Source organism: Exiguobacterium sp. UBA3968 (assembly GCF_002385115.1).
Taxonomy (GTDB): domain Bacteria; phylum Bacillota; class Bacilli; order Exiguobacteriales; family Exiguobacteriaceae; genus Exiguobacterium_A.
This window is the reverse complement of record NZ_DGCW01000005.1, coordinates 727,282-783,641: the sequence shown is the minus strand read 5'-3', so window position 1 is coordinate 783,641 and position 56,360 is coordinate 727,282. Positions and strand designations below refer to the sequence as shown.

At 45.3% G+C, this 56,360-nt stretch carries 64 protein-coding genes and 1 other annotated feature (1 of these 65 running past the window's edge); of the genes, 36 read left to right on the top strand and 28 right to left on the bottom strand.

The features are described 5' to 3' along the window. Positions 1-552: the 5' portion of a GntR family transcriptional regulator gene (locus B3S86_RS05750; protein ID WP_290750193.1), read on the bottom strand. It extends 114 nt beyond the left edge of the window; only the first 552 of its 666 coding nucleotides appear in the window; it begins with the start codon at positions 550-552; the stop codon falls past the left edge of the window. Between the two features lie 141 nt (positions 553-693). Here B3S86_RS05750 and B3S86_RS05745 point away from each other — a divergent pair, with 141 nt between their 5' ends. From B3S86_RS05745 to B3S86_RS05720, 6 genes are all read left to right on the top strand, one after another. Then, the gene (locus B3S86_RS05745; RefSeq protein ID WP_056061231.1) at positions 694-1,017 is read left to right on the top strand and encodes a PadR family transcriptional regulator; all 324 of its coding nucleotides are present in this window, start codon (positions 694-696) and stop codon (positions 1,015-1,017) included. A gap of 1 nt (position 1,018) precedes the next feature. After that, on the top strand, positions 1,019-1,777 hold the full coding sequence (locus tag B3S86_RS05740) for a hypothetical protein (protein ID WP_290750188.1): 759 nt from the start codon (positions 1,019-1,021) through the stop codon (positions 1,775-1,777). Between the two features lie 123 nt (positions 1,778-1,900). Next, a complete protein-coding gene (locus tag B3S86_RS05735; protein ID WP_308101496.1) occupies positions 1,901-2,317 on the top strand; it encodes an SRPBCC domain-containing protein in 417 nt (138 codons plus the stop codon). Positions 2,318-2,511: 194 nt separating this feature from the next. Next, the gene (locus B3S86_RS15370; protein ID WP_308102102.1) at positions 2,512-2,646 is read left to right on the top strand and encodes a DUF2164 family protein; all 135 of its coding nucleotides are present in this window, start codon (positions 2,512-2,514) and stop codon (positions 2,644-2,646) included. A 712-nt stretch (positions 2,647-3,358) separates the two neighbouring features. Further along, positions 3,359-4,264, top strand: a complete 906-nt coding sequence (locus B3S86_RS05725) for a helix-turn-helix transcriptional regulator (RefSeq protein ID WP_035408125.1) — start codon at positions 3,359-3,361, stop codon at positions 4,262-4,264. 76 nt (positions 4,265-4,340) lie between these two features. Then, on the top strand, positions 4,341-4,856 hold the full coding sequence (locus B3S86_RS05720; RefSeq protein ID WP_035408126.1) for a DinB family protein: 516 nt from the start codon (positions 4,341-4,343) through the stop codon (positions 4,854-4,856). Positions 4,857-4,948: 92 nt separating this feature from the next. On the opposite strand, the gene B3S86_RS05715 is transcribed toward B3S86_RS05720, so the two are convergent. Together B3S86_RS05715 and B3S86_RS05710 are read right to left on the bottom strand one after the other, a co-directional pair. Then, positions 4,949-5,512 carry a GNAT family N-acetyltransferase gene (locus B3S86_RS05715; RefSeq protein WP_290750181.1) on the bottom strand — a complete coding sequence of 188 codons (564 nt, stop codon included), beginning with the start codon at positions 5,510-5,512 and terminating at the stop codon, positions 4,949-4,951. 15 nt (positions 5,513-5,527) lie between these two features. Next, positions 5,528-6,763 (bottom strand): MDR family MFS transporter, encoded by a 1,236-nt coding sequence (locus B3S86_RS05710; protein WP_290750178.1) that lies wholly within the window; start codon positions 6,761-6,763, stop codon positions 5,528-5,530. A gap of 99 nt (positions 6,764-6,862) precedes the next feature. On the opposite strand from B3S86_RS05710, the gene B3S86_RS05705 reads away from it, so the two are divergent. Together B3S86_RS05705 and B3S86_RS05700 are read left to right on the top strand one after the other, a co-directional pair. Beyond that, positions 6,863-8,497: an ABC transporter substrate-binding protein gene (locus tag B3S86_RS05705; RefSeq protein WP_290750175.1), complete on the top strand. Its 1,635-nt coding sequence runs from the start codon at positions 6,863-6,865 to the stop codon at positions 8,495-8,497. A 139-nt stretch (positions 8,498-8,636) separates the two neighbouring features. Further along, entirely contained in the window at positions 8,637-9,776 is a 1,140-nt protein-coding gene (locus B3S86_RS05700) for a globin domain-containing protein (RefSeq protein WP_290750172.1), read from the top strand. A gap of 49 nt (positions 9,777-9,825) precedes the next feature. Here the strand turns inward: B3S86_RS05700 and B3S86_RS05695 are convergent, their stop codons facing one another. The 3 genes from B3S86_RS05695 to B3S86_RS05685 form a co-directional block, all read right to left on the bottom strand. After that, positions 9,826-10,566 carry a sugar nucleotide-binding protein gene (locus B3S86_RS05695; protein WP_290750169.1) on the bottom strand — a complete coding sequence of 247 codons (741 nt, stop codon included), beginning with the start codon at positions 10,564-10,566 and terminating at the stop codon, positions 9,826-9,828. Between the two features lie 179 nt (positions 10,567-10,745). Continuing rightward, positions 10,746-10,997, bottom strand: a complete 252-nt coding sequence (locus B3S86_RS05690; protein WP_290750166.1) for a hypothetical protein — start codon at positions 10,995-10,997, stop codon at positions 10,746-10,748. Between the two features lie 285 nt (positions 10,998-11,282). Further along, positions 11,283-12,482 (bottom strand): MFS transporter, encoded by a 1,200-nt coding sequence (locus B3S86_RS05685; RefSeq protein ID WP_290750163.1) that lies wholly within the window; start codon positions 12,480-12,482, stop codon positions 11,283-11,285. Between the two features lie 175 nt (positions 12,483-12,657). On the opposite strand from B3S86_RS05685, the gene B3S86_RS05680 reads away from it, so the two are divergent. Next, on the top strand, positions 12,658-12,975 hold the full coding sequence (locus B3S86_RS05680; RefSeq protein WP_023468204.1) for a hypothetical protein: 318 nt from the start codon (positions 12,658-12,660) through the stop codon (positions 12,973-12,975). A gap of 47 nt (positions 12,976-13,022) precedes the next feature. On the opposite strand, the gene B3S86_RS05675 is transcribed toward B3S86_RS05680, so the two are convergent. The 5 genes from B3S86_RS05675 to B3S86_RS05655 form a co-directional block, all read right to left on the bottom strand. Next, positions 13,023-13,958, bottom strand: a complete 936-nt coding sequence (locus B3S86_RS05675; RefSeq protein WP_290750160.1) for a cation diffusion facilitator family transporter — start codon at positions 13,956-13,958, stop codon at positions 13,023-13,025. Between the two features lie 75 nt (positions 13,959-14,033). Further along, positions 14,034-14,654 (bottom strand): class I SAM-dependent methyltransferase, encoded by a 621-nt coding sequence (locus tag B3S86_RS05670; RefSeq protein WP_290750157.1) that lies wholly within the window; start codon positions 14,652-14,654, stop codon positions 14,034-14,036. Positions 14,655-14,790: 136 nt separating this feature from the next. Next, positions 14,791-15,705, bottom strand: a complete 915-nt coding sequence (locus B3S86_RS05665; RefSeq protein ID WP_290750154.1) for a hypothetical protein — start codon at positions 15,703-15,705, stop codon at positions 14,791-14,793. Positions 15,706-15,723: 18 nt separating this feature from the next. Further along, entirely contained in the window at positions 15,724-16,986 is a 1,263-nt protein-coding gene (locus B3S86_RS05660) for an FRG domain-containing protein (RefSeq protein ID WP_290750151.1), read from the bottom strand. Positions 16,987-17,150: 164 nt separating this feature from the next. Beyond that, positions 17,151-17,900: an SDR family NAD(P)-dependent oxidoreductase gene (locus B3S86_RS05655; protein WP_290750148.1), complete on the bottom strand. Its 750-nt coding sequence runs from the start codon at positions 17,898-17,900 to the stop codon at positions 17,151-17,153. 82 nt (positions 17,901-17,982) lie between these two features. Here B3S86_RS05655 and B3S86_RS05650 point away from each other — a divergent pair, with 82 nt between their 5' ends. Beyond that, positions 17,983-18,390, top strand: coding sequence for a MerR family transcriptional regulator (locus tag B3S86_RS05650; protein WP_290750145.1), 408 nt, complete (start codon positions 17,983-17,985; stop codon positions 18,388-18,390). Here the strand turns inward: B3S86_RS05650 and B3S86_RS05645 are convergent. Beyond that, entirely contained in the window at positions 18,360-19,433 is a 1,074-nt protein-coding gene (locus tag B3S86_RS05645) for a threonine aldolase family protein (protein WP_290750142.1), read from the bottom strand. The two genes, B3S86_RS05650 and B3S86_RS05645, sit on opposite strands and share 31 nt — an antisense overlap. Positions 19,434-19,557: 124 nt before the next feature. Here B3S86_RS05645 and B3S86_RS05640 point away from each other — a divergent pair, with 124 nt between their 5' ends. Beyond that, a complete protein-coding gene (locus B3S86_RS05640; RefSeq protein ID WP_290750139.1) occupies positions 19,558-20,241 on the top strand; it encodes a hypothetical protein in 684 nt (227 codons plus the stop codon). A 203-nt stretch (positions 20,242-20,444) separates the two neighbouring features. After that, positions 20,445-20,738: a hypothetical protein gene (locus B3S86_RS05635; protein WP_290750137.1), complete on the top strand. Its 294-nt coding sequence runs from the start codon at positions 20,445-20,447 to the stop codon at positions 20,736-20,738. A 50-nt stretch (positions 20,739-20,788) separates the two neighbouring features. Here the strand turns inward: B3S86_RS05635 and B3S86_RS05630 are convergent, their stop codons facing one another. From B3S86_RS05630 to B3S86_RS05615, 4 genes are all read right to left on the bottom strand, one after another. Continuing rightward, complete coding sequence (locus B3S86_RS05630) at positions 20,789-21,925, bottom strand: diguanylate cyclase (protein ID WP_290750134.1); 1,137 nt, start codon at positions 21,923-21,925, stop codon at positions 20,789-20,791. A 134-nt stretch (positions 21,926-22,059) separates the two neighbouring features. After that, the gene (locus tag B3S86_RS05625; RefSeq protein ID WP_290750129.1) at positions 22,060-22,305 is read right to left on the bottom strand and encodes a phage holin; all 246 of its coding nucleotides are present in this window, start codon (positions 22,303-22,305) and stop codon (positions 22,060-22,062) included. Beyond that, a complete protein-coding gene (locus B3S86_RS05620) occupies positions 22,302-22,937 on the bottom strand; it encodes a M15 family metallopeptidase (RefSeq protein ID WP_290750126.1) in 636 nt (211 codons plus the stop codon). Before B3S86_RS05620 ends, B3S86_RS05625 begins: the two co-directional genes overlap by 4 nt. Further along, entirely contained in the window at positions 22,937-23,692 is a 756-nt protein-coding gene (locus B3S86_RS05615; RefSeq protein ID WP_290750123.1) for a helix-turn-helix domain-containing protein, read from the bottom strand. Before B3S86_RS05615 ends, B3S86_RS05620 begins: the two co-directional genes overlap by 1 nt. Positions 23,693-23,782: 90 nt before the next feature. Here B3S86_RS05615 and B3S86_RS05610 point away from each other — a divergent pair, with 90 nt between their 5' ends. After that, positions 23,783-24,262, top strand: coding sequence for a DinB family protein (locus B3S86_RS05610; protein ID WP_290750120.1), 480 nt, complete (start codon positions 23,783-23,785; stop codon positions 24,260-24,262). Between the two features lie 40 nt (positions 24,263-24,302). Here B3S86_RS05610 and B3S86_RS05605 read toward each other — a convergent pair whose 3' ends face one another. Further along, positions 24,303-24,788, bottom strand: a complete 486-nt coding sequence (locus B3S86_RS05605) for an NUDIX hydrolase (protein WP_290750117.1) — start codon at positions 24,786-24,788, stop codon at positions 24,303-24,305. A 213-nt stretch (positions 24,789-25,001) separates the two neighbouring features. Here B3S86_RS05605 and B3S86_RS05600 point away from each other — a divergent pair, with 213 nt between their 5' ends. Continuing rightward, entirely contained in the window at positions 25,002-25,466 is a 465-nt protein-coding gene (locus B3S86_RS05600) for a DUF2975 domain-containing protein (protein ID WP_290750114.1), read from the top strand. A gap of 317 nt (positions 25,467-25,783) precedes the next feature. Here B3S86_RS05600 and B3S86_RS05595 read toward each other — a convergent pair whose 3' ends face one another. After that, positions 25,784-26,317, bottom strand: a complete 534-nt coding sequence (locus B3S86_RS05595; RefSeq protein ID WP_056061160.1) for a DUF402 domain-containing protein — start codon at positions 26,315-26,317, stop codon at positions 25,784-25,786. Between the two features lie 154 nt (positions 26,318-26,471). On the opposite strand from B3S86_RS05595, the gene B3S86_RS05590 reads away from it, so the two are divergent. The 3 genes from B3S86_RS05590 to B3S86_RS05580 are packed head-to-tail and all read left to right on the top strand — an operon-like array spanning position 26,472 to position 28,252. Continuing rightward, entirely contained in the window at positions 26,472-27,581 is a 1,110-nt protein-coding gene (locus tag B3S86_RS05590) for a GGDEF domain-containing protein (protein ID WP_290750111.1), read from the top strand. A 17-nt stretch (positions 27,582-27,598) separates the two neighbouring features. Next, positions 27,599-27,973, top strand: a complete 375-nt coding sequence (locus B3S86_RS05585; protein ID WP_414651167.1) for a YkvA family protein — start codon at positions 27,599-27,601, stop codon at positions 27,971-27,973. A 33-nt stretch (positions 27,974-28,006) separates the two neighbouring features. After that, entirely contained in the window at positions 28,007-28,252 is a 246-nt protein-coding gene (locus B3S86_RS05580) for a hypothetical protein (RefSeq protein WP_035408177.1), read from the top strand. Positions 28,253-28,298: 46 nt separating this feature from the next. On the opposite strand, the gene B3S86_RS05575 is transcribed toward B3S86_RS05580, so the two are convergent. Genes B3S86_RS05575 through B3S86_RS05565 form a run of 3 tightly spaced genes read right to left on the bottom strand, consistent with a single transcriptional unit; the run spans position 28,299 to position 30,813 of the window. Continuing rightward, entirely contained in the window at positions 28,299-28,985 is a 687-nt protein-coding gene (locus tag B3S86_RS05575) for a polysaccharide deacetylase family protein (RefSeq protein ID WP_290750106.1), read from the bottom strand. Between the two features lie 16 nt (positions 28,986-29,001). Further along, complete coding sequence (locus B3S86_RS05570) at positions 29,002-30,129, bottom strand: MGDG synthase family glycosyltransferase (RefSeq protein WP_290750102.1); 1,128 nt, start codon at positions 30,127-30,129, stop codon at positions 29,002-29,004. 54 nt (positions 30,130-30,183) lie between these two features. Further along, a complete protein-coding gene (locus B3S86_RS05565; protein ID WP_035408181.1) occupies positions 30,184-30,813 on the bottom strand; it encodes a DedA family protein in 630 nt (209 codons plus the stop codon). Between the two features lie 214 nt (positions 30,814-31,027). Between B3S86_RS05565 and B3S86_RS05560 the strand changes: the two genes are divergently transcribed. The 4 genes from B3S86_RS05560 to B3S86_RS05545 all read left to right on the top strand — a co-directional run bounded on the left by B3S86_RS05560 (position 31,028) and on the right by B3S86_RS05545 (position 33,133). After that, positions 31,028-31,570: a GNAT family N-acetyltransferase gene (locus B3S86_RS05560; RefSeq protein WP_290750098.1), complete on the top strand. Its 543-nt coding sequence runs from the start codon at positions 31,028-31,030 to the stop codon at positions 31,568-31,570. Between the two features lie 25 nt (positions 31,571-31,595). After that, on the top strand, positions 31,596-32,399 hold the full coding sequence (locus B3S86_RS05555) for a hypothetical protein (protein ID WP_290750095.1): 804 nt from the start codon (positions 31,596-31,598) through the stop codon (positions 32,397-32,399). Further along, positions 32,365-32,760, top strand: a complete 396-nt coding sequence (locus tag B3S86_RS05550; protein ID WP_056061137.1) for a hypothetical protein — start codon at positions 32,365-32,367, stop codon at positions 32,758-32,760. The genes B3S86_RS05555 and B3S86_RS05550 overlap by 35 nt, the downstream gene beginning before the upstream one ends. Before the next feature lie 91 nt (positions 32,761-32,851). Then, positions 32,852-33,133, top strand: a complete 282-nt coding sequence (locus B3S86_RS05545) for a hypothetical protein (RefSeq protein WP_290750090.1) — start codon at positions 32,852-32,854, stop codon at positions 33,131-33,133. A 57-nt stretch (positions 33,134-33,190) separates the two neighbouring features. Here the strand turns inward: B3S86_RS05545 and B3S86_RS05540 are convergent, their stop codons facing one another. Further along, on the bottom strand, positions 33,191-33,373 hold the full coding sequence (locus B3S86_RS05540; RefSeq protein WP_290750087.1) for a hypothetical protein: 183 nt from the start codon (positions 33,371-33,373) through the stop codon (positions 33,191-33,193). Between the two features lie 128 nt (positions 33,374-33,501). Then, a complete protein-coding gene (locus tag B3S86_RS05535) occupies positions 33,502-34,137 on the bottom strand; it encodes an NAD(P)-dependent oxidoreductase (protein ID WP_290750083.1) in 636 nt (211 codons plus the stop codon). Positions 34,138-34,301: 164 nt separating this feature from the next. On the opposite strand from B3S86_RS05535, the gene B3S86_RS05530 reads away from it, so the two are divergent. After that, positions 34,302-34,739 (top strand): Rrf2 family transcriptional regulator, encoded by a 438-nt coding sequence (locus B3S86_RS05530; RefSeq protein ID WP_290750079.1) that lies wholly within the window; start codon positions 34,302-34,304, stop codon positions 34,737-34,739. Positions 34,740-34,750: 11 nt separating this feature from the next. On the opposite strand, the gene B3S86_RS05525 is transcribed toward B3S86_RS05530, so the two are convergent. After that, entirely contained in the window at positions 34,751-34,927 is a 177-nt protein-coding gene (locus B3S86_RS05525) for a hypothetical protein (protein WP_155960154.1), read from the bottom strand. A 142-nt stretch (positions 34,928-35,069) separates the two neighbouring features. Continuing rightward, the gene (arr, locus tag B3S86_RS05520) at positions 35,070-35,471 is read right to left on the bottom strand and encodes an NAD(+)--rifampin ADP-ribosyltransferase (RefSeq protein ID WP_290750074.1); all 402 of its coding nucleotides are present in this window, start codon (positions 35,469-35,471) and stop codon (positions 35,070-35,072) included. Positions 35,472-35,664: 193 nt separating this feature from the next. Between arr and B3S86_RS05515 the strand changes: the two genes are divergently transcribed. From B3S86_RS05515 to B3S86_RS05505, 3 genes are all read left to right on the top strand, one after another. Further along, on the top strand, positions 35,665-36,204 hold the full coding sequence (locus B3S86_RS05515; RefSeq protein ID WP_052019028.1) for a hypothetical protein: 540 nt from the start codon (positions 35,665-35,667) through the stop codon (positions 36,202-36,204). A gap of 141 nt (positions 36,205-36,345) precedes the next feature. Then, a complete protein-coding gene (locus B3S86_RS05510) occupies positions 36,346-36,765 on the top strand; it encodes a MarR family winged helix-turn-helix transcriptional regulator (protein ID WP_052019029.1) in 420 nt (139 codons plus the stop codon). Positions 36,766-36,784: 19 nt separating this feature from the next. Further along, complete coding sequence (locus B3S86_RS05505) at positions 36,785-37,207, top strand: MarR family winged helix-turn-helix transcriptional regulator (RefSeq protein ID WP_035408199.1); 423 nt, start codon at positions 36,785-36,787, stop codon at positions 37,205-37,207. Positions 37,208-37,314: 107 nt separating this feature from the next. Here B3S86_RS05505 and B3S86_RS05500 read toward each other — a convergent pair whose 3' ends face one another. Next, positions 37,315-37,818 (bottom strand): hypothetical protein, encoded by a 504-nt coding sequence (locus B3S86_RS05500; protein ID WP_290750066.1) that lies wholly within the window; start codon positions 37,816-37,818, stop codon positions 37,315-37,317. 348 nt (positions 37,819-38,166) lie between these two features. Between B3S86_RS05500 and B3S86_RS05495 the strand changes: the two genes are divergently transcribed. From B3S86_RS05495 to B3S86_RS05485, 3 genes are all read left to right on the top strand, one after another. Further along, positions 38,167-38,550, top strand: a complete 384-nt coding sequence (locus tag B3S86_RS05495; RefSeq protein WP_290750063.1) for a hypothetical protein — start codon at positions 38,167-38,169, stop codon at positions 38,548-38,550. Positions 38,551-38,705: 155 nt separating this feature from the next. After that, the gene (locus B3S86_RS05490; RefSeq protein WP_290750060.1) at positions 38,706-39,791 is read left to right on the top strand and encodes a GGDEF domain-containing protein; all 1,086 of its coding nucleotides are present in this window, start codon (positions 38,706-38,708) and stop codon (positions 39,789-39,791) included. 62 nt (positions 39,792-39,853) lie between these two features. Beyond that, complete coding sequence (locus B3S86_RS05485; RefSeq protein ID WP_290750057.1) at positions 39,854-40,465, top strand: YdeI/OmpD-associated family protein; 612 nt, start codon at positions 39,854-39,856, stop codon at positions 40,463-40,465. Here B3S86_RS05485 and B3S86_RS05480 read toward each other — a convergent pair. Further along, positions 40,454-40,594, bottom strand: a complete 141-nt coding sequence (locus B3S86_RS05480) for a hypothetical protein (protein ID WP_290750055.1) — start codon at positions 40,592-40,594, stop codon at positions 40,454-40,456. The two genes, B3S86_RS05485 and B3S86_RS05480, sit on opposite strands and share 12 nt — an antisense overlap. 38 nt (positions 40,595-40,632) lie before the next feature. Here B3S86_RS05480 and B3S86_RS05475 point away from each other — a divergent pair, with 38 nt between their 5' ends. The 3 genes from B3S86_RS05475 to B3S86_RS05465 all read left to right on the top strand — a co-directional run bounded on the left by B3S86_RS05475 (position 40,633) and on the right by B3S86_RS05465 (position 42,230). Next, positions 40,633-40,992 (top strand): hypothetical protein, encoded by a 360-nt coding sequence (locus B3S86_RS05475; RefSeq protein WP_290750053.1) that lies wholly within the window; start codon positions 40,633-40,635, stop codon positions 40,990-40,992. A gap of 59 nt (positions 40,993-41,051) precedes the next feature. Then, positions 41,052-41,546, top strand: coding sequence for a hypothetical protein (locus B3S86_RS05470; RefSeq protein WP_290750051.1), 495 nt, complete (start codon positions 41,052-41,054; stop codon positions 41,544-41,546). 246 nt (positions 41,547-41,792) lie between these two features. After that, a complete protein-coding gene (locus tag B3S86_RS05465) occupies positions 41,793-42,230 on the top strand; it encodes a hypothetical protein (protein ID WP_056061106.1) in 438 nt (145 codons plus the stop codon). A gap of 44 nt (positions 42,231-42,274) precedes the next feature. Here B3S86_RS05465 and B3S86_RS05460 read toward each other — a convergent pair whose 3' ends face one another. Continuing rightward, on the bottom strand, positions 42,275-42,754 hold the full coding sequence (locus B3S86_RS05460; protein WP_156358980.1) for a hypothetical protein: 480 nt from the start codon (positions 42,752-42,754) through the stop codon (positions 42,275-42,277). 202 nt (positions 42,755-42,956) lie between these two features. Continuing rightward, positions 42,957-43,213: a binding site (T-box leader), on the top strand. A gap of 65 nt (positions 43,214-43,278) precedes the next feature. Here B3S86_RS05460 and B3S86_RS05455 point away from each other — a divergent pair. The 5 genes from B3S86_RS05455 (at position 43,279) to B3S86_RS05435 (ending at position 56,285) form a co-directional block, all read left to right on the top strand. Next, positions 43,279-44,505: an MFS transporter gene (locus B3S86_RS05455; RefSeq protein WP_290750041.1), complete on the top strand. Its 1,227-nt coding sequence runs from the start codon at positions 43,279-43,281 to the stop codon at positions 44,503-44,505. A 19-nt stretch (positions 44,506-44,524) separates the two neighbouring features. Then, positions 44,525-45,046: a GNAT family N-acetyltransferase gene (locus B3S86_RS05450; protein WP_290750038.1), complete on the top strand. Its 522-nt coding sequence runs from the start codon at positions 44,525-44,527 to the stop codon at positions 45,044-45,046. A gap of 207 nt (positions 45,047-45,253) precedes the next feature. Next, positions 45,254-48,970 carry an ABC transporter permease gene (locus tag B3S86_RS05445; protein WP_290750035.1) on the top strand — a complete coding sequence of 1,239 codons (3,717 nt, stop codon included), beginning with the start codon at positions 45,254-45,256 and terminating at the stop codon, positions 48,968-48,970. A gap of 52 nt (positions 48,971-49,022) precedes the next feature. After that, entirely contained in the window at positions 49,023-52,751 is a 3,729-nt protein-coding gene (locus B3S86_RS05440) for an ABC transporter permease (RefSeq protein ID WP_290750032.1), read from the top strand. 297 nt (positions 52,752-53,048) lie between these two features. Next, positions 53,049-56,285 (top strand): ABC transporter permease, encoded by a 3,237-nt coding sequence (locus B3S86_RS05435; RefSeq protein WP_290750029.1) that lies wholly within the window; start codon positions 53,049-53,051, stop codon positions 56,283-56,285. The last annotated feature ends 75 nt before the right edge of the window (positions 56,286-56,360 follow it).

Sequence of the window (56,360 nt, the reverse complement as noted above, 5' to 3'; positions counted from 1 at the left end):
TGCATGATCGGCAATCGACTGGCGTCCGAGACGATCAAACTGAGCATATTCGAGCCGGCGGATCAACGGGGTCAACCGACGGATTGTCTCTCGTAGTTGATCGTTTTGACTGCGCTGCACGAAGACATCGTGAAAGGCATCGTCAAGTGCTAGTGCCGCCTCTGTATCCTGCTGATCAATTGCCGTCGTGAATTGTTGATGAATCGACTTTAGACTCGTTAGATCGTCATCCGTCAGCATTGGTCCTGCTAAACGCGCCGCTAACCCATGCAGTGTCGCAATGATTGGATAAGTTTGCTGTGCCTGTTCGGCATCGAGTTCCGTCACGATCGTCCGTGAACCCCGTTTTGCTAAAATCAATCCCTCCTCTTCGAGTCGTTTCAAGGCTTCGCGGACCGGTGTCCGACTGACACCGAACGCTTCCGCGAGTGCTTGATCGTTCACCTTTTCTCCTGGGGCAAGACGTAAGGTGATGATGTGGTGTTGCAAGCGTCGATACACTTCCTCACTTAAAGGAAGTCGTGCAATGGCAAAATCATTTGTAGGTTTCATACAAGTAATATATTACATATCAATTCATCGCGAAAGCACCATCCTAAAATTCATTGGATTTATTTTACTCACTACCTTGCAATACAAAGTAGCATAACGTATCATTACCTTGTAATACCAAGTAGCGAAAGGAAGATGCGGATGTCATCGACGCAAATGTTAAAAGGAATTCTCGACGGTTGCTTACTCGCACTGATTGCGGAAGAAGAGATTTATGGCTATGAACTGGCGACGAAACTGAAAGCGTACGGTTTCGCTGACATCAGTGAGGGAACGATATATCCTCTATTGATTCGGATGCAAAAACTGGACTGGATCGAAGCAACCTCTCGCGTCTCCCCGTCCGGTCCAAAACGAAAGTATTATTCGATCACGACGAGCGGTGTTGAAGAACTCGCCGCTTTCAAACAAAGATGGCATCACCTTTCAACGAGTGTCGAAAGCATTTTAAAGGAGGACGAATGAGATGACCCTATCGACGGAATCAACACGATTTTTGGAAGACTTAAAGGTATACCTACTTGCTTCGGGTAAAAATGAATTGGCGACGAACGAGATTGTCAAAGAACTCGAAGATCACCTGATCGAAGCGGAAGCGGACGGAAAATCCGTTCGCGCGATCACGGGTGATAGTCCCGCCGATTACATCCAATCGATTTCTAAAGAGATGTCATTTGATCCAAAAGAAGCGCTTTGGATCGTCTTGCAAGTTTTTCTCGGCGCATCCAGTTTTCTCTATCTTCAAAACCTCTTGAATGGTACAACGACGTTCAGTATCTTGCTCGTTGGCGGTTTCCTGTTGATTAGTGCCGTTTACCTGACCACCTTGGCGTTTCTCTTCCGTCAAGATGCTTTACGTGATGGCGCGCGCCCTCGTATCATGCGTTACGGCATTCATGGTAGTATTCATTTTCTGTTAATCATCGGACTATTGATCGTCAACGGACTTGTTGATTCACCAAAGATCACGTTATTCCCAAGCGTCGGCTGGATGATTGGTGCCCTATTGATTATCTGGATTCTTGTCACGGCATGGAAGACGAAGACATGGATTTTGCCGATTGCATTGCTCGTCTATTTTGTTCCCCAAATCATTCTCCGTTCTGTATTTGATTGGTCGGAATTGACCTCTGGACTTGTCGGATATGCTGTTGCTGCCATTACAATGACAGTCGCTTTTATTCGTGAATCTAAACAAGATCAGTCAAACGTCTCAAAGCACTGAAGCAACGATTTGGTTCTGATACTTAAAATGACCTCAGCGCTAAGATCATTTTTGTATATCATTGAGAAAAAATTGAGGATAGAATTAGAATAAAATATATTAAAAAAGAATAGGTGGTTGTAAATGATGCATCAATCTGTGAAAGATATTCAACATTCCATTAAGATCAACAAGCCCATTGAACAGGTATGGGAGAACATCTCGACGGCTCGCTCTTTATCTAAATGGTTTATGCCAAACGACCTTGTCGCACAAACAGGATGTGTGTTTCATATTCAATCTCCTTTTGGTCCATCTCCTTGCACGGTATTAAACGTACAACCAGAAAGAGAATTATCGTTTAGTTGGGATGAAGATGGATGGATCGTGACCTTCTCCCTAACTCCATTGAACGACCTTACCCTTTTCACTGTGACACACAGCGGATGGAAAAACGCTGATGACCTTGTGCCGAAAGCAAATCAGCCACAAGGTCGTGTCCGTAACTTTATGGACCAAGGTTGGGATGGGATGCTTCAGAAATTAAAAGCAACATTTTAAAGGAAGGCATGTACATTTTTTTACGACAAAATATAGACTGTGATTTTAAAATACATTCTCTTGTAGTTTTTTTAGATCATTCAGAGATCAACAAAAATAAAGGGAGTGTCGTTATGTTCAATCGATTTAGTAAAGAACAATAACAAATTATCCAGTCTATTTAAGATTTTTTCTTAGAAGAGCGCAACGAAGAGCTGTCTGAGTTCGCCGCAGAACGTGTTTTTGATTTCATCAAAGAGTCAGTTGCTATTCACTTTTATAATATTGGAATTCAAGACGCTCATGCGGCTGTGTTAAGTCATTCGCGTCACTCGACGATGAATTGTTAACGCTCAAGCATCCCGTATCTCCATAATATATTTTTAGCAGAGATCTTTTGTCATCCTCTACAAAAAAGTATGCGCCGGCGCATACTTTTTTGCTCTTTAGCGTTCACTTTCAACTATGTTTCATTAAAATGTATCTCATTATTTTTTTATCGAACCATCCATTGTTCATTTTATAGGATGACGGATCATTTCAGTCGAATGTATTGAATCATTTTGTAAATAAAGTATAAAACGACTATAAAAATAAAGACGTTTCCTAGCATACTTATGGCTGCAACCTGATTCATTTTTTCCCACTCTCCTTCTTATTTAGATAAGGACTTTATTTGAATTGAACCGAATTTTAACATACTTCCTTTTCCATACGTAACCCTTGATTTTACATTTTTATGATTCATAAGTAATTTTCATTTTTTTGGTGTTAGCTTCCCGACTTCAAAGTGGTAGCTGTCTTATCGCCGAATAAATTCTTAAAGAAATAGGTCAAAATTACATATTGAATTAGATTTACAATCCAAACATATCTAATAAGATAAGGAAAACCACAAAAAGTATGCGCGATGCATACTTTTTTCTTTGGATTTTGATTCAATTCATTACGAAGTACTTTTTAATCTCTCCATAGAACGAATAAATCAATTATACTAAACGTAATTATTTGTATGGAATGACGGTTCACACTATAGTCGTGCTTAATACAAAGGAGAATTTTTTGAAACTCGAACGATTATTGACTATCATATTTAAGTTGCTGCATCGCTCTACGATCTCGGCCGCTCAATTAGCTAGTGAATTAAATGTCTCTCAGAGAACGATTTATCGAGATATCGAAACCATTAGTGCAGCTGGAATTCCCGTTACTTCTTATCATGGAACTAATGGAGGTTTCGGTATTATTGAGAATTATAAATGGGATAAGACCTTTTTAAATGCGTCTTCTATGGTCGATGTTTTATCTTTAATGAAAAGTTTATCAGCGCAATTACATGATCAAGATTTAAAAAATACGCTAGAACGGCTATCGATTCTTACGACAGAAGAACAAAATAACCATTTACACATTGATTTAGCTGATCAATCCATTGAGCCCACTTTCTTAATTGATCTTCAAAAGAGTATCAAAGAATCAAAAAGAGTTCTGTTTCAATACATCAGTGCTCAAAAGGAACAGACCATTCGAGAAGTAGATCCTATTTTTCTACGATATAAATTTCGTACATGGTACCTTTATGCTTATTGTTATTTAAGAAATGATTACCGCGAATTCAAAGTGTCACATATGCTCAACCTTCAAAGACTTTCAACATCTATTCAGGATAACCATCCCATTCCTGGAGACAGAGCTGTCGTGAAACCCGCACGGGAAAGTATCACGTTAAGAGTTCATCCTGAATCCATTCATGTAGTCTTAAACCATTTTCAGCATCAATCGATGGTTTTTGAAGAAGATGGTAGTGTTACGATGACTTTATTGTTACCTTCACCTTTACATGCGGAATGGTTAATCAACATTTTATTAAGCTTCAGATCAGGTGTAGTTGTTATTCATCCCTTGTACTTACAAGACATATTAAGAAATGAAGCCAAAAAAATAGTTAATCTATATGAGGATATATGACACTCAGATGTCATATATCCTTTTTTATAATGAACGTAGTTAGACAGTTCTTACTACAATTAAAGGAGCGATTTGGATGAATGCCGGAAAAACGATGTATGAATATCACAACTGGGCGATGCAGTTGATGTTAGATCATATGGATGCATTACCTGAAAATCTATTAAATAAAGAGGTGAAAAGCTCTTATCCGACAATCGCTAAAACACTTAGTCATATTCTTGCAGTTGATACTATGTGGATTCATGTTTTAGAAAAAGTAGAATTTCAACAAGCGCTACAAGATGCGATGAGTCAATTACCATTAACTGATGCATATACAATTGAAGAATTCAAAACAGCATTCAAAAATATAGCATCAAAGTATCAACTATTTATAAATCAGAACTCAAATCTTACTATGACGATACATGTGGATAATCCTTGGTCTGGTCCACGGGAAACGACTTTTGAAGAAATTCTTTTACATGTAGCCAATCACGGTACGTATCACCTGGGGAACATTACTACCATGTTAAGGCAGCAAAATGAATCCTCATTGATGATGGATTATTCTCTTTTTTGGTATGAAGATATGAAAGTTAAGCCATAACAGAATGTATTCGTTTTTAATGTCTATTTAGACATCACTAGATAAAATAAAAAGGCGTGCACCGGTGCACGCCTTTTTATTTTATCTATTTATCAATTCCCTTGTATTGCTTCATACCGCTCACGCGTCCAGTTATAGACATGACTCGTTACGGTCCGTCCGTCGATTCGCTCTAATACGAATGGTCGGTCAAGAACAGGTGTAAAACCGAGTTTCTCAACGACACGGCGTGACTGGTCATTAAAATCAAAGTGACCACACCAAACGACATCGATCGGCAGTTCCCGGAAGATGAAATCAAGTATTGCTTCAACGATTTCCGGCATCCGCCCTTCTCCCCAGTAGTTAGGCGCGAGGACATAGCCGATCTCGACTTGACGGTCATGGGTGATTGAATCGTCCGGCCGACGATTAAAGTGAAATCCGAAGCTCCCGATGACTGCCCCCGTCTCCTTATCTGTCACGGCATATTCACCAGGTGACGCTTGGAAAATGCCAATCACTTCCTGGCTTTCGTCAAGTGACGCGTGCGGCGCCCAGCCTGCTTTTGGTCCAACATTTGGATCCTTCGCGTAAGCATACAATGCGGCTGCATCGTTTTCTTGCCAACGGCGTAACAGGTGCCGTGGTGTTTCGATAGTATCTGGTAAGTTCATCTGTATTCCCCCTTATTAAGATACGTTTCGCTCTCGTTCGACCGATTCCTTCACGAACAGACTCGTATAGACTAATCCAAATCCCGTCAAGAGGATCAATCCGAGGTATACACTCATCATCGACGGGATCAAGAATGTCCCGAATAGAATCGTCGACCGAGAGAGTAAGTCTGCTCCAGCAAACGACGTTCCGGCGAACGCTGAGTACGCTCCGCGTTGATCCGCCGGCATCATGTTCGCTTTTTGTGTGTTTAAGACCGGAGAGTAGAGCAACTCGCCAATCGTTGCGATGAAGATGAAGACCATCAGTGCCGTCATACTGTTGGCACTCGTCACGACGACGTAACCGATCGTGTACAGCATCAGACCTGCAGCGAGCGTCCGGCGCGGAGACAGACGCTTCGCAAGCCGCTGGACGATAAACGTCAACGTGACGACGAGCAACGTATTTTCGATGTTGATGATACTCATCATCCGAACCCCGTTGATCGACCACCCGGTAAACGATAGTGGTTCAAACGAATCAGCGAGGCGGACAGCGACGTAACTCCCCATCGAAAACTCAGCCGCTAAGATACACATCGAACCAAAGACGACCTTGACGAACGGACGGTCCTGCCAAGCGAGTTGATAGCTTGTAAAGATATCCGTGATGACACCACGTAGTTTCTGACGTTGCCACGTCCGTGGTGTGTCGTCGAGAAACAGGTAGTACGCAATCGGTAAAACGGACGACGTAAAGCTCAAGATCCAAAACAACAGCAATTGATTGCTGACGTAGAGCCAACCTCCGAGCGCCGTTCCGATGGCGATTGAGAGATTGATCAACCAGTAGTCGAGCGCGTAGACCGCTTGGCGGTTCTCCTTCGTCGTCGCATCGATGATAATCGCTCCCATTGCCGGACGACCAAGATTACTCGTCACCGAGAAGACGGCGTAAATGACCATGAACAGCAGCATCCAGTCGAGCGTCAACGAGATCGCCATCGTGATGAACGTCAACGCCGTGAGCGCAGATGTCGTGACGAGTAGGCGTTTACGAGAGAAGCGGTCGGCGAGATATCCGCCGAGTAGATTGGTGATGAAGCTGACGAAGACCATCGCGATCAAAAACGCACCGGCGATGACTTCGTTGAATGCCTTGACGAACAAGAGAGCCATGAACGGCATGATCGAAAACGAGACAGCGCGGTTGAAAAACGATGTGATGAGACGTACTTTAATTGGTTTCGGTATTTCTTTCCATTTCATATTGTCACCTTCCATTCTCTACCTGTATCATAAACAAGACAATACATAAGAAAAATGGACGTCATATAAAAAAGATGTCCCCTTTTAAGGAGGATGAACATGATGGATGCTTATCTTTTTATGTTATGGAAGACTTGCCGAAATGGACATTATCCGATCACGACACTCGCGGAAGCGATCCATTTAAGTCCTAAACAAACAAAACGATATCTCAATAAATGGCAGGAAGAAGGCTGGATGAATTACACGAGTGGTCGCGGACGGGGCAACTTAAGTGAACTCGTCTGGTTACGCCACGTCGAACGGGAGTATGCGAAACGGATGCTCGAGCGGATCGACCGTGATTCGATCGAATCAGTGACGGAAGAACTGTCGTGGGACTGGTCACCGGCACAAGCAGGACGCTTCATGCGCCAACTCGAGCGAAAGTTTGGCTATACGCAAACGACATCGGACGCCTTGCTGATTCCTCGGAAACGCAACTTCTTGACGACACACCCGTTAGAAGCAGCTGACATTCATAGTGCTCACCTCGTCCAAAACGTCTTCAACCGTTTGTTTACGATTGACGTCGACGGCAACATCCAAGGCGAACTGGCACATCACTATGCCTGGAATGGTCCGATGCTCAGTCTCTTCTTACGTAAGGACGTCCGCTTTCATGATGGTTCCCTCCTGACGAGTAAGGAAGTGACGAAGAGTCTCCGTGCTCTGATCAACTATCCGGCTTATGCCTCTTCATATCGGCACGTCAAACAGATCGTCTCAAACGGTCCGTACCGGGTCGATCTCACACTCGATCAGCGCAGAAGTTCGATTTTACCGCAGCTCGCTTCGATTCATACGAGCATCATCAAAGATGGCATTGGAACGGGACCATTTCAACTCACGCAACATGACGATAAGAAAACCGTTCTGACGGCATTTCCGAATTACTTTGGCATCCGCGCCCTGCTCGACCGAATTGAGTTCATCCAGATGCCGGAGCAATATGACCCGGTCTACCGGACATCAGCATCTGACTCCAGTCCGATTGATACGATTGCGACGCAGTCCGGATTTGGTATCGTCTTTCTCCATCCACGCGCCGGTGGTCCGTTTGAATCAAAAGCAGCGCGACATTATATCCATCGGCTCATCAAGGAAGTCCGTGATGGCATTCATGACTTCCATGAACGGACACAACCGAACGACTCTGGTTTTCTTGAGTCCTATAGTCCATCGTATACCGTCCCGGACGGTCCTGCTGTTTTGTTCACGCAACCAATTCGGATCAAGTTGACTGATTTTACGGACAAAGTAACACGTTGGCTCTGTCAGCGATTTGATCAGGACGGGATTCCGTATGAGTTCGTCGAAGTCGGATTCGAAGAGAGTATTACGGATTTTCATGTCTACGATACGATCGATCTCGCCATTCATGCCGAAGTGTTCGAGCGGAATGTCCAGTACGCCTTCTATCAGTTCATGACGAATACTTTTTCACCACCGATCCGGCTATTTCAGCAGATTCCCGAGATGCTGACATGGATTGAACAATACGATGCAACACCGTTCGAAGACTGGCTTCCGATTCATCAAGCAATCGAACGCTACTTGATTAACGAATCGTATTTCATCCCGTTCTATCACGATACACGACTAATTCCGTATCCGATCGAGCTGCAAAATATCACGATCGACTCATTCGGTTATTTTGATTTCTCAAAGCTCTGGATATCCAATCAATCGTGACGAATCCTTGTCGATATTTTGACTTGCTTGTGACAAAACGCACGAAGTTCTTTAATCTAGTATTTTAAATGTTGTATTAATGACGAGGCTACGAAATACTAAGACTGTATTCATTACTTAGTGAAAAGGAAGTGGTCTTATGTTATCAACCTCTACCATTCAAATTGTTCAATCAACCGTCCCGGTCCTTGCATCGCATGGCGCCGCAATTACGAAAGTCTTTTATCAACGTTTATTTCAAGCTCATCCAGAACTCAAACATGTCTTCAATCAATCGAATCAACGGAGTGACCGACAATCGCAAGCACTCGCTACAGCCGTTTATGCCGCTGCTGCTCACATCGATCGACTCGAGACGTTAAAACCAGTCTTATTACCAGTGCTGCATAAACACCGGAGTCTACAAATCAAGCCGGAGATGTATCCACTTGTCGGTCAAGAATTACTCGGAGCGATGCAAGACGTCTTAGGGGAAGCCGCAACGCCTGCAATCCTGCAAGCGTGGGGTGAAGCATACGGGGAGATTGCCGATTTGTTCATCACACTCGAAGCCGAACTATACACGCAGGACGAACAGGCGAAAGACTTTTCCGGTTATCAGTCCGTCAAGATTTCGGATATCCAGGAACAAGCAGACGGCATCCGCTCGCTGACTTTCAAAACGGACAATCCGCTCCCTGATTATCGAGCAGGGCAATACATCACGGTACGGATTCAAGATCAAGATGGCTTATGGCACAATCGTCAGTACAGTCTGACGACGGCATCAAACACGACGACTTATACGATTGGTGTCAAACGAGAAGGCATCGTCTCGAACTACTTACATGCAGCTCGAATCGGTGACACGGTGTTAATCAGTGCGCCAGCAGGTGCCTTCACGCTTGATGCATCAGGTGAACCCGTCGTGTTGATTGCTGGTGGAATCGGCATCACACCGATGCTTGCAATGGCAGACGAAGCGTTAGCTGCTGGACGAGACGTGACGTTACATCACGCCGTCCAAGATGAACGCAATCGTCCGTTTAACGAACAACTCGCCCTGCTTGAGCAGCGTGGCGCTCGCGTCATTCGTTACGCAGAGCACCAGGCGACGGATCAAGCGGGACGTCTACCGAAAGACGTAATCGCAAGCATCACGGATCCGACATACGTCTGTGGTCCGGAAGCAATGATTCAATACGTCATTAAACACTTCACGGCGTCTTCGGACAAACTACATTACGAAATCTTTGGACCGGCACTCGCTTTTGCAACGGAAACGCCAGTCACGCAGTAAAAAACATCCCGCTCTCTTTGATACACGTCAAGGAGAGCGGGATGTTTGATTAGAGTGGCAATCGTTCTGACAACGGACGGACCAAAACGACATCTGTCGCCATCCGGTTATCTCGGCGCGGTTCATCGACTGGTTCAATCGTCCAGTTTTTCGCGTGGAGTGTATTTAAGGAGTGCGCTAAATCGTACATCGAATAACGATCGTTTCCGTTCAACTGATAGAGCCCCGCTTCGCGTTCAAGTAAAATCGTAACGAGCGCTTCTGCTGTATCTTCAAGCAACGAACTCGACGGATACCAGTTTCGACTTGCTTGAATGACACCGTGTTGCTTCATCTCGTTCGTAAAGAAGTCGACCATGTTGTTCGAACCTGCCTCCGTCCCGATCTGCCAGCCGATTCGGACGATTTTTGCTTGAGGATCAATTGCTTGAATCGCTTGCTCGCAAGCAATCTTATAGGCACCATACTCATCGGTCGCATCCGGTACAGCGTCCTTTTCAATCGGTGCTGGTACGTCGTTCGAAAAAACAGATACTGTACTCGTGAAAAAGAACGGAATCTGATATTCCTGGCACAAACGGACGAGCGCTTCCGTCCAACTGACGGACCCCATCCCAATATGTAGGAAATAATCCGGTCGTTCCGTTTCTAAAAACGTCCGCATCTGAGACTCGTCAGTCGTTGAGACTTTCGTCCGATCCCACGCGACTGTCTCGATGTCGTGCTTTGCTAAGACGTCCGCAACGACAGGCGCTACCGTACCATTCATGCCTGTAATAATCGCTTTCATGATGATCCATCCTCTCTTGTCATCTACTCATTTTGATTGATGTCTAAACTTTGAATCGCTCGACCTATCGCTGGTAACGAATAAGCGAGATCGATCCGTGTATTCAGTACCTCTTCATAGTATAATCCATCGTTTCGCATGACTTCCTCAGTGTTATGACGATCCTCCTCAAAATTGTCTCAGCATGAAAAAATACTCATGGTTTGTATCTCAGTGACTCCAGGCAAAATCAAACGAACAAACATGGTTTTGTCAGCCGTTCGGGCACGAAATACTACCTTATCCGGTAAACGCTCTTTCAGTAATTCGTGTTCTAAAAAGTTTTCGTTGCTACGTATGTAAAATTGCTCGATTGTTTCTCTTCTTTGTTCGACGATCCAATAAAAGAAGATATCCAATTGATCGATTTGTAGCGGACTCATTTTCTTCATGTTATCCATTCCCCATAATCAAGACATCATACTCACTTCACTAAAAAAAGAACCTGAACAAGGTGTTCAAGTTCTTGTTACTTTCATCCTATTTTACTTCGAAACGCCTTCCGTTGCCATTCGGCGCCACAGTACATTCAAGAAGACCGTCATCCCACTGATCGGAATCAAAAACAATAATGCCGTGATCCATAAACTCTCCATCGACTCCACTCCTCATCGTTCATTTCTATCTCTAGTGTACATAAGCGCGAAACCGCTTACCTCCACCTCAAGGCGGATATTTCATCCGACCTTGTCCTGTCGTGCCTCGGTAAAGGAAACGTTACGATGAATGAGTAACCAGATAGCTGTCAACACGAGACCACTTAAGGAAAACAGTAGGAAAACAAACGAGATGCTAAAGAGCGACGTCAAGTACGATGATAATCCGTAACAGAGTGCAGAACACGCCGTTGATGTTGCGACCATCGCCGTTCGAACCCGTCCGAGCAAGTGCGCAGGCGTCGAGCGTTGTAACAATGTCGCAAACGGAATCCCGAACAATGTCAGCGCCATGCCGAGTAAAACGAATCCGCCAATCGCAAGGGGCACGGACGACATATAAGCAACGATTGCAATCGCGAGTCCTTGCAGTACGACTGCGATCCGAAACAGCTTATCCTGTCTGATCGAGACGACCCACTTGCTGTAAAGGAGCGACATCGTGATCCCCCCGATCACCGTCGCTAGCTCAAGTGCGGAAAAGGTTTGGGCATTCCCCGATAAGACGTTCTTGGCATATGGTGCAAGTAAGGTATTCATCGGTGTGATCATCCAGTTCGCAAGGATCGCACAACCAAGGATCCATTTTAAGCGACCGTCACGCGCGACGTAATGAATCCCTTCGAGTAACGCTTCGCGGTACGATCCGACACGCGCTCCTTCTGCAACTTGCCCTGTCATATGTCGAACGAGTAACCAGGCGGTGAGATGCAGTCCCAGATCGAGCCACAAGATACTCGCAATCGAGAAGTGGGCAATCATCATCCCACCGAGTAAAAATCCGCTCAACGTCCCGATCCGTTCGATCGTTGCAAGATAGGCATTCGCTTGCGGCAATTGGTCATCTTCGACTAAATCAACGACCCATGTGAAGACGGCATTGCCGCCAATGATTTGCAGAATCGTCTGAACGACGAGTAAGCCGAGTAACCACGGTAAGACGACGTCTGTCAGACCGATTCCCGCTAACGTAATACCAAGCGCTAGCAAGCGAATGAGTAAGGACGTTTGATACAACGATGCGCTGACGAAACGGTCAATCCACGGTCCAACGAACGTTGAGACGAGAAAACGAATCAAAAACACACCTGTTGCAAGCAAGGCGACACCTGAAGCACTAATCTGTTCCGCGCTCAACCAGTAAATCGCAATATAAACAAAACTCGTTCCGACAGTCGATAACAAATCGGAGACATACATAAAACGAAACGCACGTGACATGATGCTTTATTCCTTCCCTAAAACGACTTCTTGTTCATCTTACAATTTTTCTCAATTGCTGCCCATTCTTTTTTCGTCATCACATCGTCATCGTCTGTTAAGGCATTCTTACCCATCTGTAACAGAGCCGACATGTTCATTCGCTATACTAAAACGCATAGGGAGGTGAAGATCCATGAAAACGCAAACGCGTTATGACTATGAAACCGAACAGGAACAGGTCGACGTCCCGTCTGAGGCACGTCTAGGTTACTACTTTCTTTTGATTGTCCTGCCGCTTGGTCTCGCGCATCTTGTCCAGTCGCTTGCTCCTTCGCCGGATCAACACCACTCGTCCGTATTGACGGGTTTGACGTTCTTATCCATCGTCTTTTTCATGTACTTAGGTAACCGAGCTGCTGGAAATGCCAAAACGACCTTTTTCGGATACTCGATGTTCTTGAGTATCAGTCTGTTCGCGACGCTGTTTCTACCAACGGTGCCGATCATTTGAGCATAAGCAAACGAGCACATGTCCGACTTTGGACGTGTGCTCGTTTTTTAATGCGTATGCGATTCGTGTTTGCCGTCACAATACAACGTATTGCCATGTGCATGTTGATCCGTCTCGACCTGGATGGTCGCGTGGTTAATCCCGACATGTTTTAAGTCGTGATCAATCTGTTCGCGAATCGACTCCGACTCTCGGACGGTCATGTCCTCCTTGACGACGACGTGACACGATAACGCGTTATACCCACTCGTGATCGACCAGATGTGTAGATCGTGTAGTCCAAGAACGGCTTCGTTCGTCTGAATCGTCGAAACGACCTCATCAATGTCGACATCACTCGGCGTTCCTTCCATCAAGACGTGAACGGACGCCTTCGTCACGTAATAACCGCTCCGTAAGACGAGAATCGCTACGATGATACTCGCAAGTGGATCCGCCCATCCCCAACCGAAGAACAGGATCAGCAAGGCGGCTACAATCGCACCGACCGATCCGAGCATGTCGCTTAAGACGTGCAGATACGCACCGCGCATGTTGAGGTTATGTTCGTGCCCACCGCCGCGTGTCATGATCCAGGCAACTAAAATGTTGACGAGCAACCCGAGGACACTAATGATCAGCATCCCCGTCGTTGCGACAGCGGGTGGATCAATGAAGCGTTGAATGGCTTCAATGAAAATATAGAGAGCGATGACAATCAGCGTCACGCCATTTAGGATTGCGGCTAAGATTTCAAAGCGTTTTGAACCGAACGTCTTGTTCGCATCCGGTGCTTGACTCGAGAATTGGAAGGCTAACAGGGCAATCGCAAGTGAAATCGAATCACTTAACATGTGCCCGGCGTCTGATAACAATGCCAAACTGTTCGTCCAAATCCCGCCGATGACCTCGACGATCATGAACACAGTAATGATCAGGAACGACAGGCCGAGTACCTTTTTATTGTCCGTATGATGATGGTGGTGATGATGATCATGTGCCATGACATTGCCTCCTTTTACCTTTCATTCAAACGTCTATTTGAATTATAACGTGCCACTGTTCTTTGGTCAACGGGCTCATCCTTTATATCTCACAAGCGCTACCGTATGAAACGAACAAATGACTGGTCCACGTTTCAAAATGACTGATTCGAATCCCATTTTGTTTGCAAGCGGGATGAATTCCCGTTCGATCCGCTCATGTAGTTCTTCCCCCTCTTCCCCTGCTTTTCCATCACAGTATGTTAAAACGAATCGTCCGCCTGGTCGTAAGGCTCGATACATTTCTTGAAGCGTTCGATCGACGGATTCCCAAAAATAGATCGTACGAATACTATAAATACCTTCGACCGTCTCATGCACTAACTTCAAGTGAATCAGATTGGCTCGCTGAATCGTCGCTCGGTTTGTTTGAATGGCTTGTCGATTACGAAGCGTCGCAGAACGAACCATTGTCTTTGACAGATCGAGACCTGTAACGTGCTTCGTATCTGTTTGCGAAAGCAAATAGGCAATGCCATGTCCCGCACCTGTACCGAGTTCTAGAAAAGTTTCTCCTGCCTGAACGTTAAGTATGTCGATCGTCCATTTCATTTCTTCATGATGTTGCCGGACCATGATCTCACCAATTGACGCTCCAATGATTCCCCGTGGTTTCGCATAATGTTGATCGATGAATCTATTCCAAAATTGCTTCATTTTTATCGTCCTGATTATCTACTCTCATGACTCCATTATCATTTCCTAGATAATTCAACACTATCAAAAAAGCAATGTGATTCCCTCACATTGCTGAAATATCGCATGTAATTGTATTGAATGAACGAGCGTTAGTTTAATAATAGCCTACCCAAGAAGGCTGCTCGTCCTTTACAGCTCTTTCAATTTTTCCAATCCAATCTGAAATATCATTTAATTTCATTTGTAATTCCTTTGTACTCATTTCAGTTTCATCTGCAGTTTTCCATAGTTCTTCAAAAGCGTATTTCACACCATCTATTTCCACCTCAATAGAGTCTTGACGGAAAATCCCAAAAAGGCCAGATCCTTTTTCGTCTTCTTTATCTCCAACTCCAGTTGCGTTAGGTGAACACTTTATTGATTGATAAGATAAATGAGAAAATTCCCACCCTGACGGAATCCTCTTAACTTTATAGACGTCATCATGTCCCCATCTACTACTATAAACACGAAAATCTAAATTAAAATTTAAATTTAAATCTCCTTGAGTACTTTTCCATTTCCGACTACTTTTTATCCATCTATTTAAGTCTTCAATTGAATGAAAATGATTATAAAAATCAGTTAGATTTTCCTCAGGAATTAAATCTCTATTAATAATGAATTGTTCTTCAAAAATAGGTAAAAAATACCAATGTAATTCTTCAACTAAACCTAACACAATATCAAAATTAGCAAAATATTCATCTTTTGAAATACGTTTTGGGTATGAGTAGTAACCTTTAATAAACAAATATGTTTCGTTAAACACTTTAACTTTATCATCTAATTCATCGATACTTTTATGTTTTTCAATATAATCCTGTAATTCACTTTGGATGCTTTCTTTTATAAAACCATCTTCAATTAGTTCAGTTTTAAAATTTATTATGTCACTTGCTTTAAAGTAGAAAATTCTTTTCAAATCTTCATCGGTTAATTTATTAGATAAATCAAAACCATCTTCAATGTGAGATTTTATCATTTTCATTTTTAAATTTCTTACTCTGGCTTGTTGGTATGTAATCATATTTTTACCTCCATATTTTTATGTATATTTTTCGTTTAAATACTTGATCATTCCATCTAAGTCAGGGTAAACAGTGCTACTATTAATACCTAAATTCTCCAATTCTATAATAAAATTTTTTTTATAAATAGAGGGTATAATTAATTTCAAATGATTCTCAATCTGAGTAATCTGATTCATATCTTGAGCAAATTCATTTATAACTTGAAGAGTATACAATTGTCTTTCAAGTTCCTCATATTTATATGGAGTTATATCATCAGAACTAGATGTGGCAATAATAGAAGAAATATCTTGAATTAAATCATCAGTTAAAGGAGCGCGAATTTTCTTAATTATTTCATTAATGTTGATATTTAAAATTTCAGAGTTTTCTTCTTGAAATTTTTTTAATATTTCTCTGAGTTGATTCTTTAAAATACTATCAGCTTCGTCCGTAAGAACTTCAAAGTAAATAGAAAATAATCCTTTTTGAATTCTAATACGATCATTGTAATATCTAGTTTTAAAGAAGTAGTATTGCTTTCCATTCTTCATTAATGTCAAAAGGAATCTCCCAACACTTTCAGGCAGAGTCTTATCGTTAGAAAATCTGTATTTTAAGAAGTCTTCAAATTCTGCTTTCGTTTCATCAATAACTTCAATCTTTTTATTATTTATTACTATAAAAATAGCCCCGTCATTTTCTTCATTTTCTTTACTAACGCATGCAAAAAATAAAGACAGTAATTTATTTTCAGTCCAATCAACTAAACGAGTAGGTATTCCTAAATGTTGCATATTACATATTTTTTTAACAAAGCTAGGAGTTTCAAATTCCTCAAAGTTTGATTGGTTCATTTCTATATATAGGTTGTGTTCTTTATCATTATCAACAGCTTGTCCTCTAAATAAGCTTGATACAATACCCCAATCAGAATTAGATTGTCCTCTAAAGAGCAATTGTTCATTAGAGTAGTTACCAATTATTTTTAAATAATCATCTAAAGATTCTACATAGAGTTCAATTGACTTACCAGTATCCTTAGAATTTTCAAGAACACTTTCAGGATTATAACGTTCAGTTTTCTCAATAATTTTAGACACAACTTTAATAGAATAAGACTGTTTTTCTTCAGAAGAATAAGTACTAGTTATTCCTATAAAATAATTATTTTCACTATCTTTTAATAATATAAGACTATTATCAACTAGCAATATATCAGAAGAAATAATAATTTTATTAAAGAGCCCAGGATACTCACAGTTATATTCCAAAACATGATTAATAATAAAAATCACCTTACTTATAATTTATTTTTATATATAGATTAGATATAAAAAAGTGAATACATTTATATTATCACAAACTAAAAAAATTATATAATACACAAAAACGGTCTAAGACTTTGTAAATTCCCCCTTAGACCGTTCTCAACATATAAATATGTTTGTCCTACATAATTTCATCCTGCGTAATTGAACAATGGACCACGCAATTCAAATTCATACGTTTCGCCGTCAACGATGCCGACGATTGCGTCACTTTCGATTAACTGATGCAGGAAGCCTGCCATTTCAGCCGCCGTATGATATTTCTTAACGTTCTTGCTGTAGTCGAACCCTACTTCCCCGCGCGAACGATCGGCGAACTCTGTCTCGGTCGCAGCTGGTGCGAGCACTTTCGCCCGGAGTTTTGCGCCGCCTTTTTGCAGTTCTTGCGCGAGTCCTTCCGTATAGGCACTGACATAGAACTTCGTCGCGCAGTACGTGACGGCATTCGGTACAATCCGGTAGCCGCCAGCTGACGAGATATTGACGAGCGTCGTTCCTTCGACATCATGATGGTCGCGGACGAACAGACTCGACAAGATCGTCAGTGCCTCGATGTTCAAGCGGAGCATCTTTTCGATTTTCCCGAGATCGATGTCCTGGACGAGATCAAAATCACCAAACCCAGCATTATTGATCCATGTTTCAATTTCAAGTTCATTTAAGCCTTCATAAAGATCATGAACGTTTTGGTTATCAGAAAGGTCGATCGACTTGAGGATGACATCACTGTCTGGTGAAATCTGTTTGACTTCATCCCGAAGTTTTTCGAGTTCAGACGTCCGGCGCGCGACGAGGACGAGTGACTTTCCTTTTCCTGCGAGTAGTTTTGCCGTCTCATACCCAATTCCTGAACTTGCTCCTGTAATGACTGTGTACTTCATCTAGCATATCCCCTTTTCGATTTGGTATAGTCAGAGTCTAATCCTTAGAGTGAACTCTAAGTCAAGTAGAAAGGTGAGATTCATGTATACGATTTCTGAAATCAGTCGACTGACGATTACGAGTGCCCATACGATTCGCTATTATGAGAAAGAAAGATTACTGTTTCCGAAGCGCCAGAATGGTCAACGACGTTATGACGACCAAGACGTGACGTGGCTTCGATTTGTCCTCCGCTTACGTGAAACGCATATGCCGATCGAGCAAATCCGTACGTATGTGTCACTTTTTCTTGCTCACGGCGAGCAGGATACGACCCGCGAACGCCTTGCGTTGCTTGAAGCACACCATGCAAACGTCTTAGCTCAACTGGCAGCATTACAAGAAACGGAGCGAATGATCGCAGAAAAAGTCGACACCTATCGTCGCCTCCATCCTACGATTCCCGCTCCTGATGTCATTCAATCCTCTGAGAACGCCTCCGTCAATTGACGAAAGACGCTTTCGCGTTCGTCAGTCGTCAATGCAAGAAAACTATCGCCGATATTGATTTCCGTTGCGCAGCCTTTTTCTTTCTTGACAAGATAGCCGGCGATACCAACTTTTCCGTGCAACTGGATTTCAATCAATTTTTCCTCGACGACTGCTTTATCTGCCTCAAAGTAAAGATGAAACATGTTTGAGACCGGCTCAAGGGGACGAGTCGAGATGCCTGGTATCGCATTCAAGCTGCTCGCTAGTGCTTTTGCGGCTACATAGTACTCCGCCATCCGGTCTTTTCGTTGTTCATAATAATGATCCGCGGATAGAATATACGGATAGAGACTAATCAAATCACCGCCATAGCGACGTTTCCAGATGCGAGCCTCGCGACAAAATGCTTCCGGTCCGGCTAAGATCGCTCCTGCGACGCCGCCAAGACCTTTATAAAAAGAGATATAGACACTGTCAAATAACTCTGCGATTTCTTTTGCCGATGCCTCATAGTACGGTAAGATTTCAAGTAGGCGTGCCCCATCCAAGTGCAGACGGATTCCTTGTTCCCGTGCATATGCGCAAATGATTTCAAGTTCCTCACGCGACGGAAGCAGTCCGCCGAGTTCGCGTTGTGGCAGTTCGAGTAACAAGCAACTGACCTCCGGCAAGGCTTTGACGTCGTCTATCGTCATTAAGCGATCGACTTCTCCGACTAGTACTGGTTTAATCCCGTGTAATTCCTTCAACCCATCCTGCTCATGAATCTCGAGGTGACAAAGGGGATGGTAGGCAACCTTACGATTATTCTGTTCATCAGACCAGATCCGTAACGCAATTTGTTGCGCCATCGTACCGCTCGGAAAAAAGATCGCATCGTCGTGCCCGAGTAAGTCTGCTATCTTACGTTCGAACGTTTTAATCAATTCGCCGTTTCCATACATATCGCTTGGTTGATCGGCAGAAACGGTTTGCAACGCTTCTTGTAATACTCCGATGGTTCGACTTCCGTGTCCATCCAATCGTTTTGTCGCTTTTTGGTAACTCGATCGTAAATCCATACTATTCATTCCTTTCTAAATCAATGACTATTTTTTGAAAAAATCAAAATATTCCATCTCCACTTTTGCTATACTGTGTAGCGAACGTCTGTTAAACGTACTCGTCAAAGGAGGTGTCCCTATCGTGCAAACGCTCCGCACTCGTCTGTTGCTTCTTATTCCAATCGTCTGTCTTCTACTGCTTGCCATCCAACAATTCGTCCCGTCATTCTATACATCACTGCTTGGACGAATCGATCCAGCAACAAATACATACTGCATTGATCGCTGTGGTCCGAAAGCATCGATGTTTAGTGCAGTCGAGGAAGGAACCTCATACGGCGGAGACGGAAGTACTGTCACGATTAGTGAAGCCGATCCACCTACTCCTTGGTTCCGGACCGGTTTTGACTCTTCGGTGACGACACCTCCTTATCTTCTCATCTTATGTCTCGTTCTCCTGTTTTGTAGCTGGTTTTTATGGCACTATCTCCAGTGGTTGCGTCGTCCGCGACTTGATGCATCGGGTCATGTACTTCCACCACGCTTCCCGATTTTCGTTTACGAGACAAAAGACCTACCTGCTGACTCGATTCGAAAACAACTCGTTCGTTTTAATGAGCAACTTCCGCTTTCGTTACAGCGCAGGACACATGAGACCGTGACGGAATGGTTCGAGCGAATCGCTTTTCCGTCACCTGTTGATCCGCTTTATTTTGAAGTGCGGTACGGAAAGGTACCCGTCATCTCCACTCATCAACTGACCTTCTTCGTCCAAGCTATGGAACAATATTTAAAGAAATGCCATGTCCAGTCTTCGATATCTTGAATTTTTCTCTCCTTCCGCCTTGCTCATTGAAGCTTGGCTTTTTTTGGCGGAGTTTAAGAGGATTTCTTGAAAATAGATTTTGAATGATTTCAAAATTCGGATTGACTTTTTTTCAAAATCAGACGATTAGTTGCCAGAAAAATGGGTAATATAGACTATAGTAGTGAAAGAGTTGATTTATCAGGAGAGTGAGGTGAGAAAAGTTGATTAGTGCACAAGAAGCCTATTACATTAAGAAGGAATTGAATGAAAAATTCGAGGATCCACGGATTTCCTGTGATTTTTCAATCTTTTCGCTTGAACCGTTTCAACTTCTCTTGCACGTACAGGAAAATGTTGATGAGCTCAGTACTGAATTACGATATGGCTTAAGCCGTAAGATTCGTTCCCAGCTCACACAACTTAATGCGCGTGTCGGTGGTGAACCTGTCAGGACGGTTTATGTCATATCGGCGCCTCTCATTTCCGATCGATCGTATTGCGTCATCTTACAATGAAAAATCCCCCGTGTGAGAAGCAAACACTCACGCGGGGGATTTTATCGTATTCACCCTGCCAAGTCCCCAATCTGATTCCGTCCGTTCTCTTTCGCTCGATATAGTGCTTGATCGGCTTGGTCGATGATTTCCTTCTCTGTCGTCTGTGCTTCGGGTACAAGTGACGTCAAGCCAAGACTGACGCTGACCCGGCAAAGGGGTTCGTACTGCTCGTGTGTGATGTTCAAATCAAGAATGTCCTGTCGAATCCGTTCTGCGATATGACGGGTTTCTTCTATGCCACGCGTCAGTAAAACCGTGAACTCCTCTCCTCCGTATCGTGCGACTTGTCCATGCCGAGCCTGCCGTTTTAAGACGCGAGCCACTTCCTTCAAACATTCATCCCCTTTTAAGTGACCATACGTGTCATTGTAGGACTTGAAAGCATCGACATCAATCAGAATGAGGGAGAGCGGTGTCCGCTCTTGTTTGGCTTCTTCGAGAAGCTTCTCCAATCGTTCATCGAACGCTCGCCGATTCGGGATGCCGGTCAATGCATCATGCAAGGAACGATGAATCAAGACTTGTTTGCTGCGTTCCATTCGAAACGTCTGGATGAAGGCAATCAAAACAAGAACAGCGATGCTCGCGACGACAACGATAACCCATTTCGCAGCACTCGATGCTTGCTCGGAGCGTTGTGTTGCTTCCGCAATGATTCGGTTGACGTCTGTTCGCAAACGGGCATCAATCGGTCGGAACGTTTCGATGAACTGCATTCCTTGATATCGTCTTGCCTCTGCTGAAGCTCTGTCACCGTCCTTGACGAGTTCAAATTGCGTGTCGTAAAACTGCGTCGCCGTCTCGATACGGGGAATTGCCTCCGTCCGAACGAGTTTTCGCATGATGGGATGATTCGCATCGAGCCGGTTCAGCCGCGCGATCGTTTGATCCAGCTGATTAATCGTCCGTTCATACTGTGCTAGATCCGTTTTGTTCGGTGAAAGGATGTAACTCCGGACACTGAGTTCTAGATTCAACAACGCTGGAAACAGTTCTGCTGCTTCCGTTGAGATCGGAATAGCTTCTTTTAAGATACGGGCGTTTTCTCGTTCGATTTTTAGGAAAGCTTGATAGCTCCAAACACTTGTAAATAAAAGCGCACAGAGTGCCAAAAACAAATACCGTTGCAACGTTGACCATTTCACAAGAAGACCGACCTTTCTTTCTCTATCTACTTGACTAAAGTCAATTTCTTCTATCAGTATCTTGAAGTCAAACAATTAGTCATTTGTATGAAATAATGCCCGTTGCTGACACAATCCAAACGCTTCCCGACCGTTCAATCGGTTAAGGATGTGTTTTCCAGCTGTTCTTGCGACTGACGTCGTCTTAATGCCCGCTCGGTCACGTCGTTATTCTTCCACCAAGCGACGAACAAACCGATTACCCCAACCAGACCGGTCACGAATCGTTCGACGTCATTCGATGACACCGGTAAAGCGGTAAATCCGAGCGTCGGCAAGAATAACTCTAGAAAGACATAGAGCGGTATCATGAGGCGGAGCCATGCTTGAAAACGAATCATGGTGACACCGGAAAGAGACGACGCCATGTTTGCGGTCCAACAATCCCGTCAACCACAAGTCGAGATGTCTGCTGGAACGCTTGGATGGCTCGCGTCAAACGTATATCAAAGATTCCTGTCACCATCAGACCCAATCGCTTCTCAATCGCTCGGACGAGTTCCGGTGCTTGAATTCGTTCGCGTAGATAGTGTCCTGGTTTTGGCACGTGATGCCGCGCAAGACTGACATGATCGTACAATTCAAAATGTGGATAATCGGGAAAACGGGACCAGTCGCCTCCCCAGTCCATTCCTCGCCGTTTCATTGCCGCAACGATTCGACGAAGTCGCGCGTCCGGTGGAGAAAGAAATAGTGCACCATCTTCGTAAAGGAAGACGTCAATTGCAACACCAAAATTATGGTTTGATTGTCCACCACGGGCTTGCGTCACGATCGGTCCTTGGGTCGTCCGTCCTTTTGCGTATAACGCGTTCTGTTCCGCAATGCTCCGAAAACTTTGGGCTATACCGAGTTTGATTCCATGCGGATAAAGCTCTTGAATCACGTCACGGGCAATCCGGACGACCGACGGATGCATGCCGGGAACGGTTAGTTTTTGATTCGCGCGTCGCAATAATTCTTCTAGTTGCATCAGGCTCCCTCCCTGGTCAATGTATGTAATAAAGCAGCAATCTCGTCATCGTCAGGAATGACTTGTCGTTCCTGTTGTTTTGCCTCGTAAGCGCGTTGTGCTTCTTTTTCACGTTCTACCCAATTCGGTAATTGAAATAATGAATTATTCCTTCTCGAACGTTTGGTTACTTGTTTCGGACGTTCTGACGCGGATCCGGTTGCAAGACGCTTAACGACCTGTTCGATGTAACCGAAATGACGACTGTTCGCTCGTCCCGCTTCTTCAATTGCGTACTGGATTCGCTCGATTGGATGTTCGTTCGCAAGCAACAGCAACTCTTGTTCGATTCGTGGTGTCGCCTTTCCAAGATTCGACTCATACTGCTGCACCAGTTCCTTTTTTAAAGATGTCTTCTTCAAGACTTCTTCTTCGGAGTCAGCAGAAGTCTCGGGGGCAGTCGTCTCGTGACTCGCCGGGGATGGCGTATCGACATGGGGCAGGACACGATAAGCATTCGAGGTCTGTCCTCCGTGTTTCGTGAACCGTTCGACTTTCTCGATCCGACCACTTGCGATCAAGGACTGGATACACGACTTGACTGTCGATTTACTGCACGGAACAGCATCGGCAATCGTCTGATAGGACGGAAATGCTTGACCATCTTGACCACTGAAGCTTTCAAGGATCAGGTAGATCATTTTTTCATGGACGGACGCGAATGCCGTCCCGCTCCGTAAGAGCGTATGGGGAACCGGAAGATATGGAGCTTGCATGGTGATTCCTCCTTTCTAGGAAATATGACAGGAAGAAGTCGTGGATTGTTCGAAAAGAGTGAAGAAGATATTTTTGAAAGGAGTGACAGGATGAACGAACTATTCACCTATTATCTACAAGAACTTGATCGCTATCAGCCGGAGGCGTTGATTCATCATCTCGACCATGACACGTGGTCGATTAGTCAAATGTATGATCATTTGATCGTCGTCAGTCATGAGTATTTGGATGAAGTCGAGTCGTGCCAGTTCGCATCCGTGACCACGTCCGGGAAGTCACCGTTCGGTGAACAGTTATTTGCTGTCGGTGCATTTCCGGCGACACCGATCCGGTTACCGGATGCGATGAACGCCCCACCGGATGAGACGGATCAGGTTGAACGTTGGTTGCAACTGATTGATCGTCACGTAACGCTCGCAACGATTGCTCAGGCGACACCCGTTGATCAAAAGACGCAACACGGTGGGATGGGCTGGTTGAACGCTGCCGAGTGGTATGCCCTCGTCTCGTACCATCTCGCGCATCACCGGCATCAAAAACGACGACTCGACGCTGCGCTAGCCAATTGAACATGAAAAAGCGCTCTCCGCATGCGAAGAGCGCTTCGATTCATTTTAAGACATCCCAATTCGAAAAGTGTCGTGCCTCAAGATCGAGTTGTTGTTCCTCAATCCAGCGGAATGCTTCAAGTACGAGCGGTGACGCATTGTCGATTGAAACGTCACTCGCCTTGACCCAACGCGCACCGAGTGAGTCTTGTCCGACGAATTGCTCGGGAATGCCAAGCGTTCCACCGGTCTGTCGAACGAGATAAAAGACGGCGATATGATGGACTTCATCGAACTCTCGCCAGTCCCACGGGAGCTTGAAGTCAGCGACGCCGATCTGTCGTTCGAGTGCTACCTCAAGCCCTGTCTCTTCCGTAAACTCACGGCGCATCGCCGTAGCGAGCGTCTCCCCTTCTTCTAGGCTACCCCCTGGTAAATCATAGCGATTGATATACGGTCCACCATTTTTATCGATGACGAGTAAGGCATCCTCTTTCATTAATAAGCCATAGACTCCAAATGCACGGTGACAACGAATCGTTTTCATTCATCATACCTCCCTTTACTTCTCTTTTACATTTTTTATTTTTTATCACAATGACACTTAAACATATTGATATCTAAAGAACGCGGTAATGCGGTTAGCTTTATATTAATCGTTACAAAATCAGTCTAAAGGCTTACGTAATAGTTCGTATTTCATCATACACTTTACATGGATCATTAAATGAAAAGTCATATGGAAAGAAGGATTGCTACCATGAATCCCCCAAAGTTAAGTGTTTTTTTACTAAAGTCATGCCTATTTGTACTATCTCTTGGTCTACTGGGTTTAGCGGGCTATGCAATCCCTACATTGCTGAACGGAATCAAGAGTTCAATCATTTTTGAAAAACCAGGATATGTCGTATTGATCGTTGCTTATATTGCTCTTATACCGCTATTGGCTTCTATTTTTCACGGTTTCCGTATTTTAAGCGCCTTTACAAAAAGTCAGGACGCGTCTATTCGTATTTCTTCATCGTCGAATAGCATTAAAAAGGCATTCCTCGTGATTGCTGTTTTAGCGATTTCTATTCTTCCCGTATTCTTTTATATAGGTCAGTTAGATGATGCTCCTGGATTAGTGCTTGTAGGAATAAGTATCGTCATCATCCCACTAGCCATCAGTGCCTTTTTTAATTGCATGCAATACATGATGAAGAAACATATTGTTACTTCATGAATGAATCGTTAACAGATGAACGAATGTCTCTTAAAACGGCTTGAATTCGGTACTTTACCGGACTCAAGCCGTTTGTTCGTTGTTTAAAGTACGCTTGGATCACAAACGAACGTTCAGCGACTTCCATATTATTAAGTAGACGACGTTAATCTCACTACAGGATGTTTCATTAAACTACATCGGATTACTCTACTAAGACGAGACATACAGGAGGACCCCTAGCTTTAATGGTAGGATCAAGAGAGTCAACGTATAGACCGACTCAAACGTCTTGCGACAAAAAGCGAACAGACTAAATGCGTGATATCGTGGTTTTTTTATTGGGTATCCTTTCCATCATTCATGTTCATGACGGTCGGGATGAAAGCATCTAAATAGCCGTCAAACGGAAACTGTTGCTGCGCGATCCGTTCTTGAAGGTTCAGCAATGACGCACGGGTTCGTTCAATCAATTCGACCGGATAGTGATAGAGCCGTTGGTTCTCCATAAATTCGTCCTCGTCGACGACTTGCCACACTCCGTTTCGATAGACGAGATCAAGATCCAGATCGATGAACGATAATGTTTCATCTTGAAGGACTGACGGAAGACAGATATTGCAGTAATAGCTCATCTCTCCCGTCCGTTCTATATCGAGACCAACCGTGAAATCAGCTTCAAACGGATAGAATTCGAGACTATAGTTGTCGTATGTATAAACGGTTGCGCGACGATGATGATGAAGCGTCCGCCCTGGAATATTCGCGACGAGTAGATAGTCTTTTGTCTGCTTTAGGACATATCCATCCCACGAATAGTGCGGACGTCCGTCAAGTTTCCGTGCCTCAATCATAAGACGTTTTAATTTCACTTCATCCCTCCCTTTTCCTGAAGCTCTCTTATTTTACCAAATACTTTCAATCGAGCAAGACTTTTCCTGAATCTTTAAAATTTTGAGTCTCTCTCGTTGACATCCCTTATCAAACTGCTATCGTGAAAGTATCATACTCAAGGATGTGGAACTCATGTTCATTGCCGAGTTGTTATTGAATGCCTGTATCGCCTTCACCGGCTTTTATTTAATCGCTAAAATCATCTATAGTCAACGCCTCGCATCGAGCAGAATGAAGTCCCTCATCGTTGGTCTTGCGACCGGACTACTCGGTGTGCTATTGATGTTTAAAGGAATTGCAGTCAATGAATCGTTACGGATGGACTTACGTCATTTACCGCTCGTCCTGCTCGCTTTTTATGGCGTTCGCTCGCCTCTCATCATCGCGACGCTGATCATCGGTTGTTCTCGATTTTACTTCGGCTGGACCCCACAATCAATCGTCGCCTTTCTAGCAGTCCTCGGCATCAGCACCGGGATGTACTTCATTCATAAGCGGTTACTCCATCGACCGCTCTTGCAAAACCTGATCATGAACGTCTGGTCATTGTTCATGATCTCGATCGCTGTCTCGATCAATCTCGGCTTCAGTGACGCCGCTCTTCGTTTACTTGCTTCAACGTGGACGATCGGACTTGCGGTTGGACTGTTATCGAGTCTCTTGACGATCGACTTTCAGTTGCTCAACGAACAGGTCCAGCGTTATAAACAATCAGCAGAACTCGATCACTTGACAGGACTGTACAATCGGCGTGTCTGGGACGAACGGACGACATTGCTTGAAGCAGAAGGACGCGTCTACAATGTGCTCGCGCTCGATATCGATCATTTCAAGCATGTCAACGATACGTACGGTCATGCGAACGGTGATCTCGTCTTGCAACAGTTTGCACGGATCTTGCAGGAAGAGACACGTCCGCATGATATCACTGCTCGAATTGGCGGCGAAGAATTCATGGTCCTCATCTATGATCTCACGCCTCCAAAAGTCACGAAAGTCGCTAACCGGATTCGAGAACGGATCGCGAACACACACTTTCAGCTCGACGGATCCCCGTCGATTGCCATCACGGCATCCGTCGGGATCGCTCACGGGAAACATATCGCCATTCAACGAATGAATATTCTTGCGGACGACGCATTATATGCCTCAAAGGAACAAGGACGAAATCGTGTCATTCTGTATGAAGCGGATGAAGAGGCAGCCGTCACGACAAACGAACGGGAACCGGTTCGCTCATAAGAAAGGAGTACTCGCCTATGTTAGAGCGAATGAAACAGATCGCTAGACGGATGAAGCAACAATTATCAGTCCTCTCTTATGCAATCGAACATCCTCGTTTACCTCGTCATATCAAATGGGGAATCATCGCCTTAATCGCCTATACTGTCAGTCCGATCGACTTGATACCAGATTTTTTGCCCGTCATCGGTCTTCTCGACGATCTCTTACTCGTTCCACTCGGTATCTACTTCATCATCCGTTCGATTCCTAAAGAGATCTTGATACAAGCACAACGACGACTTGAACAACAAGGAACTCGTTCCTTTCCATTGCTCCGACGTTATGGTCTAGCGTTCGTATTAGGTTGTTGGGGCATTGGTATCGGTCTTGTGATATGGTGGATAGTGTAAAATAAACCAAATCCATCCATAAGGAGTGGTTCAATGAAAAATGAGTTTGAGTTCATGACAACGGCGGAAGCAATTCTATTCGTCAGTTCCTTTTTCATGTGGCTTTACATTGGTCGTCATTTCGTCATGATCACGACGTTCGACGACTTATTTTTGACGCAATCTTGGTGGTTATTACTTCCGGTCATCACCTTCATCCTATTCTTACGCTCGTTCGTCGTGCGGCGCTTGATTCTCCATCATAGTCAAGAAGATGAGGACTTGTCACGCGAAGCATAATCCATGCAAAAGAGGAGCTATCCGGCACCGGATAGCTCCTCTTTTTTTACGTTTGATCAATGCGACGAAACTGTAAGCCGCGTGCTTTCCAGTTCGGCAAGAGTTCACGAAGCGCTTCAATCGTCTGCACGGGTGCTTGTGGGTCCGCGCCGAACGTATCCCCGTTATCGTGGAGCAAGATGATATCTCCTTCTGACACATTCGATAGTAGCCTCTTGATTTTTACTGTCCCGCCTTCTACCTTCCAGTCTTCCGCCATCTTCGACCAGAGAATCATCTTGTAAGCGGTTGGACAGAGGACATCTCCGGCATTGAGTGCACCCCACGGTGGACGATAGACCGTCGGACGTTCACCGGTGATCCGTTCAATGATCATAGCCGTCCGCTCGATTCCTGCCCGGACCGTCGACGGTCGCATCGACCAGTTCGGTCGATGGACGTAATTGTGGATACCGAGTTGATGCCCTTCGTCGTGTATCCGGCGAATGAGGTCCGGATGTGCTTCTGCTTTATGACCAACGACAAAAAACGTCGCCTGAATGCCTTCTTGTTTTAAGAGATCGAGCAGTTCTGCCGTATAGACGGGATCTGGACCATCATCGAACGTCAAAGCGACGTATCGTGAGTTCAGTGATTTTGTCACGCGCCATCCAAAGACGCGTGACGCCACGTACGGGACGACCGTATAGGCGAGTGTCGCGAGAATTCCTGCTGTGATAAGACGTGAACGCATAGAAACTAACTCCCTTTTATTCATTTACTTTTCGGCGACGGTCTTGCAGGCAACCCGCAATCCGTTCCGCGAAGAACCGCTGATCGGCCATGACGCGATCATTTTGATATTGCGTGACTGCTTGTTGCCAAGCATGCATGACGTCTGGGTTCTCAAGCGTCCGACGGATGACGTCCGTGAGTGTATCCGTTTGATGAAATGCGAACGCAAGTCCTTTCTCCATCAAATACGTACGATTGATCTCTTCTTGTCCCGGTAGGACGTGTTGAATGAACAGCGGTACACGTTTTTCAAATGCTTCACTGACCGTCACGCCACCCGGTTTCGTAACAATCGCATCCATTCGTTCATACAGCTGATTCATCTCATCCCGTGAATCGATATAGGTGAGCGGATGGATATGTGGATGACGTCGCAAAGCTAGTCGTTTATACAATGTTTGGTTCTTCCCACATAAGACATGGAAATCTGCTTCTGGACACTGTTCGATCTGCGTCAGTAAGGTCTCGAGTTGACCTAGTCCACCGTTTCCGCCTGCGACAAGAATTTGTTTGCGTGACTGCGTCGAGCGAAAAATGGAACCGCCAGCGATTGCTGGATGGACGGGGATACCCGTCACGAACAAGCGCTCAATGGGTACAGCATGATGCTCGTGCAATTCTTGCCTTGCCTCACGATTCGGCAACAGATGATACTCGATATGCGTCTTTCCCCAGACGCGGCTGACGAATAAATCGGTATAGGCATTGATGACCGGTACGTCACAAAGGTTTCGTTCTTTTAATTGATTCAAGAGATAGGAGGGAAACGCATGTGTACAGATGATGACGTCCGGTTGTTCCGTCCGGATGATCCGTAACATCTGTTGTTGGAAATAATGCGACGTCCACCCTGTCGACCGGGCATTGCTCGAACGCCCGGCAATATGCTGATGATAAAAACGGCTATAGCCGTTTGAGAAGTGTCGGATCCAGTTCAGGTAAAACTTCGATGTCACCCATTCCGCAAATGGACTGATCGTACTGAGCAATTCTACTTCCTTGACTTCAACCCCTGGACCTTGCAGTCGTTCGGCGATCGCTTCGGCAACCAGATGATGACCGGATCGCATCCTTAAAAAAGGAAAGATCACTATTTTTTGCATCGTTTGTCCACTCCTTCAAACTGTTCCGACGATCCTTCAAAAAAGAAGTAACGTTTAGTCTTCTTTTCCCGCTTCGTTTTTCCCTGAAACGACGCGTTTCTCAAGTCGCTTCCGCTTGAGCCATTTCACGAGCACTCCGAGCAGGAACAATACGAGTAAGGCAAGTCCGAAATACGGTACGACTTCCGGCTTGATATGAAATGTCTTTCCTGCAAAGTGACCGAGTAAGACAAAGGGGACGACCCACAGCGCGGAACCGATTGCTGACACAAAAAAGTACCGACCGAACGAAATCCGCTTCATGCCCGCAAAATACGGATTGATCTGCCGCACACCCGGAATGTAAAGACCGCCGATGATCGTTCGATTGATTCGTTCCATGTAGCCATTTGACACCCGCTCCCAGCGTTCCTTCGTCAATCCGAGGAATCGACCGTACCGTAGGACGGTCGGTCCGAAGAAGCGCCCCGCTCCATATGCCGTCAGCATACCGACGAACGTCCCAGCATACGCAGTCAAGATCGAATAGATTAAACGTTCTTCGTTTTGACCACTTAAGATGCCGATCAGGACGAGTAAGGATTCTTCCGGTGCTGGAATCCCGACGATGCCAAAAAATAAAAAAATAAAAATAACGCCGTATCCATAGGCATCGAGATACTGATTGACCGTATCCATGTTCATGTCGTCACGTCCTCTACTGCTGTCTTTCTGTACTGTTTCAACGTCTTCTGACTATGTATTCGTTCCTGTTGAAGCAATTCCTTTTTTAGAAAAATTAAAACCTGGTTCATTCGAAAATTGACCTGTTCTCGCATTTCTCCTCGTGACAATGCTCAGTCTGTAGGAGATGATGAATAGAGTGAAGTAGATCTCTATAGACAGAAGGAGGATGACGATGAAAGAGACTGAAAATCTGACGATTCAACCGCTATCGTTCGAGAGCATTCCATTCGTCAATCATGCCAACGATTCATTCCCGATCATCGGACGCATCGTTCCGCAGTTTTCTGGTACCGCATGGTCTTATACGGAAGAACTCTATGAAACCGCTACTGAAACCCGTTTCCCTGACGATCGACTCGATTGGGCGACGTATATCGAAAACGAGAATCGAATCGTCCTCCTCGCCTTTTCCGGCACTTCTTGTGTCGGACAGATTCGTCTTGTTCGTGACTGGAACCGTTTCGCCTACATCGAAAACATCGCGGTCAAACAAGCGTTTCGTAAACTAGGTGTCGGACACCAATTGCTTGCCGCTGCGTCAAAATGGGCACAGCAACGTGAGTTGAGTGGTCTGTCACTCGAAGCACAGGACGATAACTTGATTGCTTGCCGTTTTTACGAACGAGAAGGTTTCGTGCTCGGCGGTGTCGATAGTTTAAAACAATTCGCCAATCCACATATTGACCTGACATTGTATTGGTATAAACTATTTTAAACGTCAGTCGGAAAGGGCTTATCTCATGTTATCTATCGTAAAGAACAGTTTCATTTCCGCGATATTGTTCGCTTTCTTGTATGCACTCATTGCTGGGTTTGAGATGGGTGACCCAGCAATATACGGCACTTCCTTAACTGACTTCTTTATGATTGGTCTATTGTTTGCCGGTCCCGCCATTTTGATCGGTGCACTCTTAACAGAAGGGCTTCCGCGCCTGTTATTTCGTTCGGATATTTCATTTGCACAACGGGTCATCCTCAATCAAATCGTCGCGTTATTCGCAAGCATCGTCCTCTATCTGCTCATGCAACCAAATTCGTTTTCGCTCGTTCTCATCTTATTCTGTTCTGGTGTAGCGTTGATTTATTACACCGTCTCCGAGTCGGCGCAAAAGTATCCGTCATTCCTCCCCTATCTGTTCGGGTGGCTCGGTCGGACCGTCTTCAGCTTTTTTCTGTTTCTCCAATTGTTTGGCTCGATGACGATGATGGTTCCGTTTTTGTCTTACGCGGTGCAGCTCGTCAATGAACAGTTGGATGCTGTCATGCTATTATTCTTCAGCGGTACCTTGATTGCTGACGCTCTGTTAGCTGTCCGCTTCACGAAACGTTCGCTACCGTGGATGAGGCATCTCCTCGTTCATCAAGGTACGGTCTTCGTGTTTGCCGGTGCGTTCATCTTGTTCAGTTCACTTCCCGCGCTATTTTTCATCGGAAACGTAGTCGCTACCTTTTTATATGTAATGATCACCCGTCTATTCATCCTCATGAAGACTGGAAAGGAGGAACACCATGATCCGTCTGTCATTTCGACTTCTGATGAGTAATTGGATTTTTCTGATGGTTTATCAACACCTTCCGTCATCACCACGACTCATGCCCGATCCGGACGTCGGCTATTATCCAGGTGTCTTTGAGACCTTGCTGTCGTTTGTGATCGTCATCACGGTCGGTGGCATCCTGACCGACGCGATTCGTTACTTCCGATTTCGCTCACGTCCACTACCTTGGATAACACACCTCCTCCTGAATCAAGGCATCGCTTTATTACTCGGTGGCGTACTGTTACTTGTATTCAAAGGTCTGTTTCAATCGATCTATTTTCAGGCAATCGCGAGTAGCGCCGCTTTCCTCTACTTTTTGATGACGCGTTTGACATTGTTATACAAGAAAGATTCAGCTGTTTGAAATCAGCCACTTTCTTACATTTTTGTTAGGTAAAACAAGATGATCTACGCTTTATACTAAATGTATCGTTTAGTAAAAGGAGACATGCCGCATGTTTCGTCAAAAATCGCTTCTGTATTTACTCATTTTTTTGTCCTTCGGTTTAGCTTTCGATACGATCACAGGATCGTCTCTCGTTCTGTTCGTCGAACCTCTTCATCTCTTGATGACTTCTCTTGCGTTGACGATCACGACCGCCTGTTTGACTTTGTTCTTTCTGCTTTACTACGGTCTTCGTCCGCATCTCGAATTACTGATCGTCCTTCCCTTTTTGATTTTGACGAGCGGCATCACGTTCTTCTTCGTTTTCTTGAGCGCAATGACTGTCATTTAACGTCACCAAAAAGCCCGTCTTCTTTAAGGAGACGGGTTTTGATCGGTCATATGTAGATCACGGTTTGGCATGAAGCTCTAGCAACGGATCGGTGTCACTCGGCCAATTGATTTGTCCCGTGTAATGATCCTCAATCGTCGCGACTGGTTCGGAACGTTCGAACCGAGACGGTTGCGTCGACGTCGTACAGACGATCAAGACAGCTAACAGACTGATGATACTAAAATATCGTCGCATCATGATGTATGCTCCTTTTGTCGTTTCTCTTCTCATTTTAAGCAAACTGCGCTGATTCGCCATCCGTCCTCCGCTGTATCTCTCACTCCGCCCATCAAAAAAGACCGACTAGATACGTCGGTCTGACAACGTTATCCTTGTTCACCAACGACGGAAAACCGTTCGTTGAGGTGTTGTCCCTTTTCAAGCTCATCCACTACAGCAATAGCGTAATCCGCGTAACTGATGTAGCTCTCCCCTTTTGCATTTAGAATCATCTGCTCGCCGCCGACCGAATACGTTCCTGTTCGTTTACCGCTCGGATCAAAGAATCCAGCGGGGCTGAGATACGTCCACGTCACGTCTTGCTGTCCTTGTAGTTCGATCAGATTTTTCCCCATGTTCGAGGCTGTCGGATAATACGCTTCCGGGAAATCAGGTGTTTCCATGACGCGTGTCGAGTGACTCTCGTCAACGAATAGACTACCAGCACCACCGACAACGAATAGGCGCGTCGTACTACCTGTTAACAGATTGATCAAGTGACGCCCGACTTCGATATGTTTCGTCTCCTCACCGGGTGCTGCGTTAAACGCATTGACGATTGCGTCAAACCCGTTCAAGTCGTCTTTCGTCAGCGCGAGGACATCGCGCTCGAGAATCGTGACGTTAGCCGTCACTTTTGCCGCATTACGGACGATTGCTGTGACGTCATGCCCGCGCTCGATTGCTTCTTGTAGAATCAATTGCCCTGCTTTTCCTGTTGCGCCGATAACTCCAATGTTCATGATGATTCCTCCTTTTGATATGTAACTACTTCGATTACATGTAACCAATATAGTTACAATTGAAGTGTTTGTCAACATTATTGTCTCTATTCCCCGTTTCTTGCCAAATGAACAATACGACGTATAATAAGAGAACACTGTTTTTAAGAAGGAGGGGTCATCCGTTGGCCATCAGTACACGTTTTTCCGTCGGCATCCACATTCTCTCGTTGATTGCGACCGACGAGAAAATGACATCCGACTTGATTGCCGGCAGCGTCAATACGAATCCGGTTGTCATCCGTAAAATCATGAGCATGCTCAAAAAAGCCGATTTGATTGAAGTTCGTCCGGGTGTTGCCGGTGCGCGGCTCGCTCGTCCATTGTCTAGCATCACGCTGCTTGAGGTTTATCACGCTGTCGCTGTCGTACCGGACAAGGAATTGTTCGGCGTCCATGCGGCACCGAATCCAGACTGCCCGGTCGGACGAAACATCCAATCGACGGTCACGCCAATCTTCGAGCTTGCGCAATCCGCCCTTGAGAAAGTGCTAGCTCATGTCACGCTTGATGATATCGTCAATGAAATCGAACAAAAAGAAGCATCGTCCTCGAAAGGATGATGCTTCTTACTTTAGAAAAACCATTGGTATAGCAAATATCCTCCACCAAGGATTACGACGACTGCAAGCATCTCAAGTCCGCGCATTCCGTCGTTTTGTCCACGAGGTACGGCACTACCAAGACCTTGATCAACACCATCGCGTAGATGATCGAGTGTTTGTTTCTTTTCTTGTTTGTAGCGAGACAATCGAATAACCCCCTTTTTACATATTGTACCATTATGTCCTTCTCTTGTATGATGATATTAGTTGATTAAATAAAGAGTTCATCATCAGCTGTTGATGTTGAAATAGCGAGTTTCAAAAAACGGAATGAGTAAGATTGATTTGTTAATCGATAATCGTGTCCTTCCCTTCTGCTCGTAACCGCTGAAGCGATGCTTTCATCGTCTCAATCTCTTCGTCCGTATGCCGTTCCCACGTTCCGAGTTCAGCGATGATCTTCACAGGTTCAGTCGAACGATACGACCTGGTCGGATTGCCTGGAAATCGTTTGTTCGTCAAATTCGGATCATCTTCATACGCTCCGAGCGGCTCGACGAGGTAGATGTGCTCTGGAGCGTCAGATTGTGCGAGCTCCGCGCCCCACTTCGCAGCATCGAGCGTTGCCGTGAAATAGATATGTTGAAGCGGATGTACTCGAAAATTCGATGCATGTCCCGGCTTTAATTCGTCACCGATTTGAAGTGTCGCTTTCGTACCATGGAAAAATGGACCTTCGACTGTTTTCATATACTCGCCTCCTGACTTGATACATTCAGTATAGACAGTAGATTCATCGAGATGTAGTCTGTTTCAAAACGAAATTTCAAGGTATACTTATAGCAAAAGAAGACAAATTTGTCGTCAGATTGTAACTCGTTTTTCATCTACCCGTCAGGCATGATGGGATTAGTCATTTTATATAGGAGGTCATCCGTTTAACGTGAAGTTCTTTAAAGCTTTAGCGAAAACCGAAGAGGCTGTCTGGATTCCAGAAGCCGAGTGGCAAACCGTTTGTAAGCAAGAAGGATTGACAGTGCCGAATCATCCACAAGAACAAATCGTTGGGCTTGCATATAATAATCAACGCCAGATTGTTGAGGTCACTCGAAACTTACGTCTCCCTTCACTAAGTTATTACGTTACGATTCTTGAACCACCGAATAGTCGATCGCTTGTCTCGAAACGATCCTATTTGACCGTTCTTTATGAAGGTACGAAACAGACGGAAAATACAGAATATGGTACGTTTTCTTTAATTGAAATCAATGTCAGAGAAGAAGGTCTTGGCGAACGCGGTTTGTTGCTCGAGGCTTTGATTCAAGACATTGTGAAAAAATTCAAGTCTTTTGTCATTCGTGGCGACTATGCGACGATCACCTTACAAGGACGCGTCTCTGAGAAGTGCTTTACGAAATATGGATTCCAATTGAAGGATTCGTATCTCACGTTATCAAGCGGTATACTTCCTGATCGGATTTGATTCGATCAGGATTTTTTTATAGGTATATCGAAATAATGGAAAGTGATGGTTTTTCGCTCAAACTAGTAGCACGAGATATTTTTAATATGGTATGGTGAAACTAGTTCAACAGCAGTACATTCTATATTTAAGAGGTTCTCCATGACAACAACTACAGAGACATATCCAATGGCATGCTGGCATACAATTGCGACCTATCATAATCAACAAATCAAGCGCGTCAACGCTTTCTTAAAACACTGGGATCTGTCCCATACGAATCTGGAAGTATTACGTTGCTTACACACGACCTCATGCACGAGTCAGAAGGAAATCGCCGAACGGATCCAAGTGACCGATGGCACGATTTCACACGGAATCAAACGACTGTTCGACCGGCAACTGATCACGCGTCAACGGAAATGGAAGACGAACTATCTTCTGCTGACGGAAAAAGGAACAGCCATCCTACAAGAAGTGGTGCCCGCCTACGAACGTTTTCAACAAGAACAATTCGCCGCTTTGACGGCTCGACAACAAGAAGAATTGATCCGTTTCTTCGATAAGCTCAACCCTGCGTGACGAAAGAGGAGGAAAAAATATGACCTTCACATTCGAATCCTCGATGCAGCACTGGAACGCCATTCAGCGACTCCATGGCCGTTATTCGAAAGAAGTCAACGATGTGTTGAAACCAAAAGGACTCTCGAAGTCCCAATTCGATTTATTGATGACCTTGTATCACCAAGAAAGTGCGACGCAAAAATCACTTGAACGAACGCTTGAACTCTCAAGTGGCGCCATTTCACAAACGGTCAAGAAATTACTTGCTGAACATCTCGTCATCCGGAAACGGATCAATCGAGAAAAGCGGGTTTTGTTGACAGAACAGGGAACGAAGTTGATCCAAACGTCCGCTCCTGAAATCGAGGAAATCGATGATCGTTATTTCCGCGCCTTTACATCAAAGGACCACGAAACGTTTGATCAATTGCTGCATAAGATGCAGAGCGATCATTTTTAAATACTTCTAGTCGCTAAAACTTTGCAAGTCCTTCTCTCTTCTGCACGGTACAGGAGAGAGAAGGACTCTTTTTGTTATTCATTGGTAACATCATGTCGCGCGATTTTTTAATCTGACTCAGATATTTGCCATTCCTCTCGAGTCCACCATGCGATCAAGCTCGCCATTAATAAGATGCTTGCCCAGTAAATCAAGAAGATATTGCCGTTAAAGTATTGACTGTTCATATAGGGCGAAGGCATCGACGTAATACTCGTTAAATAGTCCCCATCAATCGTTCCACGATCTGCAATGACTTGTTGTTTGACCAACACTTGATACTGGCTGAACTGTTCGATTTGATAAAAGATGCCACACACAAGATAGATCATCGTGCTAAATGATAAACCAATCAAGGATAAAAAACGTAACTGCGCTTCTCTTATCCATTTCAACATCAGAACGATCCCAATCGGAAAAAGTAACAGAAGTAACAGAAGCGGAAGAAACCCTAGATTCCCATTTCCACTAATTTGTTGTGGATATATTTGCGTCGAGCGACCCAAGGATACAAGAAGTCCACTAAAGACACTCAATGCTACTATCAATCGGTCTATCTTCACGATTCTCATCCAATCGTTCCCTCCTTTAAAAAATGTTCGTGATCAATATGATTACCTTCATTATACAATAAGGGGATATTTGAAATTTCCTTTTTCAGGAATAAAGGGTATGCATTATCTGATTTCGATTATCTATCGATTTCATTTTTCAATCAATCATGCTTGCAGGATACCGCTCGCATCGATCTCTCCCGCATAAATCGAAACCGGGACGTAAACGAGCGAAGCAAATAGTAAGTGCAGACTAATCGAACGTTGTCTATCAGAAAAATTCAAGATTCTTCCTTCTCTTTTGTAAATTTTTCTCGATATTCTGACGCCGTCGCGTAATAATAGATGAAAAGGAGTGGTCTGACCATGCTATTACGTCATATGACACATCGGCATCATATGAAATCCATCGTGTCACGCGGAGGATTATCGCCGGCATTCCAAGTCGACGCACCAAAAGGCTGGATCGCGTTTGAAGTCGATCCTCCAAGCGAAGCGTACCAAATGCACTTTCATCAATTAAAGAGTGAGTGGCAAGATGGAGATATCGTCACCCTCGAATTCGACGGGGAGAGAATGCAAGCAGCAGGTTTTGAAATTCTGCACTCGAATGAAGGTTTCCGCAATCAAGATGCAGAGAGATTAGGGGTATCCATCAAGGAAATTGGCTCGTTTGCATTCATTCATAATTTCGTCTCACTTGATTATCTAATCGAGTCTTCACGCGAGAAAATCTCAGAGTATTATTGATTTAGAAGAGAACCTGTTATCTTTTTTTAAAGATAAGGTAATTACGATACTTTAATACACCTTTAGGGTATCGTTGGTTGTATAGAATAAATATTTACTAAGTAAATCATTTTATTGTAATTATCTTTCAGAAACCATTCGAGAGGAACACGAACATGTGGAATACATTGAATCATCTCATCCTCAACGTCGCTTTAACCTTTTTCTTCGTGCTCATCTCTCTATTCTTTTTTAAGCGGTTTCAATTCCGAAATACGCTCGACAGTTGGCTGAAAAAAAATCTGTTAGTGCTAATTCTTGCAACCGGTGCAGGCTACTGGGTCATTCACAATGCCATCACCTATGAGGGATTTCGTTTCGATTTGTCGATTACTTTAATCGTCATCGCCTTCATCTATGGAGGCATCAGTAGCGGCTTCATTACGACGCTCGTCTTCGCTTCCCTTCAAACGTTTGTTTTTCATTCCAATCATGCATTTTGGCTTGTCGGTACGTATCTAATCGTCAGCATCGTTGTCTTATACTTACAAAATGAAGCACCGGATCGCTTTATCTCGTTTCCGGTCATCTTCACGATTGCACTCATTCTTTGTTTACCATTCGTTCAACATGTTCGTCCGAATGACGTGACGGCGATGACGGTATTTCTCGTCGGAAACGGCTGTGCCGGTCTCCTGCTACACAGTATTCTGCATCAAGTCCGCTGGCACTTCCATCAAGTCCGGATGCATCGGCGTCTCGCCTTGACGGATATGTTGACGGGACTTGATAATAGGCGCCATTTAGAAGAGACGGTCCAACGATATAGATCACAACAGATGAACTTTTCAATCATGATCATCGATGTCGATCATTTCAAACAGGTCAATGATACATACGGTCATGATCGAGGGGATCATATCTTACGACAAATCAGTGCCTTGCTTACGTCCTATTGTCCCCCTTCTTGTGTGCTCGGGCGATTCGGCGGTGAAGAATTCATGATGCTGTTACCGGAATATTCATTGCCTGAGACGCGTCGAATCGCGGAACAAATTTGTATAGCTAGTGCCACGCGAACGTATGAGTTATCAGCGACGGAACCGCTACAAGTGACGTTATCGATTGGTGTGTCTCGCCAAACCCATCAACCGTCTGAGAGCTATAATTTTCTGCAGACAATCCAGCAGGCAGACGCCGCTCTCTATCAAGCGAAAAAGAGTGGTCGGAATTGTGTCTTTCATCATGACCCGTTACGATAAAAAAGTGAAATCCCCCTTGTGTAACGCGAAGGGGGATTTCGATGTGAAAAGGAGGAACGAGCATGGAGATCACGGACGTCTTACGGTTCACTAATCGCGAGGACTTTAGACAGTGGTTATCAGAACACGCGGAACATAAGTCGTTTTGTTGGGTAATCCTCAGTCGAAAACAGACAGGAGAAGGTTTACTCTATCTTGATGCCGTCGAGGAGGCACTTTGTTTCGGCTGGATTGATGGAATTGTGAAGAAGACAGCGGACGGTGAACTGGCGCAACGATTCACACCGCGCCGAAAGAACAGTAACTGGACCGAACTGAACAAGGAACGGGTCCGTCGCTTAGAACGGCTCGGTTTGATGCAACCGTCCGGACGACAGGTTCTACCGGATATGCGACCTGATGCGTTCGTTATTGATGACGTAATAAAGACGCGTCTACAAGAAGACCCGGTCGTTCATGAACAGTTTAAACACTTCCCGGAACTCTATCGACGCATTCGGATCGATACGATACAAAGTGTACGCAAAGATCCCGTCCTCTATGAAAAACGTCTGCAGACCTTGATTGAAAAAACGAAATTGAACCAGATGTACGGTCAATGGAATGACGGAGGTCGTCTCTTACTCGAAGAGCTTCCGGAGACACAATCCGTTGCTGATTGGTCAGACCGCTAAGAAAATCTCTTCTAACGATTGGCGTTCAATCTGCACCTCGTACACTTTGACGTCTTGTTTCGCAAGCGAGATCGGAATATCTTCTTTTGACGTTAACTCAAGTCGTGTACATTCATCTGTTTGCGACAAGAGTCGAGCGTATTCTGGCAGATGTGATGGCTTTAACCGTGGAACAGTCCGAATACGGATTTGAATTTCCTGCCTCATCGCTTCTTGTAATGACGCAACGGTTCCAGAGCGGACGATTCCACTGGCATGTGCGCGGTACGACGGCCGCTGCGATCATACGTGCTCTTCACCATGATGATGTCCTTGATTTTCTCCCGGATGTTCCACCAACAAACATTCAGTTGTACGTCGCAACGTTACCTCCAGATCAAGCACCCATCCGTCAGCAGGCGACGAATCTATTACATGAGATGACGCAAGCAACCATTCACCATGTGCCGGGTACAGGACATAATGTTGCACTGGGATCGTCCCGATGTCATCATCGAGGCGATTCGGCATCATTGGTCGTTCGATAAACAAGATTTGATCAATAATGCTAGAATAGAATAATTTATACGTGAAAGGTCGATGAACCATGAAAAAATTTCGCGGTAAACGCCGTTATTTTAAAAATCTAGAACTTGAGTTCAAAAGCTTCTCTTCTCCTTCCTATATCGATATAGACGATTGGTTTAACGACTGGCATGTACACCCTGACTTTTATGGGCACGGCAACGCGAGTCTTCGTATTCGAAAAGCCCATCTTCGGATTGCGTTGGGCGCTTTGCAGGACATGCGGCAACACCTAGCGAAAAAACAGATTGAACATCAGATATATATGACGATTGCCCTCGAAGATGCTTCACAAGACGCACTGCATGTCCACACGTCGAATCCATACGGGACTCCTTTCCCACTCGAGCGGGTTCAGTCTTTCCCTCTTTCTTTACATGTTCCGACTTGGGTAACGGAACTCTTTCCGAGCAACCGTTATACGATTCATGAATCACAAGAGGAATTTGTTGACTATACGGAAGATGAGCCTGTCAGCTCGATCGTCACGCTTTTTTACATCGTACCTAATTCCTAAATGGAGATAACCTTGCCGAATTTACTGGCTTGTTTGACGTATGCTTGAACTTCTCGTACTTCAGCGATCGGAAACGTTCGATCGATGACGAACGGAATCGTCTTCGTTCGAACCGACTTCTTGTCTGTAAAGTCATGGGAAACGGACTCTCGAAATTTAAGAAAGGAATAGCCTTTCTTTTGAAAGACACCTCCGCTTGCTTTGTTTTATTTTGATAAAATAAATAAAAACAATTGGAGGTGTCTCATGAAACGTACTTTAGTGTTAGTCGTTCTTCTTATTCTAGTCGTCTGCATCATCGTCTTCGAACCGTTCCGTGGTGCGCCGCCAAACCCTGACGTCGAGGCAAACGGAAAGGATGTCCCGACCGTCCAAGGCTCTTATTGTTGGGATAGCTTACTTCGCAGTCAATGTGTCGATAAGACGTACCGTGACGGTCTTGATCTAGCAAAGGGAAAAACGTCAGTTACCGTCTCTGCCGGAGCCCCCGTCCGTGTCGAATTATCCGGTGATCTTAAAAGCGTGAAACTGATACAGTGGAACGATCAAAAACAAGAGTCTCGCGTCACTTTGAACAATGACCAGTTCAATGCTCCAACAAAGCCTGGTATCTATGCTTATGAATTAAACTCTCGCTGGAAACAAGGAGACGGACAATTTGGATTCATATTAAACGTTCAGTAATCACAATAACCCTCTGTCGTCTCATACGTCAGAGGGGTTTGCTATCATCCAGTTTGACGGTACAGTTGCAAGATTCCGAGGACAGTCAAGATGAGATGGCCGGTTCCGATGAACAGAAAGACCGGGCGAATCAATTGATCCTTCGTTTGTCGCGTGATGCCTTCGAAGAAACAACTGACGATGAAGCCGAGGACTAAGATTCCGCCATACATGAAGAGGAACGAGACGAGAAGACCGACGGGACTTGAGTGTGTTAGTGAAGGTGCTAGCCACAAGATACTACCAATGAATACGGCAAGCATGAGGGTACCCAGTACGATCCCGATAAGTGGATGGATCGTGTTCAGTCGCCGGATCACATCATGATGTTTGACAAGACGCTCCACTACTGTCATCGCTGACAGACAGGTCAGTAAAAATAAGATTAAGAAATAGATTGCTTGCTCGATCGGATGGAACGTCGTAAAAAAGACAGCTCCGCTAAGAACCAGGAGTGGAGATATGAAAAAAATCAAACGTTTCACTTTTTTCCCACCTTTCATACACCTTTCTTTAAAGTGAACACATAACTAAGACAATGTAACATATAGCACGTTACATATTTTACCACTTTTATCATTTTTCAAATTTTGATACCTAAGTACTTTTTTCAACAACTGTAAAAAAATGATAAAAATTCTTTACGGTTTCATTTGGCATATGCTAGGATGAGACAAATCATATGAATCAAACGCATTGAAGAGAACAGTACGTCATTTCGATTTTTCCTAGAGAGCTCCGATTGGTGGGAAGGAGCAAAAGTCATTGACCGAACCAAGCCTCTGAGCAGCACGGTGGAACCGAATCGGGGATATCGTGACGGGTGCTCCCGTTATCGAGCTAAGGTATTTGCCGTTTAAAAGCGGTCGTACCGATGAAGGCGGTACCGGTGACGGTTTCGCGAACAGGGGTGGCACCACGACACGCACAGTCTCGTCCCCAAGACCAACGTCTTGGAGGTGGGATTTTTTTATTGGCTTAAAACACAATTAAAAAAGGAGTGTGTCATATGTCGAATTGGAAATACCCTGGATTGCTGTTACTTGGTGTCGGTGTCTCGAACATTGGAGCTTGGGTCTACTTCATCGCCTTGAATTTAATCGTCCTCGAACGAACGGGATCGGCGTTCGCCGTCTCCGTTCTCTATATCCTGTTACCGATCTCCGCGCTGTTGACGAGTCTTTGGTCCGGCAGTATCGTCGATCGAATCAATCAACGTCGCTTGCTCGTAATGCTTGACTTCGGGCGCGCCGCGCTCGTCTTTTCACTGACATTGATCGATTCATTGTATGTTCTCTATGCGCTCGTCTTCATCCTGAACATCGGTAACACGCTATTTGAGACATCCTCATTGATCTACATGACGAAGCTCGTGCCAGAGACTAGTCGTCAACGGTTCAATGCATTAAAGAATTTCATTCAGTCGGCCGGTTTCATTCTCGGACCGTCAATTGCCGGGTTCTTATTTTTGGTCGGTTCCCCAGAAACAGCAATCGTATTGAACGCGGGAGCACTGTTGTGTTCTGCCACTTTATTATCCGTCTTGCCTGACGTCCGCTTGGCGGCGACTACAGCAGTCCCCTTTTCACTCCGAGTGATTCTTAAGGACTGGAAAGAAACCTTTCAGTTTGCACGAACACGGCGCTATATCACGCTCGTCTATGCCTTCTATGCGTTAATGATCGTCCTGATGAGCGGTCTCGATTCGCTTGAAGCCTCGTTTGCGACGATCGTTTTGCAGATGGATGAGAGTACGTATGGATTCCTCGTCAGTATCGCCGGAATCGGCATCATCTGTGGTTCCGCGGTCAATGCAACCTTTACGCATCGCTTGTCGCTCCGGTTCTTGATCCAGTTTGGGGCACTGATGACGCCTGTCGGTTACTTGATCTTTGCCTCGGCGACGTCATTCTTGATTGCAGCGATTGGCTTTTTCTTGCTAAGTTTTGCCCTTGCATTCGCAAACACTGGCTTCATGACGTTTGCTCAAACACACATTCCGGTCGAATTGATGGGACGGTTCCTCAGTAGCATCCACGTTGTACAATCGACTGGTGTCATTCTACTGACTGCCTTGATTGGTCTATATGCCGAGACATCGATCCGCTTGACGTATACCGTCGCTTCAGTTGGCTTCCTCCTGATTGGTGGCTTGATCGTCTTCATCGTGCAAGACCGAACGAAACGTCAATATTTTACGACGGAAACCGATGAAACGATTAAACTTTCGTCATGAGAAGGAAAGGAAGATATTCATGCAGTTGACTGGAGAACGAATTTTTCTACGCCAGATTGAAGTGACGGACGCGCACGTCTTATTCGAACAAACACAAAATGAGACATTACGTTACCTGACCGGAACGACAGCGACGTTTTCGCTCGAACAGATTGAACAGCATATTCTCTCGATTCAAGCTGATGCGACGCGTCATGATTTTGCAATTTGCCTGACGTCGGGTGAGATGATTGGCGAGTGTTCGATTCTTGATATCGATTTGGATTCAGGAATCGCTGGCTTTCGGATTTCACTGCGTGCCCTCCCCTGGACCGGTCAAGGATACGGGACAGAGGCAATCGCGTGTATCTTTCGATTTTGTTTCGAAGAACTTCAGCTGGGTCAACTTGAACTCGAAGTGTTTTCGCACAATGAACGAGCAATTGCAGCTTATAAGAAAGCCGGTTTTCAAATCATTGAAATGATTCCTGATGCCTTACTGTATGATGGCGTTTCGTTTGACGAGATCATCATGCGGAAACGGAATCCACGCGTTGTTTAAAGAGTCAATCCTGATGTAGCACCTCCTCCGTGAGGTGCTATTTCTATTTCCTTAAAATTAATATCCATAATTAACAGATTTTTTAGTCAATTCACTCTTATTTGTATATAATGGAAAAATAAAAAGAAATATATGGATAAAAGAATATCTTATCGAAAGGCATCTTATACAATGCTCAATTAACCAAATCGAAATGAGGTGGAGAACATGCTGAGATTCATCTGGAACTCCTGGTGGCGTAACAAGGAGCGTTTCATCTTGCTCCTCGTCGGCGTCCTGATCGTCAGTACCGGACTGAGTTACTTAATCGGTACGACGCAAGCGAACAACGGAACGGTCGTCGATGAACTGCAAAAACGCTGGGGATCGTCGTACGATATCGTCGTCCGTCCGGAAGGCAGTCGGAGTGTGACGGAAGACTTGAACCTGCTTGAACCGAACTATATGAGCGGACTCGACGGTGGGATCACCCGCAAGCAGTACGAGACGATCAAGCAGATTGCTGATGTCGAGGTCGCAGCACCAATCGCGATGATTGGTTATACATCGACATCGAGTAGCGTCGGTACCCATATGATTCAAGAAGAAGGGATTTACCGCTTGAAAATCAAGGATTCTCAAAATACGGGACTCCAAAACGAATCTTATACCATGACAACGTTTCTTGCTGCTGGCTGGGAACCAATGGGTGACGCAACGCGCACAGGCGTCTCCCCTTTAAAACTTGGTGAACAACCCCTCTATGACTACGGCTCAGAAGTCATGATTGCCGGAATCGATCCTGCTGCCGAAGACCAGCTCGTCGGTTTGAAAAAAGCGACCACTACCGGAACATATAGCCGTTTCTTCAGCGAAACGGATCTTCCCGCTTCGTACGGTGATCAAGCGACGCAGATTCCGATTCTATTGAATTCTCGTGAATACGTCGATGCGATGCGCACCTATACATATGAAAAGGTAGAGCTTCCGTTCACTGCAACAGGCGTTGCAGACATGGTCCAAAAGATTGAACAAAAAGGTGGGAAAACATACCTGAGTAAACTACCAGTAGGAGAGCCTACCTCTTATTCGATCACGACTCAAGACGTCCAAAAAAAGCTCGTGGACGGTATCCTTAAAAACACCTTATCAACAGGCGATGCGAACAATAGTGATTCACTGTCTTCCATTACTTTGAAACCTTCACCGGTTGAATACAAAACAATTAAGAGTCCGTACGGTTCCCGTTGGCCCTTTACCTACCAAGTTCAACCAAAAGAGGTCGCCAAGGAATCCTTACTCTTCAAACGAAGCATGTATCGCGAAGCACGTGAATTCGAAGGTGGCTTTAAAGGATGGAAACAAGTCCATCTCAACTATATCGGTGTCTTTAACCCCCGGGAGCTCGATGTTTCAAAGGATCCGTTGACTGAACTTCCAATGGAAACTTACTTCCCGGCAAAAGCACAGTGGGTCATGGATCAAAATGATCGTCCGGTCAATCCAGTCCGTGACGTCAAGCCCGCCAACGACTCCTACGACTTCCTGACGAAACCACCATCGATGCTGACGACGCTCGACGCTGCCTTTAAGTTACGCGGGGATAAAGCAATTTCTGCGATTCGCGTCAACGTCAAAGGGGTCGAGACGATGAACGCAACAAGTGAGAAAAAATTGCAAGCTGTCGCACAGGAAATCGAGGATAAGACGGGTCTGATCACGGACGTCACACTCGGTTCCTCCCCGCAACTCGCCTTGACGTATTTACCCGGTCTAAAAGGAGAATCGGCACTCGGTTGGGTCCAGCAACCGTGGATCAAACTCGGGTCGTCGATCGCGATTTTCCAAGAGGCGAAAGTCGGAATGAGTGGCATCATCGCGAGCGTCATCGCTGTCGCGCTCGTCTACGTCTTCAGTTCGAACATCATCTTGCTCTATGCTCGAAAAAAAGAATTCGCGATTTTACTCTCGCTCGGATGGCGTTCACGGCAGCTATCCAGACTCCTCTTCCTAGAAGCAACACTTCTTGGATCGCTGGTCGCACTCATCGCCTGGGTGATTCTCGGATCATTTTGGATAACAGCTGATCACCCGATTGCCCTCGGACGCATCATCTTGATTGGATTGTCCGGGCTTTTGATCTACTGGGGCGGGACGATTGTTCCGACGTTACTCATCAGACGCATTCAACCATTTGAAAGCATGCGCTCTGGCGAAGTCTCAAAAGGACGTCGTTTCGTCCGAGCACAAAGTGTTCTTGGAATGAGCATCAACCAACTCGCGACTTACTGGCAACGCACGCTACTGTCCATCATCGCAATTGCCTTACCGACGAGCTTGTTCATCTTCTTCTTGTTCATCACGTTCCGACTGAAAGGCGTCTTATATGCGACATGGCTTGGTGAATACGTCGCGCTCGAAGTCGGTACGATGCATTATGTCGCAATGGGCGTCGCCTTACTCATCGCCATCCTGACGACGACCGATATCATGTGGCAAAACGTCAACGAACGAAAGAATCAACTCGCTGTCCTTAAAGCGACAGGCTGGCGGAACGGTCAAATCCGACTTCTCGTCTTAAGCGAGGGTGTGATGACTGGACTCTTCGCTGGAATCGTCGGTCTACTTGTTGCCTTAGCAATGATTGGCTTCGTCTATAATCAGTTCCCATCCAGTGAACTCGGTTTCTTAAGTCTTATGCTCCTGATTCCGGTAACGACTGGTGTGTTTGGTGCTTTGCTTCCTGCACAGCGTGCTGTGCGGATCACGCCGAACGCAGCCATCGGTGGCGTAAACGATAATCAACAATTGACCGAACGTCGCTTCAAATGGGCACTCGGTAGCATCGCTGCTACGCTCGTCATCGGAACGACGAGTTTATTTCTCCTCGCTGCACCTGAAACGAGAATGGCTCAAAAAGAAATAACGACACCAAAAGTACAAACGACCGGACAAAAATTAAAAAATCTCGCTCAAGATCCTGACGATAAGAAACATACTGCCGAAGACAACACGGCACTGGAGCAATTGATGAACGCAGGCGCTATTCAGACGTACCCGGGTGACCCGGCGGCGAAGAATTATGACTTCTCTGTTAAAAAGCTCGTTTCAACACCAAAAGAGTTAAAGCTCAAGGAGAAGTCAGGATATCGTTTCGTGACGATTCCAGTTTTCCTTCATAACCGGGATGAATTAGCTGCAGGTTCGTTTTCGTCGTATCGACCACAAACCTTCTCGTTGATTGCTCTTGACGGAAAAGAGTTCACTCCCGTCGATTATGTCAATCACGATAAAACGGCTTGGATAAATGCATTCAAATACATCAATTCGAAAAAATCCTGGGTCGATCTTGTTTACCAAGTACCGGTTGACCAAAAGGTGTTCGTCTTGCTTGCAAAAGATGAGGCCGTCGAAAAAACGACGACCGTCAAGATCACGCTAGCCGATATCAAAAAAGCGAATACGTCAGCTACTACTCCTTCAACAGAGGAAACGGAAAAATTAAAAACATTGATGAAGCGAGGTGTCACGCAAACAACTCCCGGGAATCCGAAACATCAATCTGATCGTTTTCATGTCGAGGCATTGATTGACACACCAAAAGAACTGAATCTAAAGCAACGTGCTGGTTATCGTTTCTTGACGATCCCTGTCGTCATGCAAGATACAGGGGATGATCTGGGAGGATTCATCACTTATCGTCCCAATCGGTATGCCTTGACAGACTTACAAGGAACCGATTATGAACCGATCGATTATGTGAATCGCAATGAGAAAGCCTGGAAAAACGGGTTTCAATATTTCGCACCGTACAAGTCACGAGTGGAGTTGGTTTATCAAGTACCAATCGATCAGAAGCGATTCGTTCTGTTCGCTTCTGATCCAGCTTTTCCCAAACCAACGACCGTCAAAATCGATCTGACGAAACAATCATTTAATCACTAGGAGGAATTTGACATGGGTCGTACCATCATTGAAAGGAATCGAGGTTTTGTCGATGCTTAAATTCATCTGGAATTCCTGGTGGCGCAACAAGGAGCGGTTCATTCTGCTCCTCGTCGGCGTTCTGATCGTCAGTACCGGACTAAGTTACTTAATCGGTACGACGCAAGCCAACAACGGAACGGTCGTCGATGAACTGCAAAAACGCTGGGGATCGTCGTACGATATCGTCGTTCGTCCGGAAGGCAGCCGGAGCGTGACAGAAGACTTGAACCTGCTCGAACCGAACTACATGAGTGGGCTCGACGGCGGGATCACCCGCAAACAATATGAGACGATCAAGCAGATTGCTGACGTAGAAGTCGCAGCACCGATTGCGATGATTGGGAACTACAATACGAATGCTGAAACGGATACCTATAATTTCAAAGAACCGGGCATTTACAAAATTTCGTTTACGGATATGCAAGATACTGGGCTAAAGAAAGAAACAGAATCTTATTCATTCTTTGCCGGAGCCGGTTGGTTCCCTCCTGAGAGTGACGGATTGAATCGAGATGTTTCACCGCAAGAATTAGGCGAGTTTCCTATCTACGGTTACGGGAGCGCAGTGATGCTTGCCGGGATTGATCCGGAAGCAGAAGCACAACTCGTTGGACTCGATCAGGCAACCAAAAAGGCTACGCATAGTCGTTATTTCACGAAGGACGATGTCGTGAACGATTATGGTGACGGTGTTTGGGACATCCCATTGATCATGAACAGTCAGGAGTACGTCAATGCTTCGCGGACCTATCGCTACGAGAAAGTCGATATCCCGCTCGTCAAAGATTCAATGGTTGAAACAGTACGCAGTATCATGAAAAAAGGTGGCGAATCCTATCTCAAGACGCTTCCTGTTAAAGATACGAAGGAATACTATATTTCGACAGAGCAAGCATCAAAGCAACTTATTAAGAACATTCTCGAAGATAAAGTTCCGGAAAAAGCAAGTGGTAGCTTTGACTGGATGTTTTTAAAGCCATCGTCTGTCGAGTATCAAACGATTGCTAGTCCCTTTGCCAAACGTTGGCCGTTCACCTATCAAGTAACACCTCAAGAGGTCGATAAGGACGTCCTCATTTCGAAACGATCGATGTATCGAAAAGCTCGTGTCTTCGGTGACAACACGGGTAACCTTGATAAAGTACCGAAAATGCATTTGAACTACATTGGTGTCTTTGATCCGAAGAAATTGAACATCTCGAAAGACCCATTGACGGAACTGCCGATGGAGACCTATTTCCCGGCGAAAGCCCAATGGGTCATGGACAAGAATGAAAAACCGGTCAATCCAGTCCGGGAAGTCAAACCGACGAACGACCCGTATGACTTCTTGACGAAACCACCATCGATGCTGACGACGCTTGACGCCGCCTTTAAGTTACGTGGTGATAAAGCCATCTCTGCCATTCGTGTCAACGTCAAAGGTGTCGAGACGATGAACGCGACGAGTGAGAAAAAGTTGAAAGCTGTTGCTCAAGAGATCGAGGACAAGACCGGTCTGATCACCGACGTCACGCTTGGCTCCTCGCCACAGCTCGCGCTGACATACCTCCCTGGATTAAAAGGTGAATCGGCACTCGGTTGGATCCAGCAACCGTGGATCAAACTCGGTTCATCGATGGCCATCTTCCAAGAAGCGAAAGTCGGAATGAGCGGCATCATCGCAAGTGTCATCGCTGTTGCGCTCGTCTATGTCTTTAGTTCAAACATCATCTTACTCTATGCCCGCAAGAAGGAATTCGCGATCTTACTGTCGCTCGGTTGGCGTCCACGTCAGCTCTCGAAGCTTCTGTTCCTGGAAGCAACGTTACTCGGCACACTCGTCGCCTTGATTTCTTGGACGATCCTCGGTTCGTTCTGGCTGACGACGGATCATCCGATTGCCTTATCACGGATCATCTTGATTGGACTTGCTGGTCTATTGATTTACTGGGGCGGTACGCTCGTCCCGATGACGCTCATCCGCCGGATTCAACCATTCGAAAGTATGCGTTCTGGTGAAGTCTCAAAAGGTCGTCGCTTCGTCCGGGCACAAAGTGTTCTTGGGATGAGCATCAACCAACTTGCAACGTATTGGCAACGGACGATCCTCTCGACAATCGCGATCGCCTTGCCGACGAGTCTGTTCATTTTCTTCCTATTCATCACCTTCCGACTGAAAGGTGTCTTGTATGCGACATGGCTCGGCGAATACGTTGCACTCGAAGTCGGCACGATGCATTATGTTGCGATGGGTGTCGCTTTACTTATCGCTATCCTGACGACGACGGAGATCATGTGGCAAAACGTCAACGAACGAAAGAGTCAGCTTGCCGTCTTGAAGGCAACTGGTTGGCGGAACGGTCAAATCCGGACGCTCGTCTTAAGTGAAGGATTAATGACGGGACTGTTCGCTGGAATCATCGGCTTACTGATCGCTCTTGCGATGATCGGCTTCGTCTATAACCAGTTCCCAACAGGTGAGCTCGGTTTCTTGAGTGTCATGTTGTTGATTCCTGCCATCACGGGAGTTCTCGGTGCCCTCTTACCCGCTCAACGCGCCGTCAGTATTACACCAAATGCTGCGATTGGAAGTGTCGCGACGAATACGAAAGCGACGGAACGACGTTTCCGACTGGCCTTATCCGCAGTTGGTGGTGCCCTTGTCGTTGGTGTCGCTTCCCTGTTCTTCTTTGCTACGACAGAAGAAGGACCAGCGTCCACGAAACCGATACAAACAGCTACGCCAACGGTCAAGACGACAGGAACGAAATTGGCAGACGTAAAAGACACGAAAAAGAAGGCGTCCTCTACTAAAAAAGTCAATTCGAGCAAGCTCGATCAACTAATGGAGCGTGGGGTCGTTCAAACCTATCCGGGAGACCCGAAAGCGAAGAGAAATATTTTCCGCGTTGATAAACTTCTCCTATCACCACCAAAAGAGTTGAAATTGCCCACTCTCGATGACGAACAATATGTCACGGTACCGGTTATTTTAGAGAACTACAAGGATAGTAACGTAGAAGGTGGACCTGCTATCTATAAACCGAACACATTTACCCTAGAAGATACGAACGGGAAAGTATACGAAACGGTTGATTATGAGAATCGTAATCCAGATGTATGGAAGGATGGCTATCGCTACTTTGCTCCTTCCGTTTCTCGAGTCGACCTTGTATTCCGTGTACCAAGTGATAAAAATACGTATGTGCTTCTCGCGACAAGCGAAGCCATTGCGAAGCCGACGACCGTCAAAATCGAAGTCGATGCTGTAGATGTTACATCAACCACCGTGAAGACCGGACAAAAGAAACAGTCAAAGAAAAAGAATACAGACGCCATCGAAGAACTGATGAATAAAGGTGGTCTTCAGACTTATGCTGGTGATAAAAATTTAATGAAAGAACGTGGGTTCATGGTCAGTTCGGCGAAACGTGTTCCACTTAAGAATCTTCCGAAAGATAAACAAGCCGTATCTGTCAGACTTGAGATGCAGGTAAAGGGTGAAGATTCAGCTGACTCTTATATCGACTATAAACCCTCTTCTTTCCCATTGATGGATCGTCACAAGAAAAGCTACACGCCTGAAGAAACGATCAATCTGAACAAAAAAGCCTATTCAGAAAGCTTAGGTTATTACGCTCCGTTACACTCAAAAATTGATGTCATTTACATCGTACCTAAAAATGAAAATACCTTCGTCATGAACGTAAAAACAGGATTCACTGGTTTTCTCTACACCGTTAAAATCAAATTATGACCTTTTGCTATCTCGGTCCATCATCAAGCTAGATGATGGGCTTATTTTTTGCTTTACAACTACAGGATATACAAATGACTCATACTTAATTATTTGAACTCCAAGGATTTATTAAAGGTTTCAATAGTAAAGTATTGGATTTATAATGAAATATATGGTTGTTTGCTCAGATTTCATTCAAGAGCAGATTCTGATAAACAATCTGATCTTTCTCACACCTAAAGCATGGATTCATGAAGAGTAAACCGCACGATCGTCTTACATACCAACTCGACTTACAAAAGGAGGTCATCATCAATGCTTAGATTCATCTGGAACTCTTGGTGGCGGAACAAAGAACGATTCATTCTTCTTCTCGTCGGCGTCCTGATCGTCAGTACCGGACTGAGTTATCTGATTGGGACGACGCAAGCCAATAATGGAACAGTCGTCGACGAACTTCAAAAACGTTGGGGATCGTCCTACGATATTGTCGTTCGTCCGAAAGACAGCCGAAGTGTGACGGAAGATTTGAAGTTGCTTGAACCAAACTATACAAGTGGTCTTGACGGCGGCATCACGCGTAAACAATATGAGACGATCAAAAAAATTACGGATGTCGAAGTCGCTGCCCCGATTGCGATGATCGGAAATAGTTATATCGATGCGAACGTCGGTACCCACACGATCACCGATCCCGGCATCTATAAACTGACGATCACCGACTCCCAAAATACCGGTCTGAGGATGGAAAAAGATACGACGACTTCGTTCCTTGCTGCCGGTTGGGAACCTCCAAGCGGGACACGTGTGAAAGGCGTGTCTTTATTAGAACTCGGAGAACAACCATTATTCGCTTATGGTAGTGCGACGATGCTCGCTGGAATTGATCCGGAAGCCGAGGCGAAAATGGTCGGACTGGATCAATCGACTAAATCCGCTACATACAGCCGCTATTTTAAAACGGATGACAGTCCCGTTGACATGGGGAGTGACGTCTATCAAATCCCGATCTTATTAAATCAGCGCGAGTACGTTGATGCCTTCCGGACATATAAATATGAAAAAGTTGATCTCCCCTTACAGAACGATTCGATCAATACGACGATGGAGCAAGTTATTCAAAAAGGTGGCTACAAGTACCTGAACACGTTACCTTTATCGGATAAAAAAACATATAAAGTCACGACTTCGGATACGCAGAAGACATTAGTGAATGACATTCTAAAACATACGGTTCCAGAAGAGCCACCCGGAAGCTTTAATTGGCTAGCACTCAAACCATCACCGATTTCCTATCAGAGTGTCGCTAGCCCCTACCCCTCCCGGTGGCCATTCAGCTACCAGGTCAAACCATATGAAGTCACAAACGATAGCCTACTCGCCAAACGAACGATGTACCGTGAAGCACGTCTATTTGGAACAGACATCAACAACATGCCTAAAATGCGTTTTAATTACATTGGTATCTTTGATCCGAAAAAGCTAGACATTTCAAAAGATCCGTTAACGGAACTACCAATGGAGACCTACTTCCCAGCGAAGGCTCAGTGGGTCATGGATAAGAAGGATCGTCCAGTTAATCCACCACGTGATGTCCAACCGACGAATGATGCCTATGACTTCCTGACAAAACCGCCTTCGATGCTGACGACACTGGATGCTGCCTTCAAGTTACGAGGCAAAAAAGCAATCTCTGTCATTCGCGTCAATGTCAAAGGTGTCGAGACGATGAATGCAGAGAGCGAAAAGAAACTCCAAGCGGTCGCGCAAGAAATCGAAGATAAAACAGGACTGATCACAGACGTCACACTCGGTTCCTCGCCACAACTCGCTTTGACCTACTTACCTGGTTTAAAAGGAGAATCGGCTCTCGGCTGGGTGCAACAGCCGTGGATCAAGCTCGGCTCCTCGATGGCGATTTTCCAAGAAGCCAAGGTTGGGATGAGCGGGGTCATCTTAAGCGTCATCGCGGTTGCTTTAGTGTATGTCTTTAGTTCGAACATCATTTTGCTGTTTGCTCGGAAAAAGGAATTCGCGATTTTGCTGTCGCTCGGTTGGCGCCCGCGTCAACTCTCGAAGTTATTGTTCCTTGAAGCGACTCTCTTAGGAAGCTTCGTCACCTTGATTTCTTGGGCGATCCTCGGCTCATTCTGGTTGACGACGAGCCATGCGACTTCAGTAGGACGTATCATCCTGATTGGTCTCGTGGGTCTTCTCATCTACTGGGGCGGCACGCTTGTTCCGATGGCACTCATTCGGAAAATTCGTCCTTATGAGAGCATGAAGTCGGGGGAAGTTTCAAAAGGACGCCGGATTGTCCGTGCTCGGGGCATCGTCAGCATGAGCATCAACCAGCTCGCGACCTATTGGCAACGGACGCTCCTGTCGATCATTGCGATTGCCTTACCTACAAGCCTGTTCATCTTCTTCCTGTTCGTCACGTTCCGCTTAAAAGGTGTCTTATATGCGACGTGGCTCGGTGAATTCGTCGCCCTTGAAGTCGGAACGATGCATTATGTCGCAATGGGCGTCGCACTTCTAATCGCTATCTTGACGACGACGGAAATCATGTGGCAGAACGTCAATGAACGAAAAACACAACTTGCCGTCTTAAAAGCCACCGGTTGGCGAGATGGGTACATCCGCTCGCTCGTCCTGATTGAAGGGATGATGACCGGACTCTTTGCCGGCATACTCGGTCTACTCGTCGCCCTCGGGATGATTGGCTTTGTCTACAATCAGTTCCCAGTCAGCGAACTCGGCTTCTTAAGTACGATGTTATTGATCCCGATGTTAACTGGTGTCCTCGGTGCATTGCTCCCTGCACAACGCGCCGTACGAATTACACCAAATGCTGCTATTGGGAGTGTGGTCATCAACTCGAAAGCGACAGAGCGTCGCTTTAAAATCGCCCTTGGAACGACGGGTGGCGTCTTACTTGCTGCTGTCTTCACCCTCTTCTTCTTCGCGTCGTCTGAGGATACTGATACATCGACGACTCCGGTCACTTCAAAAATACCAACTGTCCAAACGACGGGAAGTAAGTTACGCGATATGAAAAATGATTCAAAGCCAACTGAAAAAGCACCGTCTAAGTCAACTGCGACGACCATCGACAAACTGATGGATCAAGGCTTAGTTCAAACCTATCCCGGTGATCCGCTCCATAAACAGAGTACTTTCCATGTGGATCGGTTAATTCAGACACCACCCCCGTCGCTCGATTTACCGACACTCAAGAATGAACGTTATGTAACGGTGCCAGTCATCCTACATGAAAAGGGAGAGAGTGACATCGGCTATGCGGTCTACAGACCGAACACTTTCACGCTTCAAGATGCGAAAGGACATGCTTATGAACCCATCGATTACGTCAATCACAATGAAAAAGCATGGGTCAATGCTTTTCAGTATTATCCTCCGTATCGCTCTCAAGTAGATTTGGTCTATCGCGTGCCAGACAAAAAAGCGACCTATGTACTGTTAGCGGACGGGGCTGCAGTCGGTAAAAAAATCACCGTTAAAATTGATCTACAGAAGCGAACCAATTAAACCTGTTTTCTGCGCAAGAGGCTGACTCAAAAAAGAACGACGCGTCTTTTCACGCCCTTTCCTCAGGCGAGACAC

Bases quoted from the DNA above. Each gene is read 5' to 3' on its own strand.
- B3S86_RS05445 (WP_290750035.1), top strand. From the start codon at position 45,254: ATGCTGAGATTCATCTGGAACTCCTGGTGGCGTAACAAGGAGCGTTTC.
- B3S86_RS05465 (WP_056061106.1), top strand. From the start codon at position 41,793: ATGAAACGTACTTTAGTGTTAGTCGTTCTTCTTATTCTAGTCGTCTGC.
- B3S86_RS05570 (WP_290750102.1), bottom strand. From the start codon at position 30,129: ATGCAAAAAATAGTGATCTTTCCTTTTTTAAGGATGCGATCCGGTCAT.
- B3S86_RS05590 (WP_290750111.1), top strand. From the start codon at position 26,472: ATGTTCATTGCCGAGTTGTTATTGAATGCCTGTATCGCCTTCACCGGC.
- arr (WP_290750074.1), bottom strand. From the start codon at position 35,471: ATGAAAACAGTCGAAGGTCCATTTTTCCATGGTACGAAAGCGACACTT.
- B3S86_RS05655 (WP_290750148.1), bottom strand. From the start codon at position 17,900: ATGAAGTACACAGTCATTACAGGAGCAAGTTCAGGAATTGGGTATGAG.
- B3S86_RS05495 (WP_290750063.1), top strand. From the start codon at position 38,167: ATGCTATTACGTCATATGACACATCGGCATCATATGAAATCCATCGTG.
- B3S86_RS05695 (WP_290750169.1), bottom strand. From the start codon at position 10,566: ATGAAAGCGATTATTACAGGCATGAATGGTACGGTAGCGCCTGTCGTT.
- B3S86_RS05690 (WP_290750166.1), bottom strand. From the start codon at position 10,997: ATGAAGAAAATGAGTCCGCTACAAATCGATCAATTGGATATCTTCTTT.
- B3S86_RS05575 (WP_290750106.1), bottom strand. From the start codon at position 28,985: ATGCGTTCACGTCTTATCACAGCAGGAATTCTCGCGACACTCGCCTAT.
- B3S86_RS05535 (WP_290750083.1), bottom strand. From the start codon at position 34,137: ATGAACATTGGAGTTATCGGCGCAACAGGAAAAGCAGGGCAATTGATT.
- B3S86_RS05680 (WP_023468204.1), top strand. From the start codon at position 12,658: ATGAAAACGCAAACGCGTTATGACTATGAAACCGAACAGGAACAGGTC.
- B3S86_RS05715 (WP_290750181.1), bottom strand. From the start codon at position 5,512: ATGAACTTACCAGATACTATCGAAACACCACGGCACCTGTTACGCCGT.
- B3S86_RS05615 (WP_290750123.1), bottom strand. From the start codon at position 23,692: ATGCAAGCTCCATATCTTCCGGTTCCCCATACGCTCTTACGGAGCGGG.
- B3S86_RS05650 (WP_290750145.1), top strand. From the start codon at position 17,983: ATGTATACGATTTCTGAAATCAGTCGACTGACGATTACGAGTGCCCAT.
- B3S86_RS05620 (WP_290750126.1), bottom strand. From the start codon at position 22,937: ATGCAACTAGAAGAATTATTGCGACGCGCGAATCAAAAACTAACCGTT.
- B3S86_RS05675 (WP_290750160.1), bottom strand. From the start codon at position 13,958: ATGGCACATGATCATCATCACCACCATCATCATACGGACAATAAAAAG.
- B3S86_RS05585 (WP_414651167.1), top strand. From the start codon at position 27,599: ATGTTAGAGCGAATGAAACAGATCGCTAGACGGATGAAGCAACAATTA.
- B3S86_RS05510 (WP_052019029.1), top strand. From the start codon at position 36,346: ATGACAACAACTACAGAGACATATCCAATGGCATGCTGGCATACAATT.
- B3S86_RS05555 (WP_290750095.1), top strand. From the start codon at position 31,596: ATGTTATCTATCGTAAAGAACAGTTTCATTTCCGCGATATTGTTCGCT.
- B3S86_RS05605 (WP_290750117.1), bottom strand. From the start codon at position 24,788: ATGAAAACGATTCGTTGTCACCGTGCATTTGGAGTCTATGGCTTATTA.
- B3S86_RS05450 (WP_290750038.1), top strand. From the start codon at position 44,525: ATGCAGTTGACTGGAGAACGAATTTTTCTACGCCAGATTGAAGTGACG.
- B3S86_RS05505 (WP_035408199.1), top strand. From the start codon at position 36,785: ATGACCTTCACATTCGAATCCTCGATGCAGCACTGGAACGCCATTCAG.
- B3S86_RS05565 (WP_035408181.1), bottom strand. From the start codon at position 30,813: ATGAACATGGATACGGTCAATCAGTATCTCGATGCCTATGGATACGGC.
- B3S86_RS05540 (WP_290750087.1), bottom strand. From the start codon at position 33,373: ATGATGCGACGATATTTTAGTATCATCAGTCTGTTAGCTGTCTTGATC.
- B3S86_RS05440 (WP_290750032.1), top strand. From the start codon at position 49,023: ATGCTTAAATTCATCTGGAATTCCTGGTGGCGCAACAAGGAGCGGTTC.
- B3S86_RS05720 (WP_035408126.1), top strand. From the start codon at position 4,341: ATGAATGCCGGAAAAACGATGTATGAATATCACAACTGGGCGATGCAG.
- B3S86_RS05740 (WP_290750188.1), top strand. From the start codon at position 1,019: ATGACCCTATCGACGGAATCAACACGATTTTTGGAAGACTTAAAGGTA.
- B3S86_RS05700 (WP_290750172.1), top strand. From the start codon at position 8,637: ATGTTATCAACCTCTACCATTCAAATTGTTCAATCAACCGTCCCGGTC.
- B3S86_RS05490 (WP_290750060.1), top strand. From the start codon at position 38,706: ATGTGGAATACATTGAATCATCTCATCCTCAACGTCGCTTTAACCTTT.
- B3S86_RS05735 (WP_308101496.1), top strand. From the start codon at position 1,901: ATGATGCATCAATCTGTGAAAGATATTCAACATTCCATTAAGATCAAC.
- B3S86_RS05560 (WP_290750098.1), top strand. From the start codon at position 31,028: ATGAAAGAGACTGAAAATCTGACGATTCAACCGCTATCGTTCGAGAGC.
- B3S86_RS05710 (WP_290750178.1), bottom strand. From the start codon at position 6,763: ATGAAATGGAAAGAAATACCGAAACCAATTAAAGTACGTCTCATCACA.
- B3S86_RS05580 (WP_035408177.1), top strand. From the start codon at position 28,007: ATGAAAAATGAGTTTGAGTTCATGACAACGGCGGAAGCAATTCTATTC.
- B3S86_RS05625 (WP_290750129.1), bottom strand. From the start codon at position 22,305: ATGATTCGTTTTCAAGCATGGCTCCGCCTCATGATACCGCTCTATGTC.
- B3S86_RS05550 (WP_056061137.1), top strand. From the start codon at position 32,365: ATGATCCGTCTGTCATTTCGACTTCTGATGAGTAATTGGATTTTTCTG.
- B3S86_RS05485 (WP_290750057.1), top strand. From the start codon at position 39,854: ATGGAGATCACGGACGTCTTACGGTTCACTAATCGCGAGGACTTTAGA.
- B3S86_RS05665 (WP_290750154.1), bottom strand. From the start codon at position 15,705: ATGATTACATACCAACAAGCCAGAGTAAGAAATTTAAAAATGAAAATG.
- B3S86_RS05610 (WP_290750120.1), top strand. From the start codon at position 23,783: ATGAACGAACTATTCACCTATTATCTACAAGAACTTGATCGCTATCAG.
- B3S86_RS05600 (WP_290750114.1), top strand. From the start codon at position 25,002: ATGAATCCCCCAAAGTTAAGTGTTTTTTTACTAAAGTCATGCCTATTT.
- B3S86_RS05670 (WP_290750157.1), bottom strand. From the start codon at position 14,654: ATGAAGCAATTTTGGAATAGATTCATCGATCAACATTATGCGAAACCA.
- B3S86_RS05500 (WP_290750066.1), bottom strand. From the start codon at position 37,818: ATGAGAATCGTGAAGATAGACCGATTGATAGTAGCATTGAGTGTCTTT.
- B3S86_RS05745 (WP_056061231.1), top strand. From the start codon at position 694: ATGTCATCGACGCAAATGTTAAAAGGAATTCTCGACGGTTGCTTACTC.
- B3S86_RS05470 (WP_290750051.1), top strand. From the start codon at position 41,052: ATGAAAAAATTTCGCGGTAAACGCCGTTATTTTAAAAATCTAGAACTT.
- B3S86_RS05545 (WP_290750090.1), top strand. From the start codon at position 32,852: ATGTTTCGTCAAAAATCGCTTCTGTATTTACTCATTTTTTTGTCCTTC.
- B3S86_RS05705 (WP_290750175.1), top strand. From the start codon at position 6,863: ATGATGGATGCTTATCTTTTTATGTTATGGAAGACTTGCCGAAATGGA.
- B3S86_RS05435 (WP_290750029.1), top strand. From the start codon at position 53,049: ATGCTTAGATTCATCTGGAACTCTTGGTGGCGGAACAAAGAACGATTC.
- B3S86_RS05645 (WP_290750142.1), bottom strand. From the start codon at position 19,433: ATGGATTTACGATCGAGTTACCAAAAAGCGACAAAACGATTGGATGGA.
- B3S86_RS05685 (WP_290750163.1), bottom strand. From the start codon at position 12,482: ATGTCACGTGCGTTTCGTTTTATGTATGTCTCCGATTTGTTATCGACT.
- B3S86_RS05455 (WP_290750041.1), top strand. From the start codon at position 43,279: ATGTCGAATTGGAAATACCCTGGATTGCTGTTACTTGGTGTCGGTGTC.